The following is a 57091-nucleotide window of genomic DNA, read 5'->3' on the forward strand; positions in this document are numbered from 1 at the left end:
CAGCTGCACAGGGCGGCGTCGACCGCGTCGGCCACGCGCTGCTTGACGTCGGGTGACGGGGTGGTGGTCACCGCGACGTCGGCGGCGCGGCCGTCCTCGGTGGCGCCGCCGCGGGTGACGTAGCCCGGGATGGAGCCGCCGTGGCCCCAGTACAGGCCGCCGCAGGACAGCGGGCGGCCGGCGATGCCCAGCCCGTACCGGGCGCCCGGGCCCATGTACTCGGCGGGGACGGTGGTGCGCATCTGGGCGAGCTGCGCCGGGGGCAGCAGTTCGCCGCCGAGGAGGGCGAGGTAGAAGCGGTTGAGGTCGGTGTTGGTGGAGACCAGCGCTCCGGCGGTCCACGCCCAGGAGGGGTCCTCCTCGGTGACGTCCAGCGGGGCGCTGCCGGGCTGTTCGGTGAGGTAGCCGTGCGGGTGGCGTTCGTGGACGGACATGTCGCCCTGGACCGGGAAGTAGGTGTGGCGCAGGCCGATGCGGTCGATCACGCGCCGGGTGATCTCCTCGCCGGTGGGTCGGCCGGTGACCTTCTGGATGATCAGGCCGGCCACGACGTACCCGGTGTTGCTGTACTTCCAGCCGGTGCCGGGGGTGAAGTCGGGGGCCTGGCCGAGCGCGAGGTCGAGCAGCTCGCGCGGCTCGTAGTACCGGGTGGCCTCCTGGTCGCCCAGCAGCGCGGTGTACTCGGGCAGGCCGTTGGTGTGCTGGAGGATCTGACGGACAGTGATGATCCGTCCGTCGGCGGGGGCGCGGCCGGCCGTGCCGCGGACGACCCCGGGCAGGTAGGTGTCGAGGGGGGCGTCCAGGTCGACCTTGCCCTCGGCCACGAGCTGCAGGACGACGGTGGCGGTGAACGACTTGGTGTTGCTGCCGACCCGGATCTGGCCGTCGACGGGCACCCGCGCTCCGGTCGTGAGGTCGCCGACCCCGGCGGTGAGGTTCCGGGTCCGGCCGTCGCGGTCGCGGACGGCGGCCAGTGCGCCCGGCACGCCGTCCTGGGCGACGAGCGCGTCGAGGCGCTGTTGGACGGGGTTCGGGCGGGCCGGCGCGGCGTGGGCGGACGCCGGGAGGGCGGCCGTGCCGAGTGCGGACGTGCCGAGTGCGACGGCGATGGCGATGGCGATGGCCGTGGCAACGGCTGACGCGCCGAGGCCGGGCGGGCGGGTGCGGGTACGGCTGCGGGTGCGGCTGCGGTGCTGGGCGGGCGGGTTCACGAGGCCTCTCCTCTCGCGGCCGCGGCCGCCGCCGGAAGGTTCCGGGTGCGGTCCGGACGGCGTGGCGACCGTGGTCCCGTCCAGGGCATCACGCGGAGCCCGGGGCGGTCGTCGGTGCGCAGGAGGAGAGGCGGCCGGGAACCTGCTTCCGACGGCGTATCACCATCCCTGAGGGAACCCCGAGGAGGCTTCCGGTGACACCCGCCCGCCCGGCGTCGGCGTCAGCAGCCGATGGAGCGCATGGTGACGCTGGTGAAGTGGGTGCCCGAGGGGGCGTAGAGGGTGATGGCGCGGGACTTGCCCTTGCCGCCGGCCCAGTCGCTGTCGACGCGGCCGCCGTTGGAGAGGTTGCCGCGCACGTACGGACAGCGGCCGTCCGCCTTGGTGTCGTGCACCGTGCCGACGACCTTGGTGTTGTAGTTGCACCACTTGCCGTTCGCGTAGCCCTCGCCGGAGCTGACGCTCCAGTTCTGGGTGCACGAGTCGGCGGGCGGCGCGGCGTGGGCGCCGGTGGCCGGGAGGAGCAGGGCGGCGAGGGTCAGAGCGGCTACGGCGGCTCCGGGGACGGCGAGACGGCGCTTGGACATGGCGGTACCTCCACACGGGTGCACGGTGGACATCCGGGCCGGGGCGTCGGGCGGCGCGCGGCGCACGACACGCGCGGCACGTCCGGCCGCCCGCCCGGCGGTTCTTCGAGCGTGACGTAGTCGAACAACCCTCGTCAACCCGGGAGTTGGGGGTGGAGGCGGGATGGTGTCCCTGGGGTACCGGGGCGGCCCGGGCGACCCAAGGGATACGTCCCGCACCATGGGGGTGGGGTCGCCGGCCCGGATCGGTGTACGAACCCAGTGCGGGGGTTCGGCCGCGGCAAGGGCGGGGAACGGCCTCCTCCCCCGCCCTCAGGCCCGGTCCTCCCGCTGCGCGCGGTGGGCGGCGACGCGGACGCGGGTGGCGCAGCGCGGGGTGCAGTAGCGCTGCGGGGTGCGGCGGCCGGTGTCGATGAAGAAGCGTTCGCAGCCCGGGGCGGCGCAGCGGCCCCAGGCGCAGCCGCCGCGTTCGCCGAGCCACAGGCCGAGGGCGAGGGCGGCGGTGGAGAGCAGCCAGTGGGTGAGGCCGGCGTCGGCGGGGGCGCGGGTGTGCAGGGACCAGGGCCGGCCGGGGAGGCGGACCAGGCGGGGCCGGGCCGGGTGGCGGTCGAGCAGGGCGTTGATCAGTTCGGCCGCCCGGTCCGGGTCGTCCGTGTCGAGGACGGCGATCACCTCGGCGGTGGCCTCGCGCAGTTCGCGGGCGTCGGCGTCGGTGAGCCGGAAGGGCGGGCCGCCGTGGCGGTCCAGGAGGGCCTGGAGTTCGGCGGCGCCCGCGCCGGGGTCCTCGCGGACGGTGTTCGCGAGCTCGGTGAGGAAGTGGAGACCGCGGGGGTTGCCGGCGTCGGTGTCCTGGGGCTTGGGCCCGGACTTGGACTCGGACTTGGGCTTGGGCTCGGGCGGGGGCGGGGAGTCGGAGCGGGCCATGGGTCTCCTCGGAATCTCGGAGGGGTTGCCGTCCGGACCATGGTAACTTCAAAAACACCCATTAGGCGTTACCGAGGAGTGGTGGCATGCAATTCCCGGAGACCACGTCCGTGCTCGTCGTCGGCGCGGGCCCGGTCGGCCTGACCCTGTCCGTCCTGCTGTCCGGCCACGGCGTGCCGCACCTGCTCGTCGAGGCGCACCCCGGCACCTCGCGCCACCCCAAGGCCCGCGGGGTGTCGGCCCGTTCGATGGAGGTCTTCCGGCGCTGCGGCCTGGAGGAGGAGATCCGGCGGGCCGGGCTCCCGGCCTCCCAGGTGTTCTTCTACCGGGGCCGCAACCTGGTCGACCCGGACTACGTCCGCACCGGCCTGGCCGGCGGCCCGGCGGAGAGCGCCGAGCGCACCCCCTCCCCGGGGCTGATCTGCTCGCAGGACGCCCTGGAGGCCGTCCTGCTGCGGCGCGCCCGCCGACTCGCCCCGGACGGCGTCCGGTTCGCCACCCGCCTGCTCTCCTACACCCAACGCGACGGACAAGTCCACGCCCTGCTGGAGGACCGGGACTCCGGCGAGCGCCGCACCGTGCGCGCCGACCGGCTGGTCGGCTGCGACGGCGCGTCGAGCACCGTCCGCGAGGCGGCCGGGATCGCGATGACGGGGCCGACCGGCCTCGGCCACTACCTGAGCGTCCGCTTCGAGGCTCCGCTCGGCGAGGTCGTCGCCGACCGCGCCAGCGCCTCGTACTTCCTCACCGAACCGGGTCGCGGCGGCTTCCTCGCCGTCGACAACGACCGGCAGTGGATCTACCAGCACCCGTACGATCCCGAAGGCGAGGACGCCGCCGCCCTGGCGGCCGACCACCGGGCGCTCGCCCGGCTGGTCCGGGACGCCGCCGGGCTTCCCGAGCTGGCGGTCACCGTCCAGGACACCATGACCTGGCGGATGGACGCCCACCTCGCCGACACCTACCGCCGCGCGCGGGTGCTGCTCGCGGGCGACGCCGCCCATGTGGTGCCGCCGACCGGCGGGCACGGCATGAACACCGGCATCGGCGACGCCGACAACCTCGCCTGGAAGCTCGCGGCGGTCACCGCCGGGACGGCCGGCGAGGCACTGCTGGACACCTACGAGGCCGAACGCCGCCCGGTGGCCCGGCAGGTCGTCGACATCTCGCTCGCCAACTCCCGCACCCGGGCCGGCTACCGGATCGACGACGAACTGCTGCTCACCGCCGCCTACCGCTCGACGGCGGTCCTCGCCGACCCGGCCGACCCCGCGCTCCCGCCCCTGGACCCCGGCCTCGCGGGCCTCGAACACCCCGACGGCACACCCGGCACCCGCCTGCCCCACCTGCGGCTCGCCGGCCCGCCCGGGGCCGCGTCCACCCTGGACCTGGTCGGGCCGGGCTTCACCCTCCTCACGGCCACCGGGGACGCGGCCTGGCGACGGCAGGCGGCCACCGCCGCGGCGGCGGGACTGCCGGTCACCGTGCACGCGCTGCCGGCACCCGACCGGTCCGGGCCCACCGGCCTCCCGCCCACCGGCGCCCTCCTCGTCCGCCCGGACGGCCACATCGCCTGGCGGGCGCGGCAAGCTCCCGCCGAGGACGGGCGGCTGCTCGCCGTCCTGCGACGGGTGCTGTCGACGGCGGGCGCGGGACATAGCGGATGACGATTTTGTGACGGACGGTCATAATGTGTCGGCCACAGGGGGGAAACAGCGCGGTCCTCCCCGCCGTCCTGCCCATTCCGCTCCTGCTCCGACCCCGGCCCCTGGCCTCCATGCGGGGTGAAGTACGCCTGCAGGACGGTAACTTCGGGCCCACCCCGGCCCCGGGGAGGATGCCAAGCAGCACCTCCGGTGGATGCCGCGGCCGGAAGCCCACCGGCAGACTCGGTGAGAGGGGGCGGCGACGCGCGCCCGACAGGGGAGGGACGCAGGCATGACGCCACATCCGCGCACATCGAGGGCCGGTATCCGCTCGGCCGCCGCACTCCTGGCCGTCACCGCGCTGCTCGGCGCCGGCGCCACGACGGGCTTCGCCGCGCCCTCCACCGGACTGCCGGTCGTGATCCAATCCGCCGATCAGGAGGGGGAGTTCCTTCCGGAGGGCGCCGATTCCGCCGCGCTGCGCACCACGCTGCGGGGCATCGTCGACGCCGGCTCCTCGGCCGCCGTCGGTGAGGTCCGCCAGGACGGGCGGACCGTCTGGCGCGGGCGCGCCGGGGTGGCCGACCCGGTCACCGGCGCGGCGGTGCCCGCGCGCGCCCGGTTCAGGATCGGCAGCGTCACCAAGACCTTCGTCGCCACCGTCGTGCTCCAGCTCTCCGCCGAGCGGCGCCTCGGCCTGGACGACCCGGTCGATGCCCGCCTTCCCGGCGCGGTGCCGAACGGCGCGGCCATCACCGTCCGCCAACTGCTCGACCACACAAGCGGGTTGTACAACTACACCGAAGCGCCCGGCATGGATCCCCAGGACGAGGACCAGTACCGCAGCTGGCTGGCCGGACCGCGCTGGCACACCTACCGGCCGGCCGACCTGCTCGCGCTCGCCAACGGCCGTACCCCGTACTTCCCGCCGGGGCAGGGCTGGCACTACTCCAACACCAACTACCTGCTCGCCGGCCTGCTCATCGAGAAGGTCACCGGCCGCCCCTGGCAGCGGGAGGTCGAGCAGCGGATCATCCGGCCACTGGGACTGCACGACACCACCATGCCCGGCCTGTCGCCGCTGCTGCCCGGCCCCCACGCCCACGGCTACGTGAAGCTCTCGACCGGGCCGGTGGACGTCACCGAGCTCAACCCGTCCGTCATGGGCGCCGCCGGGCAGGGCATCTCCAGCGCCGCCGACCTCAACCGGTTCATCGCCGCCCTCCTGGACGGCCGACTGCTGCGCCCCGCCGAACTCGCCGAGATGACCAGGACGGCGGACGCCGGACCGGGACGCGGCTACGGGCTGGGGCTGGCCCGCTTCGACACCCCGTGCGGGGTGTTCTGGGGCCACAGCGGAGACCTCCCCGGCTACTCGACGATGGCCGCCGGCACGGCCGACGGCCGACGCCAACTCGCGCTCTCCCACAACCCGTTCGACCGCTCCGACCCGCGCGCCGCCAAGACCGCCGTCACGGCCTTCCTCACCACGGCCGCCTGCGGGACCGCCCCCGGGCGGTGATCCGCGGCCCGGGCGCAGCAACCAGGGCGCAGCAACCAGCGCGCCAGCGGGCCGGGGCGCGGCAACCCAGGGTGCAACGGGCCGGGATCAGCGCCCGGTGGTGACGACCATGCGGAAGCGGGCCCGGCCGCCGGCCATCCTGGCCACCGCCGCCGCGGTCTCCTCCAGCGGCACCTCCTCGATCCACGCCCGGACGCCGGTGCGGGCGGCGAAGCGCAGGGTGTCCTCGGTGTCGACGGCGGTGCCCGAGGAGTGGCCGTAGACCCTCCGGTCCCCGGTGATCAGCTGCAGCGGGCTGATCGAGAGGGCGTCGGCGGAGACGCCGACGACGACGAGCTCGCCGCGCCGACCGAGCCCGTCGACGACGGCGGACATGGCGTCGGCGTTGGTGACCGTGGACAGGACCACCTTCGCGCCGCCGAGCGACCGCAGGGCCCCGGCGACGTCGCCGGCGGTGCTGTCGATGTAGTGCTCGGCGCCGAGCTCGTGCGCCAGCGGCTGCTTCTCCGCACCGCGGGCGATGGCCACCGTACGGAAGCCCATCGCGCGGGCGAACTGCACCCCCAGATGGCCGAGCCCACCCAGGCCCAGGACCGCGACCGTGTCCCCGGGCCCGGCGGCGGAGCGGCGCAGGGCGTTGAAGACGGTGATCCCGGCGCAGGCCAGCGGGGCCGCCTCGGCGGCGGTCAGCCCGTCGGGGATCGTGGCCAGGGCCATGGCCGGGACGACGACACTGTCGGCGTATCCGCCGGGGTAGGCCGCCCCGGGGACCTGCAGCTCGGGGCAGTGGATGCCGTCACCCGAACGGCAGGCGTCACAACGGCCGCAGCTGCCGCCGTACCAGCCGACGGCGACCCGGTCACCGACCTTCCAGCCCTCCACCCCCTCGCCGAGGGCGTCGATGCGGCCCGCGATCTCGTGACCGGGGGTGACCGGGAACGTCGTGCCCGGCAGGGCGCCACCGGCGATCAGGAGGTCGGAGTGGCAGACGCCGCACGCCTCGACGGTGACGCGCACCGCCCCGCGCCCCGGCTCGCGGACCGGCACCTCGGACAGTTCGGGCGCCGCCCCCGGGGCTGCGACCAGCACGGCGCGCTGCAGGCCGTCGGAGGAGGTGGACGAGGTGGCAGCCATGGTGGAGAACCCTTCCGTACGGAGTCGAAGGTCGAAAGGCCGAAGGCCGAAGGCCGGAAGTCGGAGGCCAAAGCCAGGCGGCAGGCGGCGGGCGTCAGGCGTCACACCCGCCTCGGCACTCCCACCAGCTTCGTCCCTCCGCCGCCGTTTGTCCGCGCACGCCCGCCGCACCGACTCCCCGGCCCGGCGGGCGTCATCGGGCGAAAGGCCGCACCGTCGGTGCCCCGGCCGCGAGAATGTGGTCCGCGTCCCGCCGGGAACGGCCCCGACCCCGAGGAAGGCTTGTGATGACGCAGAGCGCACCCGACTTCGCCGAACTGCTGAGGGGCGCCACGCGCTCCGCCGTGCACCTGGAGATGCGCGACTCCTACTCGGTCGGCGAGGAGGTCGAGCCCTTCGACCGCTTCAGGAGAACCGGCGAGGTGGACAACGACCCGAACAAGTCGTTCTGGCCGACGTGGATCCCCCTGGTGGAGGATGCCGTCTCCCGGGGTGTCGTCCTGCGCCGCGCCCGGATCGTCTCGGAGCCGGTGACCGACTACATCAGGTACGAGCATGCCGTCACCCCCGTCAACCTCGCGGCCGGCGAACAGGTCCGCTGGCTTCCCCGGAGCCGGGCATCGACCATCGCCCTCCCGGGCAACGACTTCTGGCTGATCGACCGGCGACTGGTGCTCTTCCACTGGTTCACGGGCGACGGTGACTGGGCGGGCCACGCCTTCACGGAGGACCGGGCCGCGGTGGACCTCTGCTCCGCGGCCTTCGAAGCCGTCTGGGCGGCGGGCGTCCCCCACGAGAAGTTCACCGTCGAGTAGTCCACCGTCGCGTAGTCCACCGTCGAGAGGTTCACCGCCGAGAGGTTCACCGTCCGACGCCACGGGCACCGGACGCCTGCCGCGCCTCTCTCCGAGGCGCGGCGGGCGAGGTGCGCGGTTCTCAGTGCCGGTGGTGGTTGTCGGGTTGGGCGGGGTCGCCGGGGTGTTCCAGGCCTTCGACCAGGGTGAGGCGGCGGGCGCGTGCGTGGTCGAGCCAGCGGACGAAGGCGGCGCGGCGGGCGGCGGCGCGGAGGGTCGGGGCGGGGTCGGGGGGCTCCGGGGGCGTGGTCACGGTGAGCAGGGCGGCTGTCCAGGGGCCGGCGGTGACCCATGTGCCGGGCGGGGCGGTGCGGAGGGCTTCGGCGAGGGCGGTCGGGAGGGTGTCCGGGTCGGCCTCCAGTTCGCCGTCGGGGAGGGCGAGGTGCCAGCGCTCCGCCGGTGGGCGGGTGGTCATGGTGCGGTAGTGGGCGATGTCGGCGGGTGAGGGTTCGACGTCGGCGGTGACGGCCGCGTAGACGGCGCGGACGGCCGGGTTGCCCTCGAAGGCGGCCGCCGTGATGGAGCCGAGTTCGACGGCGGCCTGCTGGTCGAGGCGGGCGGGGGCGTAGGGGCCGTCGAGGCGGGCGGGGCCGTCGGGGGCCACGGGCAGCCGGCGTTCGACGGCGACCGCCTCGCACAGCGCCTCGGTCAGCAGGACCTGGGCGACCCACCGGGTGAGCTGGCGGTCCTCCGAACTGCCGGGCTGCGGCAGGGCGGTGGCGCGCGGGCCGTTCCGCAGGGCGGCGAGGCGGTGGTCGAGTGCCGTCCGCGGGAGCGGGCGTCCGTCGAGCAGGCCGAGCGCGGTCATGCCTCCACCACCAGGGCGACGGTCGGGGCGTACTGGCAGCGGCCGAACCACATGACCTTGGCGAGGGCCCAGTACGAGCCCGGGTCGGTGGATTCGGGGACGGCGACGGGGAAGTCGACGGTCGTGGCGGTTCCGGCCGGGGCGGTGAAGCCGCGGACGGGGTCGGCGACGGCCTCCCAGGTGCCCCACGGGGAGACGAGCTGGAGTTCTCCGCGGATCTCGCCGCGCGTGCGGTTGGTGAGGACGAGGGACAGGGTGGCCCGGCCGCCGGGGGCCACGCGCAGGGTCTCGGTGGAGACCTGGACGTCCAGCCCGGTGTCGCGGCCGGTGGTGGCCTCGGTGCCCTGGGCGATCGTCCAGTCCTCGGGAGTGTCGCCGGGTGCGGGGAGGAGGTCGGGCAGTTCGCCGACGGCGATGGTCACCACGTCCTCGATCCGCTGGCCGTCGTGCTCGATGCGGACGGCGGCGAAGTACAGCCCGGGCTCGGCCCCGGCCGGCGGGGTGACGGTGACCGGGAAGCGCAGGTGCCCGCCGGCCTCCAGCCGGTACGGGCGGCTGCCGAGGCCCGTCGTCCAGCCCTCGGGCGGCAGCACGACGGCCGTGCCCTCGACGGCGGCATCGCGGAGCTGGGAGGAGAGCGCGACCGACAGCGTCACCGGCTCCCCCGCCGTTCGCAGCAGACCGGGCGAGGCGCCGACGGACACCGGCAGGTAGCCGAGCGGGGCCGGGCCCCGGTTGTGGAGCCAGTAGCGGGCGTGGACGGGCTGGGCGGGCTCCGCGGTCGGGCCGAGGTCCGTCGCGGCCGCCGGGGCCGTGACGGCCGGGGTCGCGAGCAGGGTGGCGATCTGCGAACCGGCGAGGTCGAGAGCGGAGTCGCCGGAGGGAAGCGGTCGTTCCAGCAGGTCCGCGGCCCGGATCTCGCCCAGGCCGAGCGCGCCGACGAGCCGCGCCGTGCGCCCGAGGCCGGTGGATTCGACGAGCCGGACGGTCAGTTCGCGCCCGAGTGGCGACGTCGAGCCGTGCGCGATCGGGTTGCCGGCCGGCTTGAGCGTCCCGAGCAGCACCTCGCGCTGCGGCTCGACCCGCAGCCAGGACAGGGTGGCGGGCAGCGGCCCGTCCTGCGCCGGGGCGATCCGCGCGTACAGCGGGTGGTTGAACTCCTGGCCCTGGGCGGGCAGGGTGCGGTCCCGCCAGTCGCCGTCCCCTCCCACCAGCGCGTAGCTGAACTCGTGTGTCCAGTGCTGGAGTTGGAAGGACGCACCGTCGGGCAGGGTGCGCCGGGGCGGGTCGATCCAGACGCCCGAGGGCCAGCCGGTGCAGGAGCGCATCAGCGACAGGTGCAGGGCGCCGGTGGTGTCGACGGCGAAACCGGGCAGACCGAAGCTCAGCAACGCGACGGTGTGGTCGGCCAGTTGCTCCTGGACCGGGGACGGGCAGACGGCGGTGATCCGGGCGTCGGCCAGGTCGTCGACCAGCGCCGCCACGTCGGAGACGACGAGCGCCGGCAGCGCCCGCAGGTCGCGCAGGTCGGCGTCCGGCCGCCAGACCTCGGCGAGCGGGGTCACGGCGGGCACCCACACCGCGCCGTGCGCCTTCAGGGCGGCGGCGTACTCCTCCCCCGCCAGCGAGATCAACTCCCGGGCTGCATCGTTGACTTCGGGCCCACCGACGACGATCCGGAAGTCCGGCAGGTTGGAGTCCACCTCCAGCCAGCCGTACCGCGCCCAGTCCGCCCCCGAGGTGGTGGCGGTGACCCCGACCCGGGCGAGCGCGACCACCAGCGGACGGGCGTCGGCGGCGTCGTCCAGCGCGGGGACGACGACCTCCGCCACCCCGAGGGCGCGCGAGCCGGCCGCCGCACCCAGTGCGTCGGTGAGGTCGACGCGCGCGGTGGCGCCGAGCCCGAACCAGGTGTTGGCGGGGTTGTCCAGGGTCCACGGCGCCTCCGCCGAGTCCACGTCCGGCATCGCGAAGCCGCGCCCGACGACCGCGCCCGCGACCTCGCTGACCGGCAGGCCGCCGGGGACGTCCACCGGGAAGCGCAGCCGCAGCAGCCGGTCGGCGCCGGAGTGGTCCACCACCCGGGTGCGGCAGTCCACCCGGTCGAGGCCGCGCCAGAGCGTGACGGTCTGCTCGTACCGGACGGAGTCGACCGTGCCCTCGATCACGAGGCGCTCGCCGAGCGGCCCGGTCTCCCGGCGGACGGACGCCTCGCCGTCGCCCGAACCGACGACCGGACCGCTGGGCACCAGGTGCCAGGGGCCCTCGCCGAAGTCGGGGTGCTGCGGGTACTCCTCGTACATCCGCAGCTCGTTGCCGATCCGGCCCTCCTGGATCAACTCCCTTCGGTTCGGCAGGTCGTGGACCGAGGTGAGGCCGCCGCCGCGCGCCGGGTCGGCGGTGACGCGGTACCGGTCGCCCTCGATCACGAAACCGTCGGCCGCCGTCCACGGCTGCTCCGCCTCGCCCTCCACCAGTCGCCAGGTGCGCCAGCCGAGCGCGGGCACCTCTGCGGCCAGGAAGCGCAGCGTCCCCCGGTCGACGGCGCTCGGCACGGGCTCGCCCCGGTCGTCGAGCACTCGCACCGACCGCATGCCGTCAGGCAGTTCGACCGTGACGAGGTCGGTCCGGTCGAAGGAGAGCGTGTTGGTCACCACGATCGCCGAGCCCGCGCCCGCCGTGGGTCCCGCGCCCGCGGTGGGTCCCGCGCCCGCCGTGGGTCCCGCGCCCGCCGTGCAGATCCGCCCCGCGAGAGCGTCCAGCGCCGCGTCGCGTACGCCGGACGCCAGGTCGTACGCCTCCCGCCAGCCACCGAGCAGGTCCAGGTACACCTGGTCGGACTCGGAGCCGGTGATCGCGTCGTGGTGGGCACCGTAGGCGAGTTGGCGCCAGACCTTGTCGAGCGCGGCGGCCGGGTAGCGGCCGAGGCCGTGTACGGAGGCGAGCGTGGCGAGCTTCTCCGCGTCCACGGCCGCGACCTCGCCGGCTCGTTGGGCCTGCTTGGTGTCGATGTAGGAGACGTCCTTGCCGGTGTACACCGGGTTCATGTCGCGGGTCTGCGGGCTGGGCCGCCTTCCGGTGGCGGCGAGTTCGGCGCGGACGGCGTCGAGGAAGTCGCGCGGGACGGCGCAGACGAACCGGGGCCAGAGGTACTTGGCGGTCCAGGAGCGGTGGATCTCGGTGACCCACTTGTTCGGCGGGGTGTAGTCCGTCCCGACCGGCAGCAGCAGGTTCTTCGTCGCTCCGACGGGCTTGAGCTTGCGGTACAGCTCGTAGACGGCCTGTTCGGCGGTGGCGAGGTCCGGGGAGGAGTCCATCCACCAGCCGGCCGAGTAGTGGTGCGGCATGTAGTGGGTGAGCACGCCGTCCCCGCCGGGGGCGATCCACTCGAACTCGCTCGGGAACTGCATCACCCGGGCGTCGTCCTTGGCCTCCCGGAAGTTCTTCTGGATCGGACCCCACTGGTGGAAGGGGCCGCGCGCCCAGGCGCTGCCGGTGAGGCCGGCCGCGGCGAGGTGGCCGGGGAACTGCGGGTCGTGCCCGAACACGTCGAGCTGCCAGGCGGTCCGCGGGTCGCCGCCGAGGATGTCACGCTGGTAGCCGATGCCGTGGACGATGTTGCGGATGGTGGTCTCCGCGCCGGTGAGGTTGGTGTTCGGCTCGTTGTAGGTGCCGCCGACGAGTTCGACCTGGCCGCGTTCCAGCAGCAGCCGCAGGGTCTCGCGGCGCTCCGGGTGCTGGTCGAAGTACGGCTTCAGGTAGTCGACTTCGGCGAGCACGAACTTGTACACCGGATCCCGCAGGGCGAGGTCCAGGTGCGCGTCGACGAGGGCGAAGCCGTTGCGCTCCCACAGCGGCCGGGTGGTGGCGTCGGCGGAGAGCAGTTCCCACGGGGAGGTGTAGGCGGCCTGGGTGTTCCACCAGACCGGGTCGTAGTGGAAGTGCGAGACCAGGAACATCGTCCAGCCGGGTTCGGCGACCTCGACCACGGACTCGACGGTGGCGTCCGAGGCCCGCACGGTGACGGGCAGCCGGTCGCCGGGCGAGGCCCCGCCGATCTCCAGCGGGACCTCGACCGACCCCGTGCCGGTCGCCTCGCCGCGGACGCCCGGGCCGCTGACCGTGATCCGGGCGGCCGGGCCGTCCAACGTCACCCGCAGCACTTGGCGCGGGGCGTCCTCGGGGCCGACGAACAGATCGGTGCTCTCGACGGCGGTGATGGTGACCGGCACGGGGTGCTTCCTTTCCTCGGACAGGGCAGCGCGGGGCAGCGGGGCTACGCGCCCCAGGCCTCGAACTCGTAGATGCGGGCGGCCGGATCGCCGTTCTGGGTCGGCGTGTTGACCACCAGCCGGACGTACCGGGCGGTGGTGTTCACCGGGTGGGTGGTGGTGCCTGCCGTGTTCCCGGTGACGTCGGCGACGGTCGTCCAGGGGTCGTTCGTACCCGAGCGGACCTGGACGGCGAAGTCACGGGTGTTGTACGAGGCGCTCTCGCCGCCCGCCGCCGCGTGCTTGACCACGAACTTCGACAGCTGCTTCGCCGAACCGAGGTCCACCTCCAGCCACTTGGCGGAGGTCAGCGCGCACCACTTGTCGCCGGTCCCGCCGCTGACGCTGCCGTTGACGGCCTTGGCCGGGCCCTCGTTGGCGTTGCACTGGCCGGAGGAGGTGGCCGGGCGGTTGAGCGCCAGGTTGACGGAGGTCGGCGGGGCGCCGTTCCAACTGACGGTCGTGGAGGCGGCGGTGGAGCGCCCGTAGGTGGTGGACACCGCCTCGACGTCCAGCGTGGTGGCGTTCTCGTTGCCGGCCCGGTCGAGCCGCCCGACGAAGTACGCGTCGTTGGGCGTGGCGCCGAGGAAGCTGCGGCTGCCGTCCGCGTTGCGCCGGTAGACCTCGTAGTGGTGGACGTTGCCGCCGGGCGCCGCCGTCCAGGACAGCCGCAGGGACTGGCTGGTACCGGCGGTCACGTCGCTCGCGCCGAGCACGGTGAGGCCGGCCGGGGCCGCCGGGGTCTCCACCGCTCCGTCGTAGAGGGCGATCTGTCCGACCCGGAGGTCGTACGCCGGGTCGCTGCCCTCGACCCGCAGGGCGATCTGGGCGACGGTGCGGCCCGCGTACGGGGAGAGGTCGAGGGTGTGCCGTTCCCAGCCGCTGCCGGTGTTGGCGCCGACGTCGACCGTGGTGAAGCTGCTCGGCGAGTCCGTGAACGACACGGCGGCCTTGAGCTTCGTGGGCCCGGCGGCCGGGGTCTTGACCACCAGGTCCAGCCTGGTGTTCGCGGCGACCGGCAGCTTGGTCTGGTACAGCCGTACGGTGTTGGCGGAATCGAGCTTTCCGCTCAACCGCAGTGAGGAGCCGCCCTGGTAGGCGTCGGTGAAGTCGACGGACGGGGTGAGACTGCTGCCGGTCGACTCCACCACCCAGCGGTAGGTGGGCGGGACGTCCTGGAGCGAGAGGTTGTTCCAGCCGCCGGTGGCGACCCGGGTGCCGGCCGCGTTGTAGAAGTCGCCCTGCCCGGTGTCGAAGTTGGTGACGAACGGCTTGGCGGTGATCGGCGAGGACTCGGCTACGTAGCCGGCCAGGCCGGGCCAGCCCGCCGAGAGGTCGATCCGGGACGGGTCGTTGTTGGCACCGACCCAGTAGCGGGCGTCCTTGGCGTAGAAGTCGGCGCGGTCGGTGGCGGACTTCCAGGTCCACTCCGGGCGGTAGAGGCCGAGCGAGGTGGTGTGCGGCTGCCCGGACGGGAAGAGGGCGGACCAGTCCACGCCGGTGTTGTAGCCGTTGGCCTCGGTGTCGATGCCGGAGTAGAGGTCGTACTCGCTGCGGCCGAGCTGCCGGGCCAGCGCCCGGGAGGATTTCAGGCCGCTCGCCGACCAGCCGAAGTTCAGGAACATCGAGTCCGAGGTCCGCTTGGAACCATCTTGCAGGAAGGGCGAGTTGGCGGAGGTGAGGGCGTTCTGCCAGTTGACGGAGCCGGAGGTGGTCATCGCGTCGTACCACATGAACTCGGTGCCGCTCTGCGCCTTGGTGTACTGCATCAGGTTGCGCACTTCGCCCGCCAGCGCCGAATCACCGCCGCCGGTCTCCTGGTTGATGAACCAGCCGTCGAAACCGTAGTACTGCGCGGCCTGGACGAGCTTGTCGGCGACCGGGTAGCGGCCGCCGGACTTCTGGACGAAGTCACGCACCCACTGGAGCTGGCCGCCGTACGCGCCGGGCGGGAAGAAGACCGTGCCGTACACCTTGACGCCGTTGCGGTGGGCGGCGTCGATCACGGTCGGGTTGGGGGCGAGGATCAGGCCCTCGCCGGCCGAACCGCCCCAGAACACCAGCTTGTCGACGTACTGCCAGTAGCCGAAGGCGTAGTAGTTGGGATCGGCGGAACCCTGCGAGGGGTTGTTGGAGGTGGGACCGAAGGAGACCAGGGAGGCGATCTTCCCGTCACCGGCACGGGCGTTGGGGTTGGCCCGCAGCGCCGGGTCGCCGGTGCGCGGCTGGAGCGGGACGCGGGAGCGGTTGAAGCGGGCGTCCGGGTCGGTGGCCGGGTCCCAGGTCAGGATGCTGTTGGGGTACCAGTACGAGGCGAAGGGCTGGGTGCCCGAGCCGGCGGTGACGGCGGGCGCCGCGGCGGCTATCGGGTCGGCCCGGGCCGCGGGGACGGCGGTCAGCGCGGCCGTCGCGAGGGCGGCGCCGAGCAGCAGGGGGAGGCGTCGTGACATGCGGTGGCTCCGATCGAGCGGAGGAGGGTGGGGGCGGGCCCGCCGTCGCGGACGGGCCCGACTGCATGCGGGCGTGCCGGTGCTGGATCGAGTGGGGGTCGCGCCGCCGCCGGGCTTCCTCGGCGCACGGGAGCGCACGGGAAGGTACGGGAACGTACGGGCGCGGCGGGGAGCGGGACGGGCGGCGGGAGCCGGACGGAGTGCGGCGGAGCGCGCCGAGCGGAGCCCGCTCGGCGCTGCGAGGCTAAACCGGTTCAGAACCGCTGTCAACGATGCGCGCAGCATCCACCCGACCGGGGGAACCCGCGACAGAACCGGCGACGGAACCGGAGGGCGAACCGGCCGCGGAACCGGCGGGCGAAGCGGCGACAGGACCGGTGGGCCCGGCGGGCGAAGCGCCGGAAGAGGCCTCCGGGGAGCCGGCCGCCGCGGCCCCCGGCGGCGAGGTGGACTCCCGCACGGTCAGCCGCGGCGTGGGCATCTGGAGGTCCCGCCCCGGCCCGGCCTCGTCCAGTGCCGCCAGCAGGCTGCGCGCGACCTGCTCCCCGAGCGCGAAGGTGTCCCGGCTGAGCGCGGTCAGCGGCGGGTGGACGATCCGGGCGAGCACCGAGTCGTCGAAGGAGACGATGGACAGCTCGCCGGGCACCGCGACGCCCATCTCCCCCGCCACGCCGAGCCCGGCGACGGCCATCACGTCGCTGTCGTAGACGATCGCGGTGGGCCGCCTGGCCCGGGACAGCAGGGTCCGGGTGGCGGCCGCGCCCTCGGCGTCGCTGAAGTCGGTGGGCACCGACACCGCCTCCTCCAGCCCGAGCCGGCGCGAGGCGTCGCGCAGTGCGCGGATCCGGCGCTGGGTGTGCTGGAAGTGCGGCAGCCCGGCGAGGTGGGCGATCCGGCGGTGCCCGATGGCGGCCAGGTAGTCGACGATCGACAGCATCGCCTCCCGGTCGTCGGCCCAGATCCGCAGCTGGTTGCCGCCCTTGCCGGGCCCGCCCAGCACCACCGCGGGCAGCCCGAGTTCGTCGAGGACCGGCAGCCGCGGGTCCTTGACCTGCAGGTCGACCACGATGAAGCCGTCCACCCGGTGCTCGGAGGCCCAGCCCCGGTAGACCTCGATCTCGGCGGCGGTGTCCTCGACCACCATCAGGTGCAGCGCGACCGCCCTGGCCGAGAGCACCGCCTGGAGCCCGGACAGCAGTTGGCTGAAGAACGGCTCGACGCCGATGGTGCGGGCCGGCCGGGCGATCACCAGGCCGACGGCGTCGGCCCGGGCTCCGCCGAGGGCGCGCGCGGCGCTGTGCGGGCGCCAGTTCATCTCCTCGGCGACTCCCAGGATCCGGGCCCTGGTCGCCTCGCTGACGCCCGGGCGGCCGTTGAGCGCGAAGGACACCGCGCCCTTGGAGACACCGGCCCGGCGGGCGATGTCGGCGATCGTCGGTCTGCCCACTGAACCCGACTCCTTCTCTTGACATCCAAGTTTAGGCGGGAGCATAGTCCCTGGCATAGCTAGACCGGTTTAGTTAGTCAGGTTGCGGAATCCGGCACAACCCCCGAGCTCGGCACGATCCCCCACCCACCCCCAGGACCGGGAGACCCTCATGCGAAGAATCTGGGCGGCACTGACCACGACCGCGCTCGCCACCGCCGCGCTCACCGGCTGCGGACTCGGCTCCGGCGACACCAAGGACAGCGACGCGGTGGCGAGTGCGGCCGCCACCGGCGAGGTCAAGGGCAAGGTCTCGCTCCAGACCTGGGCGCTCAAGCCGAAGTTCACCGACTACATGCAGGGCGTGATCGACGGCTTCAAGAAGAAGTACCCCGGCGTCGAGGTCGACTGGCTGGACCAGCCCGGCGAGGGCTACTCCGACAAGGTGCTCAGCCAGGCTGCCGCCGGCAGCCTGCCCGACGTGGTCAACCTCCCGCCGGACTTCGCCTTCCCGCTGGCGAAGAAGGACGTCCTGCTGGACGTCGCCAAGGCCGACCCGAAGCTCGCCGAGGAGTACGTCCCCGGCGGCGTCGACGCCTACCGGTTCAACGGGTACCAGGGCACCTTCGGCTACCCCTGGTACCTCAACACCGATGTGAACTACTGGAGTTCGGAGCTCCTGACAAAGAACGGCCTGGACCCGCAGAAGCCCCCGGCCAGCCTGGACGAGCTGATCGCCCAGGCCCGGACGATGAAGGAGAAGTCCGGCGGCCAGACCTATCTGATGAGCCGCAAGCCGGGCATCGGGGACCTGTACAACATCGGCGTGAAGATCATGTCCGACGACGGCAAGTCCTTCACCTTCAACACCCCCGAGGCCGCCGCACTGCTCGACAAGTACCGCGACGCCTTCAAGGAGGGCCTGATGCCGAACGGAGTGCTGACCGACACCTACGCCGGCAACTCCAAGCTCTTCAGCTCCGGCACGGTGGCCTGGACCACCGGCGGCGGCAACTACATCACCAGCCTCGCCACCGACAACCCGACCCTCGCCCCGAAGGTCGTCTCCTCCCCCGCGATGGCCACCCCGCCGCTGTACGTCCAGGGCCTGTCCATCCCGAAGAACACCAAGAACCCGGCCGCCGCCGTGGCCCTCGCCCGCTGGGTGACCAGCCCCGAGAACCAGGCCGCCTTCGCCCACCTGACCAGCGTGTTCCCCTCCACCAAGGCCTCCGCGAACGACCCGTTCTTCAGCAGGAGCGACGGCACCAACGCGGGCGACGCCAAGGTGATCGCCTTCACCTCGCTCGCCAAGGCCAAGCTGATCCAGCCCGTCGAGGTGGACGACGCGATGGGCACCGTCATCAAGCAGCAGTTCGCGCTGGCCATCAGCGGCGACACCAGCTCCAAGCAGGCGCTGGACACCGCCGTCGAGCAGTGCAACAAGCTGCTCAAGGGCTGACCCCACCGGGCCCCACCGGGTCTCGCCCGAACCCCACCGGGCCTCACCCGAACCCCACCGGGCCCGCGGCGCCGCACCGGCACCACCTCCCCTCACCGACACCACCTCCCCGCGCCGGCACACCCTCCCTGCGGCGCCCCGCCCCTCGTACCGGCGACCAGCGGCGGGCTCCCCCGCGCCCGCCGCTCCCGGGAACCGCCCGCACCACCCCCAGGCCCCAGGAAGGCACGGCATGACCCACTGGCGTTGGTTCACCCCCTGGCTGCTCGCCGGGCCCGCGATAGTCTGGCTGGCCGTCTTCAACCTCTGGCCGGCCGTCAACACGGTGATCCTGTCCTTCACCAACGCCAAGCCCCTGGGCGGCGGGCGGTTCACCGGACTGGAGAACTTCGGCCGGCTGCTGGACGACGAGCAGCTCGCCGACGCCCTGCTCAACAGCATCGTGTTCATGCTGGTCTGCCTGCCCCTGCTGACCGTCCTACCGCTGCTGCTCGCCCTGCTGGTGCAGCGCAGGATCCCCGGCATCACGTTCTTCCGCACCGCCTTCTACACCCCGGTGATCGCCTCCGCCGTCGTGGTGGCGCTGATCTGGGGCTGGGTGCTGGACGAACGGGGCCTGGCCAACGGTCTGCTGCAGCAGGCCGGGCTGGCCGGCTCCCCGGTCGCCTTCCTGACCGACCGCTGGCTGCTGCTGTTCAGCGCGATCGCCCTGACCGTCTGGAAGGGCCTCGGCTACTACATGGTCATCTACCTGTCCGCGCTCGCCAACGTCCCGCGCGAGCTGCACGAGGCCGCGGCCGTGGACGGCGCCGGCCCGTTGCACCGGTTCTGGCACGTCACCCTGCCCGGGGTGCGCCCGACCATGATCCTGATCTCGGCGCTGATCTCGGTGAGCTCGCTGCGCGTCTTCTCCGAGCTGTACGTGCTCTCCAACGGCCTGGGCGGCCCCGGCGGCCGGGACATGTCGGTGGTGATGCTGATCCAGATGTACAGCCGTGGCTTCAACGGGCACCTGGGCTACGCCTCGGCGCTCAGCCTGCTGCTGTTCGTCGTCACCCTCGGCCCGATGCTGTTCCTGATGCGGCTGAACCGGAAGGCGGCCTGACCCCCATGACCACCGTCCGTACGCCCCGGTCCCACGACGCGACCACCGAGCCCGCCGGCCCCACCGGCCCCACCGGGCCCGCCAGGCGCTCCCGGGGCTTCAACACCCCCTCCACCGCGCAGACCGCCGCCCGCTACCTGCTCCTGGTGCTGGTCCTGCTGCTGGTCATCGGCCCCTTCCTGTGGCAGCTGTCCACCTCCCTCAAGGGCCCCGCCGAGGACGTCTACACCCGCACCCCGAGCTTCCTGCCCGACCAGCCCACCCTGGGCAACTACGGCAAGGTCGCCGACGTCATCCCGGTGTGGACCTACGCGCTCAACTCGGTGATCGTCGCCGTGGTCTGCATCACCGGCAACGTGGTCGGCTGCACCCTGGCCGGCTACGCGCTCGCCCGGCTGCGCTTCCGCGGGGCGAAGCTCGTCCTCGGCCTCTTCCTCGCCACCCTGATCCTGCCCGGCGAGGTCACCATCGTCTCCCAGTACGTGCTGGTGCGCGGTCTCGGCCTGGCCGACAGCCTGGCCGGGGTCGCGCTGCCCGGCTCGATCGCGATGCTCAACGTGCTGCTGATGCGCACCGCCTTCGCCGCCGTCCCGGCCGAACTCGACCAGGCCGCGCTGGTGGACGGCGCCAACGTCTGGCAGCGGCTGTGGCACATCGGTCTGCCGAACGTGCGCGGGATGCTCAGCGTGATCGTGATCTTCACCTTCATCGGCGCGTGGGACGACTTCCTGTGGCCGCTGATCGTGCTCAACGACCCGCAGAAGTACACCCTCACCGTCGGGCTCCAGTACCTCAACGGCACCTTCTCCGCCAACCCCCGGCTGATCGCGGCCGGCACCATGATCGCCTTCCTGCCGATCGTCGTGGTGTTCGGCGTCTGCCAGCGCTTCTTCTTCAAGGGCGTCGAGGAGGGAGCCGTCAAGGGATAGCCCGCCCCAGGGATGGCCCACCGTCCGTACGCCCCGAACCCGTTGAGGAAGCTCTCCGATGGCCACCGCCCCCCGCTTCGGCGTCAACTACACCCCCAGCGCCGGCTGGTTCCACCACTGGCTCGACTTCGACCTCGACGCCGTGCGCGCCGACTTCGACTCCATCGCCGCCCTCGGCCTGGACCACGTCCGGGTCTTCCCGCTCTGGCCGGTCTTCCAGCCCAACCGCACCCTGATCCGTCCGCGCGCCGTCGAGCAGCTGACGGCCCTGGTGGACGCGGCCGGCGAGCGCGGACTGGACGTCGCCGTGGACGGCCTGCAGGGCCACCTGTCCAGCTTCGACTTCCTCCCGTCCTGGACGCGGACCTGGCACCGGCGCAACATCTTCACCGACCCCGAGGTGCTCGACGGCCAGGCCGCCTACCTGCGCACCCTCGCCGGGGCGCTGCACGAGCGGCCCAACTTCCTCGGAATGACGCTCGGCAACGAGATCAACCAGTTCTCCGGCGCCCCGCACCCCGACCCGGACCGGGCCACCCCCGCCGAGGCGGAGGCCTGGCTGCGCCGGATGCTCGACGCCTGCGAGCAGGGCGCCCCCGGCCGGCTGCACCTGCACGCCTCGTACGACGCGGCCTGGTACCTGGACGAGCACCCGTTCACGCCCTGGCACTCGGCCCGGATCGGCGCCGCGACCGCCGTGCACTCCTGGGTGTTCAACGGCACCGCCCAGCGCTACGGCGCGCACTCCACCGCCACCGCGCAGCACGCCGCGTACCTGGTCGAGCTGTCCAAGGCCTGGGCGGACGACCCGGCCCGCCCGGTCTGGCTGCAGGAGGTCGGCGCGCCCGCCCCGCACATCACGGCCGAGGACGCCGCGCGCTTCACCGGCGCCACCGTGGAGGCCGTCCTGGACTGCCCGGACCTGTGGGGCGTCACCTGGTGGTGCTCGCACGACGTGGACCGCTCGCTCGCCGACTTCCCCGAACTGGAGTACAGCCTCGGCCTGTTGACCACCGACCGGACGGTCAAACCGGCCGGTGCCCGGCTCGCCGAGGCCGCCGCCGAGGCCCGCCGTTCCTGGCAGCCGCCGAAGCCGCGCAGCACCGCCGTGGTGGTCGCCACCGGCGACGAGGTCACCTCGCCCGGCCGCTCGGTCTGCGGCCCCGGCGGTTCGGCGTACGAGGCGTTCATGCGCCTCGCCGAGGCGGGCGTCCGCCCGACCGCGGTCCTCGCCGAGCGCGCCGAGGACCGCGCCCACCTCGCCGCGCGCGGCATCACCGAGGTGGTCCGCCCCTGCGACGTACGTTCTCTCTGACCGCGACCCAGCCCGCAACCCAGCCCGCAACCCAGCCCGCAACGGAGCCCGCTGACATGCACGATGACCGCACCCTGGTCGAGTCCCGCCTCAAGCGCGTCCTGGACGAGCGCATTCGCCCGGCCGTGTACCCCGAGTCCGTCCCGCTGGAGGTCGGCATCTGGACGGCCCCCGGCGAGCCCGTCCCGGTCGCCGAGGGCCTGGCCGCCCCGCGCACCCCGATCGCGGTGGGCGACGCCTGGGGCGCGCCCTGGGGCACCAGCTGGATCACCGTGACCGGCACCGTCCCCGAGGCCTGGGCCGGGCGCACCGTCGAGGCGCTGATCGACCTCGGCTTCGACGCCAACATGCCCGGCTTCCAGTGCGAGGGCCTGGTCTACCGCCCGGACGGCTCCCCGGTGAAGGGCCTCAACCCGCAGAACCAGTGGGTGCGGATCGCCGCCCCGGCGGCCGGCGGCGAGCAGGTGCTGCTGCACGTCGAGGCCGCCTCCAACCCGGTCATCCTGGACTACCACCCGTTCCTGCCCACCGAGTTGGGCGACAAGGAGACGTCCGGCGACCAGCCGCAGTACAAGCTGGCCCGGATGGACCTGGCCGTCTTCGACGAGACGGTCTGGCAGCTGGTGCTGGACCTGGAGGTGCTCGGCGAACTGATGGCCGAGCTGCCGGTGGAGGGCGCCCGCCGCTGGGACATCCTGCGCGCGGTCGAGCGGGCGCTCGACGCCGTCGACCTCCAGGACGTCAACGGCACTGCCGCGGACGCCCGTTCGCAGCTCGAAGGGGTGCTGGCCGCGCCCGCCGTGCCCTCGGCGCACCGGATCAGCGCGATCGGCCACGCGCACATCGACTCGGCCTGGCTCTGGCCGCTGCGCGAGACCGTCCGCAAGGTGGCCCGCACCACCGCCAACATGACGGCGCTGCTGGAGGACGAGCCGGAATTCCGCTACACCATGTCCCAGGCCCAGCAGTTCGCCTGGATCAAGGAGCACCGCCCCGAGGTGTACGCGCGGGTGCGGAAGGCCGTCGCCGAGGGCCGGTTCGTCCCGGCGGGCGGCATGTGGGTGGAGTCCGACACCAACATGCCGAGCTCGGAGGCGATGGCCCGGCAGTTCGTGCACGGCAAGCGCTTCTTCCTGGACGAGTTCGGGGTGGAGAACCACGAGGCCTGGCTGCCGGACACCTTCGGCTTCACCGGCGGCCTGCCGCAGATCATCCGCAACGCCGGCTCCAAGTGGCTGCTGACGCAGAAGATCTCGTGGAGCCAGATCAACAAGTTCCCGCACCACACCTTCCTCTGGGAGGGCATCGACGGGACCAGGATCTTCACCCACTTCCCACCGGTGGACACCTACAACTGCTCGATGAAGGGCAGCGAGATCGCCCACGCGGCGAAGAACTTCAAGGACAAGGGCGTCGCCCGGCACTCGCTCGCGCCGACCGGCTGGGGCGACGGCGGCGGCGGCACGACGCGCGAGATGGTCGCCAAGGCGGCCCGGATGAACGACCTGGAGGGCTCGGCCACCGTCCGCTGGGAGAACCCCGCCGAGTTCTTCGCCAAGGCCGAGGCCGAGTACCCGAACCCGCCGGTCTGGGTCGGCGAGCTCTACCTGGAGCTGCACCGGGCCACCCTGACCAGCCAGGCGAAGACCAAGCAGGGCAACCGGCGCAGCGAGAACCTGCTGCGCGAGGCCGAACTCTGGTGCGCCACCGCCACCTTGCGCACCGATGCGGAGTACCCGTACGAGCAGCTGGACCGGATCTGGAAGACCGTACTGCTGCACCAGTTCCACGACATCCTGCCCGGCTCGTCCATCGCCTGGGTGCACCGCGAGGCCGAGGCGACGTACGCGGCGCTGGCCGGCGAGCTGGAGGGGCTGATCGGCGCGGCCCAGCAGGCACTGGCCGGGGCGCCCTCGGGCGGGCGCGAGCTGGTGTTCAACGCGGCGCCGCACACCCGCTCGGCGGTGCCGGGCGGCGGGGCCGGCGCCACCGCCCTGCCGAGCGGAACCTGCGAGGCCGTCGAGCGCGCCGAGGGCGGCTTCACGCTGCGCAACGGCCTGCTGGAGGTCGTCGTGGACGCGGACGGGCTGATCGCCTCGGTGGTCGAGCTCGCGACCGGCCGGGAGAGCGTCGCCCCCGGCAGCCGGGCCAACCTGCTCCAGCTGCACCCCGACTTCCCCAACATGTGGGACGCCTGGGACGTGGACCAGTTCTACCGCAACACCGTCACCGACCTGACCGGCGTGGACTCGCTCACCGCCACCGCGTCCCCCGCCGCGGCCTCGGCGCGGATCACCCGCTCCTTCGGCTCCTCCACCGTCGTCCAGACCCTCACCCTGCCGGCCGGCGAACAGCGCGTGGACATCGACACCGAGGTCGACTGGCACGAGACCGAGAAGTTCCTCAAGGCCGCCTTCCCGCTCGACGTCCACACCGAGCGCTACGCCGCCGAGACCCAGTTCGGCCACCTCTACCGGCCCACCCACACCAACACCAGCTGGGACGCCGCCAAGTTCGAGGCCTGCAACCACCGCTTCGTCCACTTCGACGAGCCCGGCTGGGGCGTCGCCCTGGTCACCGCCTCCACCTACGGCCACGACGTCACCCGCACCGTGCGCGACACCGACGGCGGCACCACCACCACGGTCCGCTTCTCGCTGCTGCGCGCCCCGCGCTTCCCCGACCCGAGGACCGACCAGGGCCTGCACCGCTTCCGGCACGCCCTGGTGCCCGGCGCGGCGATCGGCGACGCCGTCCGCGAGGGCTACCGGATCGGCCTGCCCGAGCGACGGGTCACCGGCAGCGCCGAGCAGGTCGCGCCGCTGGTGGAACTGGACAACGACGCCCTGGTGGTGAGCGCCGTCAAGCTCGCCGACGACCGCAGCGGGGACCTGATCGTCCGGGTCTACGAGGCCGGCGGCGGCCGCGCCCGGGGCCGGCTGACCACCGCCTTCCCGCTGGCCGGCGCCGTCCCCTGCGACCTGCTGGAGCGGCCCTGGGACGGCACCCGCGGCGAGGTGTCCGTCGAGGACGGCGCGGTGCGCCTCGCGCTGCGCCCGTTCGAGCTGGTCACCCTGCGCCTGCGGGCCGCGGCCTGACGTCTACGCTGTTCGGCGCCCCGGCCCCGCGGCCGGGGCGCCGCCCCCTACTTCCTGGAGCCCACCGTGCCGCTCACCCCGCTGTTCGCCGCCCTCGACATCGGCGGCACCAAGATCGCCGGGGCACTGGTCGACGCCGACGGACGGCTGCGGCACCGGCTCCAGCTGCCCACCCCGGCCGCCGAGCCGGGCGCGGCCGTGCTCGCCGTGGTGCACCGGGTGCTGGACGAACTCTCCGGCACGGCCGACTGGGCCGCCGTGACGGCCGTCGGAATCGGCAGCGCCGGCCCGGTCGACCTCGCCGACGGCACCGTCAGCCCGGTCAACATCCCCGGCTGGCGCGGCTTCCCGCTGGTCGCCGAGGTCGCCGCGCACCCCGCGGTGGCAGCCCGCACACTGCCCGTCCGCCTCGCCGGGGACGGCGTCGCGATGGCCGCCGCCGAGCACTGGCAGGGCGCGGCCCGGGGCGCCGGCAACGCGCTCTGCCTGGTGGTGTCGACCGGGGTCGGCGCCGGACTGGTCCTCGACGGCGCGGTCCGCCCCGGCCCCAGCGGCAACGCCGGCCACCTCGGGCACATCACCGTCGACCTGGACGGCGAACCCTGCCCGTGCGGCTCGCGCGGCTGTCTGGAGGGCCTCGCCAGCGGCACCGCCATCGCCCGCCGGGCACTCGCCCAGGGCTGGCAGCCGGTGGACGGCGACCGGACGGCCCGCGCCGTCGCCGCCTCCGCCGCCGCGGGCGACCCGCTCGCGATCGCCTCCTTCGACCGCGCCGCCCAGGCGCTGGCCGCCGGGATCGCCGCCACGGCCGCCCTGGTGGACCTCTCCCGGGTCGTCGTCGGCGGCGGCGTGGCCGGCGCCGGGGACGTGCTGTTCACCCCGCTCGCCCGCCACCTGGACCGCTACGCCGCCCTCTCGTACATCCGCGGCCTGGACGTGCGCCGCGCCGAACTCGGCACCGACGCCGGGCTGATCGGCGCGGCCGCACTCTGCCGCTGAGCCTCCCCGGAGCCGCCCGCATGCCGCCGACCGCCCTTCCGCCACCCGCTTCGCCGCCGCCCGCTCTCCCGCCGTTCGCCCTCCTGCGGAACCCCGTCCGCCGCTACGCCTGGGGCTCGCCCACCGCGATCCCCGCGCTCACCGGCCTCGCGCCCGACGGCGGCCCGCAGGCCGAACTCTGGCTGGGCGCCCACCCGTCGGCGCCCTCCCTGCTGTCCGGCCTCGGCGGCGACAGCGCCGGTGTCGGTGTCGGTGTCGGACAGCAGCCGCTGGACCGGCTGATCGAGGCCGACCCGGAAGGCCTGCTCGGACCGGACACCGTACGGCGGTTCGGCCCGGAGCTGCCGTTCCTGTTCAAGGTGCTGGCCGCCGACCGGGCGCTCTCCCTCCAGGTCCACCCCACCCGCGCCCAGGCCGAGGCCGGGTACGCGGCGGAGCAGGCCCGGGGCATCCCGGCGGACGCGCCGGAGCGGGTGTTCAAGGACCGCGGGCACAAGCCCGAACTCATCTGCGCACTCGGCGACTTCGAGGCCCTCTGCGGCTTCCGGCCCACCGCCGCCACCGCCCGGCTGCTGGACGCGCTCGGTGTGCTGTCCCCCTGGGCCGCCGCCCTGCGCGCCCGGCCCGCCGAGGCCGTGCTGCCCGAGCTGCTGCGCTCCGGGCCGCACGCCTCCGGCAGCGAACTCGCCGCCGTCACCGAGGCCCTGCGCCGCACGGCGGCCGCCGGTGGACCGTACGGCGCGAGCTGCGCCGCGTACGCCCGCCTCGCCGAGGAGTACCCCGGTGACCGGGGACTGCTCGCCGCGCTGCTGCTCAACCACGTCCGGCTCGCGGCCGGGCAGGCGCTGTTCCTGGACGCCGGGGTTCCGCACGCCTACCTGCGGGGCGTGGGCGTGGAGTTGATGGCCAACTCGGACAACGTGCTGCGCTGCGGGCTCACCCCCAAGCACGTCGACGTGGACGGTCTGCTGGCGGTCACGTCCTTCCGGCCCGGGGAACCGGAGGTGCTGGTGCCGCGCCGGCTCGGGGACGACCCGGGCTCCGGCTCCGGCGCGGGTGGTGGAACAGGCACCGGAACCGGCGTCGAGGAGGTCTTCCCCTCCCCCGCCGAGGAGTTCAGGCTCTCCCGCCTGTACCCCGGCCCGGCCGCCGCCCGGGTCGACCTCCCCACCCCGCAGATCCTGCTCTGCGTCTCCGGGCAGGCCCTGCTGCGAACGCCCGGCGGTGCCGAACTCCCCCTTCCGGCGGGCGCGTCGGCCTACCTGCGCCCGGGCGCCGGGCCGGTCGAACTGACCGGCCCGGGCGCGGAGCTGTTCCGGGCCACCACGGGGTAGCGGCACCCGAGGGCCGCCCGGCCGGGAGCCCGAGAGACCCCGCCCTAAGCCGGTGCCGGGTGGCCGAACAGCAGGTCGTAGCCGTCCGGGAGTTGCTCGATCACCTGGTCCAGCAACTCCCCGGGGACCAGGTCGGCGACCGTGCTGAGCACGGCCCCGATGTCCCACTGCACCGTCGCCGGGGTCGCCCCGTCGATCCACCCCACCACGGCCTGCACGAAGCGGTCGGCGGTCAGCGGCTCGGCCGCGGGCACGGCGTCGCGCAGCAGCGAGGCGTAGCCGACGGGCAGCGCATCGGCGAGTTCGACCCGCGCGGACCCCACCAGGTGCTCACCGAGCAGGGCCAGTACGACCCGGGCGGCGTGATCCGCCTCGGCCTCGCCCCGGTACTCGCCGCGCTCCACGACGCGGGCGAGGAAGTCCTCCCAGGAGATGGTCATCGCGTCCTCCTTCCGGTCGGCGGGCTCCGGCCGGACCGGCGGCCTGCTCACCCCGGGCCAGGAGGGGGATCGCAGCCCGTGACCACCGTGGGACGTACCGGTGCCCGTGCTGCTCAGCGTAACTCGCCCCGGCGCCTTCGGAACCGGCCTTCCGCCGTGGACCCGCGGAACCGTGCCTGCGGACGGCCGGGACACCCGGCCGCCGGGGCTCCGGAACGCTCGGGGGCGCAGGGGAGGGCCAGAGGACGCGGGGAGGGCCAGGGGACGCGGGGAGGGCCTGGGACGCGGGGAGGAGCCGGGACGCCGTGCGGTGGGGATGGCCGGCCCCGGCGGATCGGCGCCGTCGTCGATCACGCCGCCGGCCCGCGGCGGGGGCTCACCCCGCCGAGGCGTGGCACCGCCTGCGCGGCCGCCGGGAGGGCGCCATCGCACCGGCGGCCGCACCGCCCGGTACGCGCTGCGCCGGGGTCGTCGCGGTCACCGCCGCTGCGGCCACCGTCGTGGCGGCACCCACCACCGCCGGGGCCGTCACCGTCGCCGGGGCCGTCACCGTGGTCGCCGCGGTCACCGTCGTGGCCGCCAGGACCGCCTGGGCGCGGGCCGCGTCCGCCATAAACGCCGAGAGAAAGATCCGCTCGGCCGGGCTCAGCGCCCGCGAGCGGCCGGATTCGCGGTCCCGCGCGACCACCACGGTCCGCGCCCGCATAAAGGTGAGCCGATCCCGGCAGACATTCACCTCGACCTGCACCGAACTGCGCCCCAGCCGTTCCACGGTGAGTCGCACCGACAGCGGCTCGGGCCGGTGGTGCAACTGCTCCAGGTAGTCGATCTCGTGCCTCGCGATAATGAATCCGGAGGCGAACAGCGATTCCCTCACAGCGGTTTCGTGGTGACGGAACAGGTCGTAAATCCCCTCCTGGACGTAGCCGACCAGACGGGCGTTGTTGATGTGCCCGTTCTCGTCGACGTCGCTCCACCGGGTCGGGCAGGACAGCACGTGCACGCCCGGCTGCACCGCGTTCACGGCCGGGTCAGCCCGGCACCGGCGGGGAGCAGCGCACGCTGCAACCTGGCGTAGTAGCCGGAGTGTTCGGCCGCCATCCGGGCCGCGGTCCACCCTTCTTCGGCGGCCTCGGCGGCGGCCTGGACGACGAGGCTGTCCAGTACCGCGTCGACCGCGCGGCACAGATCGTGAACGGCGGCGAGCCGCTCGGTCACATCGGCCCCGCTTCCGGCGTTCCGGGACGGGAAGGCGGCCAGTGATTCCATCGCGAGCTGGAGATCGTCCACTCCGTCCGGCCGGTTTTCCGCAGGGAAATTCCGCATGTTTTTCTCCATGACTCATTCGGCCGTTACGGCCCAGTAGCTAGCGTTCGATTGCACCGGATCGGCGTCGACCCCCCGACCCCAAGACGCTATCCCAGCCGACCGGGGGCGACGGATGGTTTGCGGACCGCGACGGGAAACTGACCCCCATCGGAGTAGTTTGTCGGTGTACACAATATGCCCCATCAGCCGAATGCCGTCCGCATTTCGGGTGGTATCTCCGACGCGCGCCCCGAGATCGGCGCCCCGCGGTCCAAAGTCTGCTACCAGCCACTCCACCACCTCGCCTTGTACAGATGCGTGCCGCGCAGCGACCGCGCCCCGTCGGGCCGGTGCAGGGTGATCACCGAGGTGCACCAGTCGCACGGAGCGGCGTGCTCGGGCGCCACCGTGAGCAGCCGGCCGGTGCCGGGCTCGTCACCGACGCTCTTGACGTCCCGCTCGGCGGCCGGATCGGCCAGGTGCACGGCGGTGAAGCGGTCGGCGGCCGGGTCGAAGCGCCACAGGCCGGCCAACGTGGTCACCCAGAACTGCCCCGGAGCCGCCAGGACACCCGCCAGGTCGTGCCCGCCGCGCCCCGGCAACGGGCTGCTGCGCACCACGGTGAGAGTGGGCGCGGCCGGGGTACCGCCCACCCTCAGCGCGCTCAGCGACGTGTCGCCGAGCACCCAGAGCAGGCCGCTCCGCCCGTCCCAGTGCACCCCGTGCGCGCCGGGCAGCGGGAACTCCGCGTACGCGGCGGCCCGCGGACCCTGCGAGGCCGCGTACAGCCGCACCCAGCCGCCCGTGCTCGCCGCCACGGCCACGTTGCCGTCCGGCAGCAGCTCGATGCTGTGCGGGTTGACGGACGTCCCCAGGTCCGCCGCCCAGCGGACGCGGCCCACGGTGGTCTCCACGACGGCGGCCAACCCGCCGGAGGCCGTCGTCAGCAGGTAGCGGCGCCCCTGCCGGACACGGGACTTCGCCTCGTCCGGGTTCGTCCAGCTGCGAGCGGGCGTCAGATCCGCCAACTCCGGTGCCCGGTCCGCACTCCAGCCCCAGACCACCGGCAGCCGGCCCGGCCCGCGGTAGGCCATCAGCTCCTCGGCGCTCTGCAGCACCAGCACGCTCCGCGAGGCCTGGTCGACGACCGCCACCTGCCGGCCCGGCGACCTGGCCCACGCGCCGCTCCCGGGCACGCAGAGCAGCAGGGCGACCGCAAGGGCCGGCAGGGTTCTCCTCAGCACGCCTTCACCGTCAGCGCTGCGGGCCGACTCCGCTCGGCGGCACGTCCGAACGGACCATCGACGCGGCGGCCGCGGACCGGGCGACGCCGTCGGCGGATCCGGCTCGTTCACTGTCATCCGCACATCCTGGCCGGGCGACGGCACCGGCGGCCGCCGCCACACGGTCCGGCAGGCCGGGCCGTCAACCGGGCGCTGACCGCGCTCCTCAGCGCCCGGTCGACGGGCCGGTGTTCGGCGGCCCGTGCGGCGGCGACCCGGTGTTCGGCGGCTCGGCGCCCGGGGTCCCGACGTCCGACGGCTCAGCGCCCGGCGACCACGTCCGCGACCCGGGCGATCGGCGAGGTGGTGGCCCGCCCGTCCGCCTCCTGCCGGTCGGCGGCGTGGTACGCGGCGTACATCGCGTGCACTCCCAGCCAGCGCAGCGGCTCCGGCTCCCAACGCCGTACGGTGTGGCCGACCCACGGCAGCCGGGTCAGCTCGGTGTCCCGGCCGAGCACCAGGTCCCGCAGGGTGCGGCCGGCCAGGTTGGTGGTGGTCACCCCGCTGCCGACGTACCCGCCCGCCCAGCCGAGCCCGCTCACCCGGTCCAGCTCGACGGTGGCGCACCAGTCCCGGGGCACGCCGAGCACGCCCGCCCAGGCGTGGTCGATCCGGGCCTGCGCGGCGGCCGGGAAGAACCGGTCGAGGATCCGGCGGAGCTGGCGCACCGTCTCCACCTGGGTGCTGCCGTCCGAATCCGTCCGCGAGCCGAACCGGTACGGCACGCCCCGCCCGCCGAGCGCGATCCGGTCGTCGGCGGTGCGCTGGGCGTACATGTACGCGTGCGCGAAGTCGCCCAGCAGCTCCCGGCCCTGCCAGCCGGCCTCCGCCCAGAACGCGGCCGGCAGCGGCTCGGTGGCGACCATCGCGGAGTTCATCGGCAGCCAGGTGCGCTTCTCGCCGCGCAGCCCGGCGGTGAACCCCTCGGTGGCGCGCAGCACATGGTCGGCGGTGACGGTCCCGCGCGGGGTGACGGCGCGGGGCTTGCGGTAGCCGGAGCCGGGCAGGATCGCGGTGACCGCCGTACCCTCGTACACCTCGACGCCCAACTCCCGTACGGTGCGCGCGAGTCCGCGGGCGAGTCGGGCGGGCTGGATGCGGGCGCCGTACCGGGTCCAGCAGCCGCCGAGGGTGCCGGCGACGTCGATCCGCTCCCTCGCCTCCTTCTCGCCGAGCAGCTCGACGCGTCCCTCGCCGTAGGCCCGCTCGCCCTCGACATGGGCGCGGAGGCGCTCCAACTGCGGCTTGCTGCGGGCGACTTCGAGGACTCCTCCGCGGACGATGTCCGCCTCGATCCCCTCGGTCTCCGCTACGCCGACGACCTCCCCGACCGCCTCGTCCATCACCCGCTGCATCGCCGCCGCACGCTGCTGCCCGTACTTCCTGGCGAACGCGCCGCGGCCCGCGAAGCCGTTGTACAGCCAGCCGCCGTTGCGCCCGGAGGCGCCGTAGCCGCAGAAGCGCCGTTCGAGGACGGCGATCCGCAGGCCGGGGTCGGCCTTCTTCAGGTAGTAGGCGGTCCACAGCCCGGTGTACCCGCCGCCGACGACGCACACGTCGACGTCCCGGTCCCCCGGCAGCCCGGGACCCGCCTCGGGCACTCCGTCCGCCGCGTACCAGAACGACACCTCGCCGTTGACCGCCGCCACCGGAAACCTCCCACACCCTCGCCGACCTGCCCGGACGCTACCTCCGCGGGTCCGCCGCGGGCCACCCCTCACAGTGCAAGGATCGCCGCCGCCGATCAGCCACCCTGTCAGTCCCGCAGCAGGTCCAGGGCCCGCGTCCAGCTGTACGAGCCCGGCGTGAAGTCCGCGATCCGCACCCCCATCCGCCGCAGCTTCGCCAGGCTCTCCCGGTAGGCCGGGTGCGCCGCCTGCGCCGCGCTCAGGCAGGGCTGCACGGCGACCGGGATGCCCCAGCCGTACGACTCGCAGAGGATGCCGAGGGCGAGGGTGTCCGAGATGCCCAGGGCCCACTTGTTGATCGAGTTGAAGGTGGCCGGGGCGACGACGATCGCGTCCGGGTCCGGCAGCGGCCGCGGCTCCCCCGGCCTGCGCCAGGCCGAACGGATCGGATACCCCGTCCGCGCGACGATCGCGTCGGCGTCGACGAGCGCCATGGCGTTCGGGGTCGCCACCACCCCGACGTCCCAGTTCCGCTCCTGCGCGGCGGAGATCAGCTCCCCCACCCCGCCCGCGACCCCCGCCGCGCACACCACGACGTACAGCACCGGCTTCCTGTCCTCGGACACCCTCGGAATCCCCACGCTCGACCCACCTGCGGACCCCAGAACAGTAGGCTGCCCGCATGGTCCGCTCCGTGGTGTTCGACATCGGCGAAACCCTGGTCTCCGACACCCGCTACTGGGCCGGCTGGGCCCGCTGGCTCGGCGTGCCGACCCACACGATGTCCGCCCTCGTCGGCGCGGTGGTGGCCCGGGGCCGGGACAACTCCGACGCCGTCCGCGTCCTGCGCCCCGGTGTCGACATCGCCGCCGAGTGGCGCGCCCGGGAGGCCGCCGGCCACGGCGAGCACCTCGACGAGACGGACCTCTACCCCGACGTGCGGCCCGCCCTCCACCGCCTGCGCGACGCCGGCCTCTGGGTCGGCATCGCGGGCAACCAGAACGCGCCGGTCACCGGCCTGCTGACCGGGCTCGCGCTCCCGGCGGACGCCATCGCCACCTCGGCGGACTGGGGCACCGCCAAGCCCTCCCCGGAGTTCTTCGACCGCGTGCTCGCCTGGGCCCCCGGCGACCCGCACGAGATCCTCTACGTCGGCGACCACCCCGCCAACGACATCACCCCGGCCCGGGCGGCGGGCCTGCGAACCGCCCACCTCCGCCGGGGCCACATCGGCCTCACGACCCGGGCCCCCGAGGCGGACTGGACGGTCGACTCGCTGACCGCCCTCGCCGACCTCCTCACGGGGCGGTAGCGGCCACGGGCCTCCCGCAGCCGTCGCCCGCCACGTCAGAACCGGTCCGCACCGGGCCCGCCCCCGCGCGATCGCGGAGGCAGGCCCGTCCCCGTGAGCCTCAGGCCAGGATCCGGACGGGCGGGGCGATGGAGGGCGGGGAGCACCGGGGCGTGGTGGCGCAGACGGTGAGCGGTCTCGGGTGGGGGCCATCGAGGATCCGGACGGACCAGAGCACGGGGTAACTTCCGCCGCAGATACCGCAGTTCGGGCGGGGCGGGGCCGCCGGCACCGGAGGCACGCCGGGCGGCCTCGGGGGCACGCCGGGCGGCGGCGTCGGCGGGGCGGGCGGTGGGGTCGGCGGGACGAGCGGGGGCGGCGGGGTGCCGGCCCACCCGGGGAGGTCCGGGGCGAGGGCCTGGAAGTCGTGGCCGCACTCGGAGCAGGTGTCGAGGACGGACTCGGTGCGCATGTCGCCGCAGCTCGGGCAGAAGGTGACCGGCTGCTCGTCGGCGGCGGTGCTCTCGCAGCGCACGCAGACGAAGTCGGGGTCGATCCTGGACCGTTGGAAGATCGACCCGAAGATCAGGAAGGGATTGGGCTCGCCGTCCTTCTCGTACGTCGTCTGCACGACGGAGGCGATCAGCTTGAGGCGGTTCTTGCGCTGCCGCAACCGCTTGAGGTCCAGGTTCACCACCTTGGTCTGCCGGCAGGCGCGGCAGGTGCAGAGCGTGCGGACCGGCAGCCGCGAGCGGATGACGAACTGGCGGTGCAGGAAGTCGAAGGCCGGGCGGTCCGCCTCGGCGACGGCCACCTCCACCGAGCCGAACCCGCCCGCGCTGAGCCGGCCTTCCACCACGGCCGCCAACCGTGCGACGTCGGCCGCCAGCTGGTCCGGAACGCCCTCCGGCCGGCTGCCGATCATCACCGGGATCGCCAGCAGGGTTCGGGCGGTGGCCATGTCCATCGTGAGGTAGCCGGCCGGGGAGCGGAACACGATCCGCTCGATGCCCTCCCACAGCGCCGGGCCGGTGGACCGGCGTCCGCCGGAGAGCCGCTCGGTGACGAGGGCGGCGACCCCGCCGACGAGGCGCTGCCCGGTCTCGTGGTGCCGGGCCAGCGTGTCGGCCCGGGGCCCGCCGGCCCACCACCGGGGCTGCGGGAAGCCCGCCCCGGCCGCCGGATCCAGGCCGGTGAGGGCCCGGTCGAGGGCGCCCAGCGCAACCTGGAAGGCGGCCACGTACGGGTCCTGGACACCCAGGGCGATCACCGAGACCGCCCGGTCCGAGAGGTGCAGGGACACCGCGGTGCGGTCGCCGTCGGCGGGTGCCATGTGGAGACGGGCCGTCACCGGCACCTGGTCGGGCAGGAGCATCGCCGAGCGGACGGCGGAGCCGCGCCGGGCCTCCACCACGGTGGCCATCTCCGAGGTGATCCGGAAGCCGAGCGAGCGCAGCGCGTCCACGGCGGCGACCCGGACGCGCCCGGTGTCGGCGTGCACACGGCGTTCGGCGTCGAGCGTGATCGAGGCCAAGGTTCCTCCGGAGGAACGGAATTGGTGAGCGGAGGCGGGATCGGAGCGATCCCGGCGCGCAACCGTAGCGAAAACACCGCGCCGGGGTCCCCCGCTACGTGCACGTATTGACCGGACACCCGGCCGGACCTGCCCGTATGCTCGGCCCGGTGCAGCCGTCCCCCGACACCCGTACCGCCCCCTTGACCGCGGCGTTCCCGGTCGCGCTCGCCGACGACGCCGAGGCGGTTCTCGCCCTCATGCCCGCTTCGCGGCTCCGGCCCGCCCGCCCGTTCCCGGTCGTCGTCGAGGGCGAGCGGGTGACCGTCCCCGGGCGTCTCTACCACGACGAGCCGCCCGCCGGGGCGGTGGCGCTGCTCCCGCCCCGGCAACGCCAGCTCCTGCACTGCCTGTACTCGCGGCACCACGACGGGACGGTCCGGCAGCGGCACCTGGCGGAGATCGTCGGCTCGACCGACCCGTGGGTCGTCCCGTTCGTCGTGCAGCTGGTCGGCGAGTACGTCCTGGAGATCCTGGTGGACATCCGGGACGAGCTGCGCTCGCTCGCCGTGCCGGGCTCCCCCGGACGGCTCGCCTACGGGCGGTTCCTCGTCGACAACCCCGCCTTCTTCGCCAGCACGCAACGGCGGGTGGTGAGCTACTGGAGCTACTACCACCGCAGTACCCACCGCGACTTCCGGGCCTATCCGGGCTCCACGGTCCTCGACCTCCTGCGGTCCGCCGCCTCCGACCGGGCGGGCCGCCCCTGGCCGGACCTCACGCCCTCGGGCACGAGGTGAGGTGGCGCGTCCCCGTCCTTCTCCCGGCGGGCGGGGAGGCCGTGCCTTCGACTCAGGGCGCGGCGTAGCGGGTGACGTTGGTGATCCGGCAGCCGACCTTGCCCGACACCTGCGCCGTTCCCGGGGCCTTCTGCACGGCGGCCTGGTTCGGGGCGAGGTTGCTGGTCGCGGCGACGGCGGGAGCGGTGCTCTTGCCGCTGCTGGTGCTGACGCTGGGCCCTGCTCCGACCCCAAGGACCGGCTCGCCTCAGTGCGGCTCCACCAGGGCCGCCGCGGCGTCGGCGCAGCCCCAGCTGAGGGTGACGCCGGCGCCACCGTGGCCGTAGTTGTGGACGACCCGGCCATCGGGGTCGGCTTCGAGGCGGGGGCCGCCGTGGCGGGCGGGGCGCAGGCCGACGGCGTGGGCGAGGACGCGGGCGTCGCGGAGTTGCGGGATACGGGCCGTGCAGCGGGCGAGGATGGCCTCGGCGGTGGCCGGGTCGGGTGCGGTGTTCCAGTCGTCCGGCTGGAAGGTGCCGCCGAGGACGACGTCGGTGCTGCGGGGGTGGATGTAGGTGTAGCCGGCCGGGTCGTCCTGGATGCGGGTCGAGCTGGGCAGTCCGGGGTTGTGGACCAGGACGAGCTGGCCGCGCACCGGGTGCACGGCCGGGTCGTCGCAGAGCTTCCGGGCGCCGAGTCCGGTGGCGTTGACCACCACGGGGGCCCGGTCCAGGGCCTGGTCGAGGGCGTCGAGGCGGCGGTGGACGAGCTCGCCGCCGTTGTCGGTGAACCGGCCGAACAGCCAGGGCAGGTAGAGCGGCATCTCGACGGCGGGGGCGGTGAACGACCAGCCGTCCGCGCACTCCGGTCCGCGTTCGGCGGCCGTCAGCCGGCGCAGGTCGGGGACGGCGTCGCCCCACCAGGGCAGGCCTTCCGACTGCCGCTCGTGCTCCAGCATCCGGGTGCTGCGCATCGAGACGCCGGGTACGCCGTCCGCGGCCTGGCGGGCGAACTCGGCGAAGGCGGTCGCGGACCAGTCCGCCACCCGGCTGTCGGTGCCCGTGGCGACGGGGAACCAGACGGCCGCGGCCACCGCCGAGGTCGTCGACAGCAGGCCGTCGGCCGTCACCACGACGACCCGAAGTCCCTTCTCCTGCAGGCGGATCGCTGTGGTGAGCCCGATGATTCCGCTTCCGACCACGACGACGTCCATCGCGAACCCCTCCGTCCGAGGGCCGACGACCCGATGTCGGCGGCCGTGTCCAGGTAAGCCGGTCGCGCCCGGTCCCGTCCAAGACCAGTTCTGTCCCCGGGCGATAAGGCGCGCTTATCATCGCCGGATGGACAGGCGGACGGATCTGCGGACGGATCTCCGGATGGATCTGCGCCGGATGCGCTACTTCTCGGTACTGGCCGAGGAGTTGAACTTCACCCGGGCCGCCGGCCGGCTGCGGATCGCGCAGCCGGCGCTGAGCCAGCAGGTCAAGGCGCTGGAGCGGCAGCTGGGCGTGGAGCTGGTGGAGCGCACCGGCAAGGGCTGCGCGCTGACCCCGGTCGGGCGGGCGGTCGCGGAGGAGGCCCGGCGGGTGCTGCGGGAGGTGGCGGCGGCCGAGGAGCGGCTGGCGGCGGTGGCCCAGGGGCGGGAGGGGCGGCTGCGGGTGGCGTACACCCGCTCCGCCCGGGGCGGGGTCTGCGACGCCCTGGTGACGGAGTTCCGCAACCGCTACCCCCGGCTGGACGTCGCCCTGCAGACCGGCTGGACCTCGCACAACGTGGCCGAGCTGCTGGCCGGGCGGCTGGACGCGGCGTTCGTCCGGCCGCCCTTGGACATCCCCGGGCTCGACTGCCGGATCATCGCCGAGGAGGAGCTGCTGCTCGCCGTGCCGGCGGGCCATCCGCTCGCCCGCACCCGGGCCCGGATCGGCCGGCACCGGATCGCGGACGAGCCGGTGGTGCTGTGGCCGAGGGAGAACGGGCCCGGGATGCACGCGTTGATCACCGAGCAGCTGTGGCCGGGCCGTTCGCCCCGGATCGTGCGGGAGGAGCCGGACGACGAGCAGTTGCTGCTGGCGGTGGCGGCGGGGTACGGCATCGCACCCATTCCGGAGGGCCGGGCCCGGGTGTTCCGGATTCCCGGCGTCTGCCTGCGCCGACTCACCGCCCCGGTGCCGACGGTCACCCTGGGGCTTGCCCACGATCCCCGGACGGCGCCGCCGGCCGTCCAACTGCTGCTCGCGATGGCCCCCTCCCGTCCGACGCCGGGAGCCCGGGAATGAAGCAGAACGTGTGCGGCGACGGCCTGGGGCAGGCCTGGAAGATCGACTCCCTCTCCGGTGCGTCCCGCTACGAGAGCATCGCCTTCCCCGGCCAGTGCATGGACATCTACAACTGGGGACGCGGCCCGGTGGTCCAGCTCTGGGACTGCGGGAGCCAGGCCAACCAGTACTGGTGGCACGACACCTGACGGATCGTCGCCTCCAGGCGGCCCCGGTTCCCGCCCCCGCGAACCGAGCGGGGACGGGTACCGTCGCCCGAGGGCCGGTTCAGCCGATGGTGGAGCCGGTGATCGGGGCGGAGAGCTCGACGGTCTTGCCGTTCAGGCCGGTCTTGACGAACTGCCAGCTCAGGCCGGTGATGACGCCCTTGTCCAGCGGGGCCAGCTTGGCGAAGGCGGGCTGACTGAGGTCGATGTGGGTGGAGTCGCAGGAGGGACACTGGTCCTTCACCGGGACGGTGATGGTCTTGCCCTGGTAGCTGACCTTGACCGAAATGCCCTTGCAGACCGGGTCGTTGTTGGGGTTGGCGGTGGTCCACCAGGTGTGCGAGACGGCGACCAGCATCTGGGTGGCGGCGTTGATCTGGGTGCCGCAGGCGCCGTAGCCGGCGTCGTTGTAGTAGGTGGCCTTGCCGGTCATGGGCTTGTTGATCGGTATCGCGGCGCTGGCGGAGCCCGCGGTGAGGGCGATCAGGGCGGCTGCGGCGAGCGGGGCGCCCGCGAGGATCCTGAGGTTCTTGCCGATGGCGCGCATGGTTCGTTCCCTCCGGTTTGCGGTGCAGGGCATGGGCAGGCACAGGCAGACATGGGCATGACATGCGGAACTCGACACATTCGCACGACAGTTCGCCAACCGAATGTCCGCCCTTGTGGAGGAAACGTATGCGCCCGTCCGCAAGGTGGTCCAGACCTCCACGATGTTGGCATGAACACAAGGCAAGCATCTTTACCAATACGGCCGAAGGGGCGAAGATGCGTGACTGCCCCGCCACGGACGGTGTTGACAGAACGTCACCCGCGTCCCTCGGAGGCCCCTCAGATGCGCACCTCGCTCGTCGCCCTGCTCCTCGGCACCGTCCTGCTCCCGACCACCGCACCCGTCGCCGCCGGTGCGGCGCCCCGCGAGGTGAACCAGGGCTACAGCATCCCCGTCGCCGGCGTGACCGACCTCGGCGCGCTGCCCGTCCTCGGCAGCCTCGGGCTGGACTTCGCCCGCCTGCTCGGGCAGTAGCAACCCGGGCGGCGACCGCCGCCTTCGAGTAGCCGGGCCGCCCGGCGATGGTCCCCGATCCCCCACCAAGATCCCCCCGCCCGGGTTACCCTCGTCCCGCGCGGCGGCCCGGCCGCGCAGCCGACCGAGGGGGGAACGGATGATCGGGGACCTGCTGCCGGACGTCGTGGTGACCGAGGTGGCCTACGACGACCCGCCGGAGGCCCGGCTGGAGCCCGAGGAGGAGCCGGCCGTCGCCCGGGCCGTCGACAAGCGGCGCCGCGAGTTCACCACCGTCCGGCACTGCGCCCGGACCGCCCTCGCCCGGCTCGGCGTCCCGTACCGGCCGCTGGTCCCGGGCCTGCGCGGCGCACCGAGCTGGCCGGACGGCGTGGTCGGCAGCCTCACCCACTGCGACGGCTTCCGCGCGGCGGCCGTCGCCCGGGCCGGCACCCTCGCCTCCGTCGGCATCGACGCCGAGCCCGCGCTGCCGCTGCCGGAGGGCGTCGAGGAGACCGTCGCGCTGCCGGTCGAGCGGCAGCGGCTCGCCAAGCTGGCGGCCGAGCACCCGGGCGTCCCGTGGGACCGCATCCTGTTCAGCGCCAAGGAGTCGGTCTACAAGGCCTGGTTCCCGCTGACCCTGCTGTTCCTGGACTTCGACGAGGCCGAGCTCGACCTCTCCCCCGACGGCACCTTCACCGCCCGGCTGCTGGTCCCGGGCCCGGTGGTCGGCGGCCGCCGGATCGACGGCTTCGACGGGCGCTGGGCGGTCCGGGACGGGCTGCTCGCCACCGCGATCGCCGTCTCCCCCTGACGTCGCGCCGGGGTCGCGCCAGGAGACGCCGCGGTCGCCCGGGCGTCTCCCGGGCATCTCCCGGGCGGCCCCGGGCGGCCTCCTGAACCGCCGTCGGCGCGGCATATCCTCGACCCCGTGACGGTGACCTATGTGATCGACGGCAACGAGATCAAGACCCTGGACGACTTCTGGGACGTGGTCGGGCGGACCATCGGCGAGGACGGCTACTTCGGCCGCAACCTCGATGCCTTCGCCGACTGCCTGCGCGGCGGTTACGGCACGCCCGAGGACGGCGACTGGGTCATCGAGTGGCGCCGTCACGAGGTCTCCCGCCGCAACCTCGGCTACCCGGAGACGGTCCGCCGGCTGGAGCTGCGGCTGGCCCACGCCCACCCCACCAACCGGGCACGCATCACCGCCGAGCTGGAAGCCGCCCGGGCGGGCCGGGGGCCGACGGTCTTCGACTGGCTGGTCCGGATCATCGAGGGGGAGCACCCGGGCGGCCTGCGCCTGGTCTGAGCCGCCCGCCCCGAGACGCACGGCCTACGGTGCGCGGCGCACGGCCCGCGGTGCTTACCCCGGCCCGCCCGGCTACAGCACGTCCGAGAGCCGGACGAAGCGCCGCCCCGCCGCCAGCAGTCCCGGCAGCGCCGCCGCCACCCCGGGGGCCGTGCCGCCGCCCGGGTGGTTCAGGTGGCCGATCACGATCGCGCCGGGCGGGGCGGAGGCGACCTCCTGCCGCACCTCGGCGGCCGGCAGCGTCGCCCCGCCGTCCCCGTTCACGGTGAAGCCCGCCACGCGCTGGCCCAGGTCGGCGACCACCCGGGTGGCGACGTCGTCGTAGTGCGCGGTGCCGGAGCGGAAGAACCGGGGCAGGTGCCCGAGCAGCTCCGTGAGCTTCCGGGCGTTGCCCGCCACCTCGTCGTACACCTCGCCGACGTCGCCCGTGCCGGCGATGCCGTAGGCGGAGCGGCCGGTGACCGAGAGCGGGCGGTGGACGGTGCCGTGGTTGCCGATCTCGAACAGCGGGTCGGCGGCGAGCTGCTCGAACTCGTCCGGGTTGGCGTCGATCCAGCGGGCGTTCAGGAAGAGCGTGGCCGGCACGCCGTGCGCCCGCAGGGCGTCGATCAGGTCGGCGTCGTAGCCGTTGCCGCGGGGGCCGCCACAGGCGTCGAAGGTGAGCGCCGTGGCGCTCTCGCCCTCCGGCAGCTCCGTGATCACCCCGGACACCTCCAGGCCCCACTCGCTCGGGGCCAGCGCGCCGTACCGCTCGACCGTCTCGGCCCGGGTCGGCTCGTGCGGGGGCTGCTTCGCGGGTTCCGATGCGGAGGTCGGCGCGGGTGTCGGCGCCGGCGTCGGATCCGGCCCGGGTGTCGACGCGGCGGGCCCGGCGGGCGGTATCGCCGAGGGCGAGCCGGTGCCCGACGTCCGGCCGCCGCACCCCGCCAACGCGCCTCCGGCCACCACCATGAGCAGCGCCCGCCGGCTCACCGCCATGCCCGTCTCCCATTCGCGCGATTTCTCATATAAACCGATGACATGACTATGAACCGACCAATCGTCACTCCCCGCAACTCGCCCCGGCCCCCGCCCGGCCCCTCTTCACCGAGCCGCCCCGCCCCCGTGGGCCCCGACTCACCCCCGGTTCACTCGCCGGGGTAGGCACGCGAGCGACCCGCCCGCCCCGATCCGGAGGCCTCGATGCCGACCGACCCCAGCACCCCGCGCCCCGACCAGCCGACCTCCCGGCCCACCGACCCGCCGGCCCCGCAACCGACCCCGCAGCCGACCTCCCCGTTCACCGACCCGCCGGCCCCGCAGCCGGCCGCCGGGCCCGCCCGCCGTGACCTGCTCCGCACCGGACTGGCCACCGGCGCCGCCACCGCCCTCGGCCTCGCCGCCGCCACCGGCCGGGCGGACGCCGCCCCCGCCGACGGCCCCGGCGCCACTCCCCCCGACCGCACCCTCACCCTCACCGGCCACCTGCCCACCGGCGCCCCCGACTTCGTGTACCTCCCGGTCGAGGTCCCCGAGGGCGTCCGCGAGCTGGCCGTCTCCTACGGCTACGACAAGCCCCCGGTCCCGGCCGGCACCCCCGGCAACTCCTGCGACATCGGTCTCTTCGACGAGCGCGGCACCGAGCTCGGCGGCCCCGGCTTCCGCGGCTGGTCCGGCGGCTTCCGCACCGCGTTCAGCCTCTCCCGCGGCGCCGCCACCCCCGGCTACCTCCCCGGCCCGATCAACCCCGGCACCTGGCACGTGGTCCTCGGCCCCTACCAGGTCGCCCCGCAGGGCCTGGAGTACCACGTCGAGGTCACCCTCCGGTTCGGCCCGCCCGGGCCGCGGTTCACCCCGCACTACCCGGCGGAGCGGGCCCGTGGCCGCGGCCGGGCCTGGTACCGGGGCGACTGCCACCTGCACACCGTCCACTCCGACGGGCGGCGCAAGCCCGAGGAGGTGGCGGCCGGGGCGCGCGCGGCCGGCCTGGACTTCATCGTCTCGACCGACCACAACACCAGCGCCTCGCACGCCGTCTGGGGCCCGCTGGCCGGCCCCGACCTGCTGATCCTGCCGGGCGAGGAGATCACCACCCGCAACGGCCACTGGCTGGCCCTCGGCCTGGAGCCCGGCCAGTTCGTCGACTGGCGCTACCGCTCGCGCGACGAGGAGTACCCCCGCTTCGTCCGCCAGGTCCACCGGGCCGGCGGCCTGGTCGTGCCCGCGCACCCGTACTGCCCGTACGTCGCCTGCCAGTGGAAGTTCGGCTACGAGGAGGCCGACGCCGTCGAGGTGTGGAACGGCCCGTGGACGTACGACGACGAGTCGGCGGTGGACACCTGGGACGGCCGGCTCGCCGTCGCCCTGCGCGAGGGCCGCTCCTGGCTGCCCGCCCTGGGCAACAGCGACGCCCACAGCGAACCGCAGGTCATCGGCTCCCCCCACACCGTGGTGCTGGCCGAGGACCTCACCCGGGACGCGATCCTCGACGGGCTGCGCGCCGGGCGCAGCTGGCTGGCCGAATCCTCGGCCGTCGAGGTGGACTTCACCGTGACCGGGCACGGCCGCCGGGTGGGCATCGGCGAGGAGCTGACCGTCCCGGCCGACGCCCCGCTGGACGTCCGGCTCACCGTCTCCGGCGTGCCCGGTGGGACGGTGCGCCTCCTCACCGACGAGGGGCAGATGCACCAGGAGTCGCTGCCCGCCGACGGCGCCGGCACCGTGATGTGGCGCACCACCGCCTCGCTCGCCGCCTACGTCCGGGCCGAGGTGCGCCACCCGAAGGCGGACGGCACCCCGGGCAGGGGCAACGCGATGGGACCGGACCTGCCCTGGGGTCCGATGGCGGCGCTCACCAACCCGATCGTGCTGCGCACCGGGGACCGGTAGGGGCCCGCGGCGGGCGCCCCGACCGCCCGCCGAACCGTCACCGACCGACCACCGCCCCGCCACCGCCCGCTCGCCCACCGGCCCCCGAGCGCTCGCCCACCGGTCCCCGATCGGTCGGCGAGCACCCCTCCGACCCGCCCAGGAACCGGATGGGGGACGACTCGGGCCACCCGTTTGGACTAGGTTGATCCCCGAAACGCATCAGTCGTAGGGACGAGGCGGTCGGTTGTCCGGATATGGGCCGACCAGCTCCTTCGCACTCCGACCGCCCCGCCCCGGCTACCCGCCCGTCCCCGGCCCGCGAAGGGATCAGCAGCTGTGAACCGTACGACCGTAGGTGGGCCGGAGCTCGGGGGCGGCCTGGGCGCCGGGGGCGTCCTCGTCCTCGTCGACCCGGCCGGGGCCGGAGACAGCCCGGTCGCGGAGCTGCTCGCCCGGGAGCTGAACCCGAGCGTCCACCTGCGGACGGACGACTTCCTGCGGGTCATCCGCAGCGGCCAGCTCCCGCCCCACCTGCCCGAGGCCGGGCGCCAGAACGCCACCGCCCTGGCCGCGGCCGCCCAGGCCGCCTTCGCCTACGCCACCCGCGGCTACCAGGTCGTGGTGGAGGCCCCCGCCGTCCCGGCCACCCTCGACACCTTCCGCCGCGAGAGCCGCGCCACCGGCGCCGCCCTCCACTACGTAGTCCTCCGGCCCGGCCCGGCGCCCGAGGACGGCGCCCACAGCCTCGACACCACCGCCCTCACCCCCGAGGCCACCGCCGACTCCGTCCTCACCGCCCTCACCCGCCGCACCCACCTCCTCGGCTGGTAGACCTCGACAGGTGCCCGGGGCCGTCGGTGGCCGCCCCGCCCTACGCCCCCACCACGCCGTCGATCGCCTCGCGCAGGAAGTCGGCGTGCCCGTTGTGCCGGGCGTACTCGTGGATCAGGTGGAGCATCACCAGCCGCAGCGACACCTCGGCGTCCCAGCGGGCCTGGTAGCCGGTGACGTCGAGGGAGTCGGCGGCGAGCTCGATGCGGCGGGAGTGCTCGACCTCGGCCTGCCAGGCGGCGAAGGCCTCGGCGCGGGTGGCGCCGGCGGGGTCGTACGCGGCCTGGTAGTCGCCGTCCCCGGACCAGACCAGCGGCAGGTCCTCGCCGTCGATCACCCGGCGGAACCAGGCGCGCTCGACCTCCGCCATGTGCCGGACCAGCCCGAGCAGGCTGAGCGTGGAGGGCGGGCTGGAGCGCAGGCGCAGCTGCTCGTCGGTCAGGCCCTCGCACTTCAGGGCGAGGGTCGCCCGGTGGAAGTCGAGGAAGCCGCGCAGCATCTCGCGCTCGCCGCCGGTCAGCGGCGGGGCGGGGCGGTCGTCGGGGATGTTCACGGTGTCGTTCTCCTCGCGGTGGTCGGAAATCCTCGCGGACTGTAGCGAACCGTCCGGCCCGTCCGGAGGTGATTTTTTTTCCGCGCCCCGCACCCGGCTGTCACATCCGTGCGCCCTGCGGTGTCTTCATGCCCGGCAACACGGCAACACCACGACACGGCAACCCGCCGAACCACCGACCCGGGAGGACACCATGGCACTGCGACTGCCGAAGGCCCAGCTGCCCGCCGAGCTGAGCGAGAACATGATCAAGGGTTTCGGGGCCGCCCTCGAACCCGTCGAGGCGATCTGGCACAACCCCGGCGTCGCCACCGCGAACCTGGACTTCTCCCGCCGGATCGCCGAGTGGGACGCACTCGACGAGAGCCTCAAGTCCTTCGCCCACATGGCGGTGGCCGCGCAGGTCGGCTGCGGCTGGTGCCTGGACGTCGGCTACTTCCAGGCGCAGAACCGGGGCCTGGACCTCGCCAAGGCGAGCCAGGTGCCGAACTGGCGGGCCGCAGAGGTGTTCACGGCGCTGGAGCGCGAGGTGATGGAGTACGCCGAGGCCATGACCGTGACCCCGCCGGCCGTCACCGACGAACTGTACGACCGCCTGCTGGACCGGCTCGGCGCGGCGGCCATGGTCGAACTCACCGCCTACGTCGCCTTCGTCAACATGGCCACCAGGAACAACACCGCGAACGGCGTCCGCTCCCAGGGCTTCTCCGACGCCTGCGGGATCCCGCTGGCCCGGCGCACCGCCGTCGTCGACGACCCGGCCGGGGCGTCGCCGGCATGACCGAGGACCCCTTCGTCACCCACCGCGGCCTGCTCTTCACCGTCGCCTACGAGTTGCTCGGCTCCGCCGCCGACGCCGAGGACGTGCTGCAGGAGTCCTGGCTGCGGTGGGCCGGGGTCGACCGCGGGCAGGTGCACGACCCGCGTTCGTACCTCATCCGGATCGTCACCCGCCAGGGCCTCAACCGGCTGCGGACACTGTCCCGCCGACGCGAGCAGTACGTCGGCGAGTGGCTGCCGGAGCCGCTGCTCACCAGCCCCGACGTCGCCGAGGACGTGGAACTCGCGGAGAGCGTCTCGTTCGCGATGCTGACCGTCCTGGAGACCCTCGGGCCGACGGAACGGGCGGTGTTCGTGCTCCGCGAGGTCTTCGAGCTGCCGTACGAGGAGATCGCCGACGCCCTCGGCAAGACCTCGGCCGCCGTGCGGCAGGTCGCCCGGCGGGCCCGCGGGCACGTGGCCGCCCGCCGGCCCCGGGTACGGGTGAGCCGCGACGAGCAGCAGCGGGTGGTGGAACGGTTCCTGGCGACCCTGCGCACCGGGCGGCTGCAGGACCTGATGGAGGTGCTGGCGCCGGACGTCGTCCTGATCGCCGACGGCGGCGGGATCGCGGCGGCCGTGACGGCCCCGGTGCACGGGGCCGAGGCGGTGGCGGCGCTGCTCGCGCGCACCGGACGGCTGCCGGTCGCCTTCGAGACCACCACGGTGTGGCTCAACGGCGCGCCGGCCGGGCGGATCGACATCGGCGGCGAGCCCTCGGTGGTGAGCCTCGCGGTGGAGGACGGCCGGATCACCCGGATCTACATCGTGCGCAACCCGCGGAAACTGACCCGGATCGACGCACCGGCCGACCTCACCCGGTGACCGCCCCCGGTCGCGTGGTGGTGCCCCGAGCCCCTCGGAGCACCACCACGCCCCCACTGTCCCCGGGGCCCTCCCCCATCACGTACCGTGTTCGGACCACCACAGGTTTGGGTACGTACCTCGGCGCGCCCGACGGCCGGGCACCCACCGAGCAGGAGACCCAGCGGCCCATGGATCACAACCGCATCCCCCCGACCGTGCGCAAGACCTACGGCACCGATGATCTGGCCAAAGTCGCCAGTTTCGCCGGAGGCTTCATCAATTTCGGCCACTGGCAAGGGATCGACCTCACCGCCCCGACCACCGAGGACCGGGTGCGCAGCCAGGAGCAGCTCTACCGGCGGGCGTTGCGGGAGTTCCCCGAGCCGCGCGAACGGCTGCGGCTGGCGGAGGTGGGCTGCGGGCGCGGGCTGGGCTCGGCGCTGGCACTGCGGGAGTTCCGCTTCGCGGGGGTGACGGGGGTGGACATCCACCCGGACCAGATCGAGCGGGCCCGTGCCGTCAACGCGAGAGCCCTGGCCACGTACCCCGATCGGCTGGCGTACACCCTCGGATCGGCCGACGAACTCCCCTTCTCCGACGGCTATCTGGACGGCGTCTTCTCCGTCGAGGCGGCCCAGCACTTCCGCGAGCTGACCGGCTTCGCCCGTGAGTCGGCCCGTGTCCTGCGCTCCGCCGGACGGCTGGTCGTGACCACCTTCTTCACCGCCCCGGGCGCCGACGTCGCCGAACGCCTCAAGATCCTCCTCGCCAGCTTCGCCGACGGCCTCGACGTCGCCCACCCGCTCGACGACTTCACCGCCGCCCTCACCCGCTCCGGCTTCACCGACATCACCACGGAGTCCATCGGCGCGGACGTCTGGCCAGGCTTCGACCGCTACCTCGTCGACGTCGTCCCCACCGCCCACTGGTCCCGAAACTTCCTCACCGCCTGGCGCGACGGCCTCGTCGACTACCACGTCGTCACCGCCATCCGCATCTGATCCGCCGGATCCTGCCGCGCAGCGCCTGTGTCGGCGGCCCTCTGCTCGGTCGGACAGGGGCTGTTCACGGTAACGGCGGCCGCCGTCATGGCAACGGCGGCCGCCCGGAGCTCGGGGCGGGAACGGGTCAGCGTCGCAGGGTGGTGACGGTGAGGCCCGGGGCGGAGCGGATCTCGGCCTCGGTGAAGCGCTCGGTCACCCACTGCTTGCGGGCGTAGGCGCGGGTCTGGTCGGTGAAGTGGGAGGACGTCGGGTCGGCGGACTCGCCGTAGGTGAGCAGCGTCCGGGTGCGCGGGCCCCGGTCGGTCAGCTCGGTCGCCATCACGAAGGTGGCGCCGTGCGGGACGCTGCGGAGGTCCGTCGGGTAGGTGCCGCCGCCGGCGCCCGAGTCCGGTCCGGCCGTGACGACGTTGAAGCAGCCCAGCTGGTGGGAGCAGCCGTGCAGCGGGACGCCCGCCCAGCGCTGGACGCGGCCGATCGGGGCGTCCACCGGCAGGCCGCGGCTCGCCAGGTCCTTCACCGCGTCGGCCAGCGCTCGCTGGGCGACGGGGTTGGCGGCGTCGATGCCGCGCGGGGTGGTCAGCGGCCGGGCCGGGTCGGCCGGGACCGTCTGCCAGGCGGTCGTGCCGGTCTTCGCCAGCGCGTCCCGGTACGCCTGCCAGAGCACGGTGCCCCGGCTGTCGGCGTCGGCCCTCGTGTCCCAGGCCGCGAGCGCGCCGCACGCCGGGCGCACGTCCACCCGGGTGCCGTCGGACGCGGCGATCTCCGGGTGGGCGCGGCACAGGGCCACGGCGTCGTCGCGGTCGAGTTCGGCGCTCTGCACCCGGTTGCCGAACATCGTCGCCTGGAGCGAGCCGAGGGTGAAGCCGGGGGCGCCGAGGCCGTCGATGCCGGCCCTGCGGTCGGCGATCATCCGCAGGCTGAGCTGGGTGCGCAGCATCCGCTCGGAGGCGCCCCGGTAGACGGTGGGCAGGCCGGTGATCGGCGCGTCCGCGTTGGTCAGGTACGGGCCGTTGTTGGCGTTGGCGACGTAGTCGGTGCGGGTCAGTGCCGGGTGGTTGGCGGGGCCGAAGACGCCGGGCACGAGCGCGTCCGGGTCGCGGCCCGGATCGCAGGCGGTGGTCGAACCGTCCAGCACCGGCCCGATGGCGGTGACCGCGGCCAGGCAGCGGCCGAGCTGCTCGTCGGGGAGGTGCGGGACGGCGGAGGCGTCGGTGAACCAGGTGGTGCCGCTGGAGTCGACGGCCGTCGTGTACACCCAGGGGAGGCCCTGGTAGGTGCGCTGGGCCTGGCGCAGCTGGTCGAGGTTCTGGGCCCGGCCGATCGCCAGCCACTGGTTCAGGGAGCGGAGGTTCTCGGCGTTGGCGTCACCGAGGGTGTAGGCGTACTGCCCGGTCCAGCCCTCGGAGAGGACGTAGCCGAGGCGGGAGCGGTAGACGGTCCGGTCGACGGTGGAGAGTGTCCCGTCGGCGGCCCGGACGGTGATCCTGACGGCCTCCTGGGCCATCCGTTCGACCTTGCCGTCCACCAGGTACGCGGTCGGGTCGCCGGGCACCAGCGTGAGCCGGTGGAGGGCGTAGTGGTCCGCGTAGCTGGTGGTGTGGCTCCAGGCGAGGCCGCGGGTGTGGCCGATCTGGAGGAACGGAATGCCGTACAGTCCGGCGCCGGCGACGTCCAGGACGCCGGGGATGGTCAGCTGGGCCTGGTAGAAGCGCTGCGAACCGGCCCACTGGAGGTGGGGGTTGGCCAGCAGCAGGCCGTTGCCGTTGCGGCTGGCGTCGCGCCCGATCGCCCAGGCGTTGCTGCCGAGTTCGGGGTTGTCGGCGGAGCGGCCGGGAGCGGCGATCCGGGCCGGGGCCGCCCCGGCTCCGGACGTCCCCTCCGCGGTCGCCCCCGCAGCGCTCGCCCCGGGGGCGAGTCCGGCCCCGGCGCCCGGGACGGCCGTGGCGATCTGCTCCTTGGCGGCGGAGCTGCCCGCTTCGGTGTTGACGTCGTAGAGGATGTTCCACAGGTCGTCCGCGGTGATCGGCCCGACCCAGGCCTTCCCCCGGCAGGACGGGTCGGGGAGGTGGTCGGTGCCGGTGTCGCCCAGGTAGCGGTTGTACCCGGCGACGTAGCCGTCCACCAGCTGCCGCGCTTCGTCGGTCGGGCCGAGCGGCGCGGGGGCGGCGAGCAGCCGCCGCACCGTCCCGGTGCCCAGCACGCCCCGCTGGTAGGTGTCGCTCACCAGGTTGGTCACCCGGTCGACGGACCGGCCGTCCGGACCGAAGTGGCGCGAGCGCTCGCCGCGCACGGTGACCACCTGGTCGGCGAGCTGGCACAGGTTGTCCTGGGCGAAGGCGTACCCGTAGCCGTAGCCGAGGCCGCCGAAGTCGCGGGCGACGACGTGCGGGACGCCGTACTCGGTCCGGCTGATCTTCGCGGTCCAGCCGCCCCGGTCGATGTCCCGGCCGGCCCCGGGGTCGCCGTCCGCGGCCCGCGCCGCGGTGGGCACCAGGGCCGCCAGCAGCGCGGACGTCAGTCCGACCGCCACGGCCGCCGAGGTGAAACGCCTTCGGATCGCACTGAACTGACGCTCTCTCATGTCTTCCGTTCCCGTCATGGGCCCCACGCTGACGCCGTGGCGCCCGGCCGGTCATCCCCCCTCGGGACGACCCTTCCTCGGCCACCCGGCTGATCCGTGTACGTCTCGGGTAGGGGATGTCCTTGCTCGCACCACCTCTACGGTCGGGCGATGCGGTCCGTGGATCATCAGGGTCCGGCGCTCCGGCGGAGCCCGGCCGCGGACGGCGAGCAGCGGACGGTGGACGGATCAGGCCGAGGAGTCGGTCGGTCCGGTGGGCACCTGCCACTCCCGGCGCCGGCCCTTGTTGGTCAGCAGCGACCCCTCCTTGAAGACCAGCAGCCCCAGCCGGCTCGCCAGTTCGGCGAGCGGCGGCAGGGTGTCGCCGGCCTTGCCGTACCCGAAGGAGGGCAGGACCGCGGTCTCCTCGAAGTACTGCTGGAGCCTGGACGGCAGCCCCGCGGGGACGGTGCCGCTGTTCCGGCCGAAGCCGAGCAGTGTCCGCCGCACCTCCTCCTGCCGGCCCAGCGCGCAGGTCTCGGCGATGGCGGCGTCCCCGAGCGGGTCGCCGGCGCTGCGCATCCGGTCGAGCAGGTCGTCCGTCCAGCCATTGGCGGCCAGGTGGTCCTCCGTCGAGTCGACAAGCGATCCGCATACGTATCAGCGCGCTCCGGGCCGCCCCGGCAACCTCACCCGAACGAGGGCGCGCCGACCGCACCGACCGCACCGACGGCGAACGGGCACCGCCGAGGGCGCCCTCACGCCCGGAGGAACTCCAGCACCGCCAGCACCCGCCGGTGGGTCTCCTCGGCCGGCGGCAGGTCCAGCTTCATCAGGATGTTGCCGATGTGCTTGCTCACCGCCGCCTCCGAGACCGTCAGCTCCCGGCAGATCGCCGCGTTCGACCGCCCCTGCGCCATCAGCCCCAGCACCTCCCGCTCGCGCGGGGTGAGCCGCTCCAGCGGACTGCGGCGGCGGCGCAGCAGGTGCCGCACCACCTCCGGGTCCACCACCGTGCCCCCGGCGGCCACCGTGCCGACGGCCGCCACGAACTCCTCGATCTGCCCGATCCGGTCCTTCAGCAGGTATCCGACCCCCCGGCCGTCCCCCGCCTCCAGCAGCCGGGCCGCGTACGAGTGCTGCACGTACTGGCTGAGCACCAGGACGGGCAGCCCGGGGAAGCGTTCGCGCAGCGCGAGCGCCGCCCGGAGCCCCTCGTCGCTCTGGCCCGGCGGCATCCGGACATCCGTGACCACGAGGTCCGGCCGGTGCTCCCCGACCACCGTCCGCAGCGCCTCGGCGTCCCCGACGGCCGCCACCACCCGGTGCCCGAACCGGGCCAGCAGGCCGACCAGGCCCTCACGCAGCAGGACGCCGTCCTCGGCCAGCACCACCCGCAGGCCGTCCGCCGTCGGTCCGCCCGTCATCACACCGCTCCTCGGTCGATCGGGGCGCAGGGGATCTCCACCCGCACCAGGGTCGGTCCGCCGGGCGGACTGCTGACGGTCAGTGTGCCGTGCACCACCGCGACCCGGTCGGCCAGCCCGGTCAGTCCGGTGCCGCGCGCCGGGTCGGCGCCGCCGCGGCCGTCGTCCGTCACCTCGATCGTCAACCGGCCGTCCGCGAAACGGCCTTCGACCGTAGCGCCGCTCGCACCGCTGTGCTTGGCGAGGTTGGCGAGCGCCTCGGTGACGGCGAAGTAGCCCGCCGACTCGACCGGGGCCGGAAGCCGCCCGGGCAGCTCGAAGCGGGTGTCGACGGGGACGGGCGAGCGGTCGGCGGCGTCCGCGCAGGCCTCCGGCAGGCCGTGGTCGGTGAGCACCTGCGGATGGATGCCGTTGATCAACTCCCGTAGTTCGGCGAGGACTTCACCTGCCTCCCGGTGCGCCTCGGCCAGCCGGGCGGCCAACGGCCCGTCCGCCGGCGCGTCCAGCCGGGCCAGCCCGAGCACCATGGTCAGCGCCACCAGCCGCTGTTGCGCGCCGTCGTGCAGATCGCGCTCGATCCGGCGCCGCTCCGCCTCGAAGGCGTCCACCAACCGGGCCCGTGAGCGCACCAGTTCACCGATCCGCTGCTCCTGCCCGCCCGGCGCCAGCACCAGCCGGACCAGCGCCGCCCGGGCCGCCGCCAGGACGGCCAGCGGGTAGGCGAGCAGCGGGAGCAGCAGCAGTCCGGCCAGCCCGAGCAGGGCGGCCGTCACCGGCGAGTGCACCACGACCACCTTGAGCACGTTCACCTGCTCGCCGTCCCGCAGGAGCAGCGGCAGCGCCGCGATCAGGTACCCGGGCACGGCGAGGACGCAGCCCGCCACCGCCAGGTCGATCGGCCAGAGCACGAAGGCGGCCAGCAGCGCGAAGCCCAGCTCCCGCCAGGTCGCCTGCTCGCGGTAGCGCAGCCGCAACCAGGCGGCCAGGCCCGGGTGGTGGGGGACGAGGTGCGGGTCCGGCACCCGCCCGCCGTCCAGGAAGCGGACCAGCCGCCGCTCCCAGGCGGCGATCGGCACCCCGGCCAGGACCAGCGCGGCCGCCAGCGGCAGCCCGAGCAGCACCACCGTCAGGACCCCGGCGACCAGCCCCGACAGCAACAGCCCGAAGCAGAGCAGCAGCCCGCTCAGACCGGTCGCCAGCAGGTACCCGGCCGCCCGCCAGGGGGCGGCGGAGCGCAGGAACCCGGCCCGGGCCGGCGGCGCCCAGAGGCCCCTCGAACCCGGCCCGGTCGCTCCGTCCGCTCCGACCTGTCCGACCTGTCCGACCTGTCCGGTCGCCGTACTGCCGCTCACCTGGGCCCTCTCTTTCGGATCACGCCAGGCGGTCGCCGCCGGAGCACGCACCTCGCCGGCTTGTCGTCGGTCGCCGATGCTCCGCATGGACTCCCTCCTCCGCACCGCCGATGCACGCACTCCAACGACGCCCACTGGTCCGACGTGATCCGAAAGAGAGGGCCTTGCCCTCTCGGCACGGGAATCCCGTCCGCACACCCTAGGCCCCGGGCGGGCGCGCCGGCGGTAGGGCCCGGCCTACCTTTTCCCGGGTCCTCCCCCGGCCCCCGGGGCCCGCCACCGGCGGAGGACCCCCACGGGTAGGGCCGCCCCTACCGCCCGGAGTAGGCCCCGGCCTGCTGACCGCCCCCGCCCCCGACCGGTTCGCTGGACGCCATGAGAATGCTGCGGATCGCCCTGACCTCCCTGACCACCCGCTGGCCCTCCCTGCTCGGCGCCTTCCTCGCCCTCGCGCTCGGCGTCGCGATGACCGCCGTGATGCTGCTCGGCCTCGCCGCCGCGCTCGACGCGTCGCGCGGGGGCGGGGAGCTGGTCTCGCTGGTCGCCGCGCTCGGCACCGCCGGCGGGGTGAGCGTGTTCGTGTCGGCGTTCGTCGTCGCCTCCACCTACTCGTACGCGGTCGTCCGGCGCCGCCGCGAGTTGGGTCTGCTCCGGCTGGCCGGGGCCACCCGGGCCCAGGTCCGGCGCACGGTGCTCGCCGAGGCGCTGCTGCTCGGCGCGGCCGCGTCCGCCACCGGCTGCCTGCTCGGCCGGCTCGGCGCGCCCGCGCTCCTGCGGTGGCTGTCCGGGGCCGGCATGGCCCCGCCCGGGTTCGCCCCGAGCGGTTCGGCCTGGCCACTGCACGCCGCGTTCTGGACCGGGCTGCTGGTCGCCCTGGGCGGGGTCGCGGTGGCCGCTCTGCGCGCGGGCCGGGTCGGCCCGCTGGACGCCCTGCGCGCGGCCGACCTCGACACCGGGGTGCTGACCCGCGGCCGGCTGCTGCTCGGCCTCGGCCTGGTCCTCACCGCCGCCGCGCTGGCCGGCACCGCACTCGTCACGGACCCGGCCGACCTGCTGCACCGCAAGACGTACACCACCGGGCCGATGTGGCTGATCTGCGCGGCCGGCCTGCTCTCCCCGCTCCTGGCGCCGCCGCTGGTCCGGGTGCTCGGCCTGCTGCTGCCCGTCCGGCTCACCGGGTACGCGGGCCGGCTGGTGCCCGCCAACGCCGCCGCCGCGCTGCGCCGTACCGGCGCGGTGGCCGCGCCGGTGCTGGTGGCGGTGGCGCTGACCGGCTCGCTGAGCGGCGCGCTGGACACGGTGGGCGCCGCCCGGGCCGCCGAGGCCCGTGCCCGGACCGCCGCCGACCTGGTCGTCCGCCCCGCCGGTCCGGCGGCGCCGCTGGTGGCCGCCCTGCGGGCGGTCCCCGGCGTGAGCGCCGTCTCGGCGACCGCGCCCACCCCGCTGGCCCTGGTCGAGCCGGACGGCGTCACCGTCCGCTCCGAGGCCCGCACCGCCGACCCGGCCGGCCTGGCCGCCCTCGCCCGGCTCCCCCTGCTGGCCGGTTCCCCGGCCGGTCTCGACGACGACTCGCTGATCCTGCCCGCCGAGTGGGGCCGGGCGGTCGGCGAGCCGGTCCCGGTGGTCCGGGCCGACGGCAGCCGGACCGTTCTGCGGGCCGTCGCCGTGCTGCGCGACGGCCTGGGCGACAACGGGCTGTACGTCACCGCCGCCAACGCCCCGGGCGCCCGGGTGGACCGGATCGAGGCCCGGCTCGACCCCGGCACGGACGGCCCGGCCGCCCTCGAATGCGCCCGGGCCGCCCTCCGCCCGTACGGGGCGACGGTCCTCGACCGGGCCGGCTGGTTCGCCGCCACCTCGCCCGCGAATGCCCGGATCTCCTGGCTGCGGACCGTCCTGGTGCTCGGCCTCGCGCTCCTCTACACCGCGATCGCGCTCGCCAACACCCTGCTCACCACCACCGGGGACCGCCGCCGCGAACTCGCCCTGCTCCGGCTGGCCGGCGCCACCCGGGGCCAGGTGGTGCGCCTGGTGACCGCGGAGGCGGTGCTGGTGGCGGCGGTCGGCGTGGTGCTGGGCTGCGCCGTGGCCGGCGCCCAACTCGGCGCCATGCACACCGCGCTGGGCGTCCTCGGCGTGCCGGGGCCGTGGGTGCTGCCGTGGCGGCCGGTCGGGCTGGTGGCGGCCGGGGCGGTGGTCCTCGCCGCCCTGTGCGCCGCCCCGGCCGCCGGCTGGATGCTCCGCCACCGCCCGGTGGCGGCCGCTGCCCGCTGAGCGGCATGCCCGCTCCTTGGGCCGGCGCGGGCCTCGGATCGGCTCAGCCCACCGTGGCCGACGCCGGGGCCGGACGCGCCGGTTCGGCCACGGTGCCGTCGGCCGCCCCGCCCAGCGTCGCCAGCCGCCGCAGGCCGGCCCGGCGCTGGAGCGCGCCGAGACCGACGGTGGCCGCGCCGAGACCGAGCCAGCCGAGCGGTCCGGCCGCCATCACCACTCCGGTCAGCAGCAGCGGCCCCACCGACTTCTGCACCGACTGGGACATACCGGCGACCCCCAGGTACGAGGCCCGGGCGCCCGGCGGGGCCAGCACCACCGCCAGCTCCCAGGAGCTCACCGAGCGCAGCAGCTCCGCCAGGGTGATCAGGACCGCCGCGCCCAGCAGCGCGACCGAGGCCACGACCGGCCCGACGCCGGTGGCGAGCACGATCAGCAGACAGCCGCCCAGCACCGTCACCCCGTACCAGCGCAGCGCGGCGGCCGCCCCGAGCGCGCCCTCCGCCCAGGCCGAGACCCGCAGTTGCAGCAGCACCACGAGCACCGTGTTGAGCACCAGGAAGACCGGGACGACGGCGTGCGGCGCGCCGGTGTGGTGGACCAGCCACAGCGGCAGCCCGACGTTGAGGATCGAGTCGTCCAGGTTCAGCGGGATGTCCAGCAGGACGAACCGCAGGTAGCCGCGGTCGCACCAGGGGCTCGGCACGGCGGACGGCGTCCCGGCGGGCTCGCCGCCGGGACGGTCGCCGGCCTTCGCCGCGACCAGGCCGTGCCCGGACGGCTCCCGGGTGCGCCGGACCAGTACGGCGGCCAGCAGGTAGGACAGCCCGTTGGCGGCGATCAGCACCCGGTAGGCGCCCGCGGTCCCCACCGCCAGTCCGATCGCGGCGACGCCCGCGCCGAGCGCGTACCCGGCGTTGGCCACACTGCGGAACAGCGCCTGGTAGGTGGCCCGCCGCTCGCCCGCCACCCGGGTCGCGAACAGCATCTCCAGCGTCTTGGCGGCCCGCTCGGCCAGGCAGATCAGGGCCACCACGGGCAGCAGCGCGGCGAAGTCGTCGACCACCAGGAGCAGTCCCATCGCCCCCAGCCGCAGCAGGTGGCAGCCGATCAGCAGCCACCGCACCGGGACCCGTTCGGCCGCCCGCCCGGCCAGCGGGGACCCGGCGATCCCCGCCACCGCCCCCACTCCGAGCAGCAGCCCCAGCTGGCGCGCGTCCATTCCGCACGCATAGGTGAAGTAGAGCACCGAGGCCGCCGCCCACACCCCCGTGCCGGTCCGGTCGACGCACTGCGCCAGCAGCATGATCCGCGCGTCCCGCCCGCCCGGCGGCCGCCGCAGCTGCGCCATCAGTCCGTTTCCCCGCATGGCAGTCCCCCGTCGCGCGATCGACATCAATCTCGACATCAAGATACTTCACATCAAGAGACCTTTGGAACCCCAAGGACCGCCCGTGACCACGAGCGGGCAGGCTCCACCGGACCCGCCTCGACGGACCCGCGCACTCGACCGGCGCCACCGGCGCAGCCCTCGACGCGCGGCGGGCGGTGCGCCACACTCTCCCCAGCAGCACCCGCGCTCCCAACGCACCGGCACGACTCAACGACCACCGCACCACGGAGAGCCGATCGGTGACCACTCGTCAACTTCTGGAGATCCCCTTCTCGTCCGGCCGGACCGGATCCGGCCCCGCCACCTGGGGCCAACGGGCCATCTGGGACGCCGTACGACAGCTGCCGCCGGCCGATGCGCCGCGCTACAACATCGCCACCGCGGCGCCGCTGGACCCGGGGCTGCCGCTGCCGGTCCTGCTGACCGCGCTGGAACAGCTGCTGCACCTGCACGACTCGCTGCACACCCGCCTGCTCCCGGACGAGGCCGGCGACCTCCGCCAGACCGTGGACGGCGAAGGCACCCTGGCCGTCCACCTGCTGAGCGCCGGGGAAGGCCAGGACCCGGCCGGGCCGGGCGCCCGGCTGCACGAGGAACTGGCGGCCCAGGCCTTCGACACCGCCGTCCAGTGGCCGCTGCGGATCGGCGCGGTGACGGCGGACGGGCTGGTCCGGCACGTCAGCCTGGTGCTCTCGCACACCGCGGTGGACGGCTCCGGAATGAGCCGGCTGGTCGCCGACCTGGCCGCGCTCTGCCTCGGCGGCTCGCCCGAGGAGCTGGCCGAGCTGCGCCGATCCACCCGACAGCCGCTGGAGGAGGCCGAGTTCCAGACCTCCGACCGGGGCCTGCGGCGCGATGCGGCGGCCCGCAAGCAGTTCGTGCGCAAGCTCCGACTGGGCCCGGACCGGCTCTTCCGGCCGGCCGCCGAGCAGCCCGCCCGGTTCCCGAACGCGGTGCTCCGCTCCCCCGCCCTGCCCCGGGCCGTCGAGCGGGTGGCGGCCAGGCACCGGGTCAGCACGGGCTCGGTGCTGCTCGCCGCGACGGCGGCGATGACGGCCCGGCTCGCCGGCTCGACCGAGGCCGTGCTGAACGTCGTGGTCAACAACC

The 57091-nt window shown here is 74.4% G+C and carries 48 protein-coding genes (1 of these 48 only partly in view); 24 read left to right on the top strand and 24 right to left on the bottom strand.

Going from position 1 to position 57091, the window contains the following annotated elements; translation table 11 throughout:
• The 3 genes from ACFWJ4_RS16705 to ACFWJ4_RS16715 form a co-directional block, all read right to left on the bottom strand.
• Positions 1-1211, bottom strand: a 1211-nt coding sequence (locus ACFWJ4_RS16705) for a serine hydrolase domain-containing protein (RefSeq protein WP_380544441.1), incomplete at its 3' end; no start/stop codon positions are given.
• A gap of 221 nt (positions 1212-1432) precedes the next feature.
• On the bottom strand, positions 1433-1798 hold the full coding sequence (locus tag ACFWJ4_RS16710) for a hypothetical protein (RefSeq protein ID WP_380544444.1): 366 nt from the start codon (positions 1796-1798) through the stop codon (positions 1433-1435).
• Between the two features lie 312 nt (positions 1799-2110).
• Positions 2111-2722: a CGNR zinc finger domain-containing protein gene (locus ACFWJ4_RS16715; protein ID WP_380544447.1), complete on the bottom strand. Its 612-nt coding sequence runs from the start codon at positions 2720-2722 to the stop codon at positions 2111-2113.
• Positions 2723-2808: 86 nt separating this feature from the next.
• Between ACFWJ4_RS16715 and ACFWJ4_RS16720 the strand changes: the two genes are divergently transcribed.
• Both ACFWJ4_RS16720 and ACFWJ4_RS16725 read left to right on the top strand, forming a co-directional pair.
• Positions 2809-4389: an FAD-dependent monooxygenase gene (locus tag ACFWJ4_RS16720; RefSeq protein ID WP_380544450.1), complete on the top strand. Its 1581-nt coding sequence runs from the start codon at positions 2809-2811 to the stop codon at positions 4387-4389.
• Between the two features lie 271 nt (positions 4390-4660).
• Positions 4661-5890 carry a serine hydrolase domain-containing protein gene (locus ACFWJ4_RS16725; RefSeq protein WP_380544453.1) on the top strand — a complete coding sequence of 410 codons (1230 nt, stop codon included), beginning with the start codon at positions 4661-4663 and terminating at the stop codon, positions 5888-5890.
• An 87-nt stretch (positions 5891-5977) separates the two neighbouring features.
• On the opposite strand, the gene ACFWJ4_RS16730 is transcribed toward ACFWJ4_RS16725, so the two are convergent.
• Positions 5978-7024 carry an alcohol dehydrogenase catalytic domain-containing protein gene (locus tag ACFWJ4_RS16730; protein WP_380544456.1) on the bottom strand — a complete coding sequence of 349 codons (1047 nt, stop codon included), beginning with the start codon at positions 7022-7024 and terminating at the stop codon, positions 5978-5980.
• 287 nt (positions 7025-7311) lie between these two features.
• On the opposite strand from ACFWJ4_RS16730, the gene ACFWJ4_RS16735 reads away from it, so the two are divergent.
• Entirely contained in the window at positions 7312-7839 is a 528-nt protein-coding gene (locus ACFWJ4_RS16735) for a DUF6879 family protein (RefSeq protein WP_380544458.1), read from the top strand.
• A 121-nt stretch (positions 7840-7960) separates the two neighbouring features.
• Here the strand turns inward: ACFWJ4_RS16735 and ACFWJ4_RS16740 are convergent, their stop codons facing one another.
• The 4 genes from ACFWJ4_RS16740 to ACFWJ4_RS16755 form a co-directional block, all read right to left on the bottom strand.
• Positions 7961-8686 (bottom strand): hypothetical protein, encoded by a 726-nt coding sequence (locus ACFWJ4_RS16740; protein ID WP_380544460.1) that lies wholly within the window; start codon positions 8684-8686, stop codon positions 7961-7963.
• Entirely contained in the window at positions 8683-12918 is a 4236-nt protein-coding gene (locus tag ACFWJ4_RS16745; RefSeq protein WP_380544463.1) for an NEW3 domain-containing protein, read from the bottom strand. The genes ACFWJ4_RS16740 and ACFWJ4_RS16745 overlap by 4 nt, the downstream gene beginning before the upstream one ends.
• Before the next feature lie 44 nt (positions 12919-12962).
• Positions 12963-15407, bottom strand: a complete 2445-nt coding sequence (locus tag ACFWJ4_RS16750) for a discoidin domain-containing protein (protein WP_380544466.1) — start codon at positions 15405-15407, stop codon at positions 12963-12965.
• Positions 15408-15651: 244 nt separating this feature from the next.
• A complete protein-coding gene (locus tag ACFWJ4_RS16755) occupies positions 15652-16854 on the bottom strand; it encodes a LacI family DNA-binding transcriptional regulator (protein ID WP_380544469.1) in 1203 nt (400 codons plus the stop codon).
• A 151-nt stretch (positions 16855-17005) separates the two neighbouring features.
• On the opposite strand from ACFWJ4_RS16755, the gene ACFWJ4_RS16760 reads away from it, so the two are divergent.
• From ACFWJ4_RS16760 to manA, 7 genes are all read left to right on the top strand, one after another.
• Positions 17006-18295 carry a sugar ABC transporter substrate-binding protein gene (locus ACFWJ4_RS16760; protein ID WP_359904768.1) on the top strand — a complete coding sequence of 430 codons (1290 nt, stop codon included), beginning with the start codon at positions 17006-17008 and terminating at the stop codon, positions 18293-18295.
• Positions 18296-18527: 232 nt separating this feature from the next.
• Positions 18528-19400 (top strand): carbohydrate ABC transporter permease, encoded by an 873-nt coding sequence (locus tag ACFWJ4_RS16765; protein ID WP_380544472.1) that lies wholly within the window; start codon positions 18528-18530, stop codon positions 19398-19400.
• A gap of 5 nt (positions 19401-19405) precedes the next feature.
• Positions 19406-20329 carry a carbohydrate ABC transporter permease gene (locus tag ACFWJ4_RS16770; RefSeq protein WP_359904774.1) on the top strand — a complete coding sequence of 308 codons (924 nt, stop codon included), beginning with the start codon at positions 19406-19408 and terminating at the stop codon, positions 20327-20329.
• A gap of 58 nt (positions 20330-20387) precedes the next feature.
• A complete protein-coding gene (locus tag ACFWJ4_RS16775) occupies positions 20388-21644 on the top strand; it encodes a glycosyl hydrolase (protein WP_380544475.1) in 1257 nt (418 codons plus the stop codon).
• Between the two features lie 56 nt (positions 21645-21700).
• A complete protein-coding gene (locus ACFWJ4_RS16780) occupies positions 21701-24742 on the top strand; it encodes an alpha-mannosidase (RefSeq protein WP_380544478.1) in 3042 nt (1013 codons plus the stop codon).
• A gap of 66 nt (positions 24743-24808) precedes the next feature.
• Entirely contained in the window at positions 24809-25741 is a 933-nt protein-coding gene (locus tag ACFWJ4_RS16785) for an ROK family protein (RefSeq protein ID WP_380544481.1), read from the top strand.
• 20 nt (positions 25742-25761) lie between these two features.
• A complete protein-coding gene (gene manA, locus ACFWJ4_RS16790) occupies positions 25762-27075 on the top strand; it encodes a mannose-6-phosphate isomerase, class I (protein ID WP_380544484.1) in 1314 nt (437 codons plus the stop codon).
• A 44-nt stretch (positions 27076-27119) separates the two neighbouring features.
• Here manA and ACFWJ4_RS16795 read toward each other — a convergent pair whose 3' ends face one another.
• From ACFWJ4_RS16795 to ACFWJ4_RS16820, 6 genes are all read right to left on the bottom strand, one after another.
• Entirely contained in the window at positions 27120-27515 is a 396-nt protein-coding gene (locus ACFWJ4_RS16795; protein ID WP_380544487.1) for a DUF2267 domain-containing protein, read from the bottom strand.
• A 376-nt stretch (positions 27516-27891) separates the two neighbouring features.
• The gene (locus ACFWJ4_RS16800; protein ID WP_380544490.1) at positions 27892-28539 is read right to left on the bottom strand and encodes an acyl-CoA thioesterase; all 648 of its coding nucleotides are present in this window, start codon (positions 28537-28539) and stop codon (positions 27892-27894) included.
• Positions 28536-28853, bottom strand: coding sequence for a hypothetical protein (locus tag ACFWJ4_RS16805; protein ID WP_380544493.1), 318 nt, complete (start codon positions 28851-28853; stop codon positions 28536-28538). The genes ACFWJ4_RS16800 and ACFWJ4_RS16805 overlap by 4 nt, the downstream gene beginning before the upstream one ends.
• 251 nt (positions 28854-29104) lie before the next feature.
• Positions 29105-30067 (bottom strand): DUF6528 family protein, encoded by a 963-nt coding sequence (locus ACFWJ4_RS16810; RefSeq protein ID WP_380544496.1) that lies wholly within the window; start codon positions 30065-30067, stop codon positions 29105-29107.
• 299 nt (positions 30068-30366) lie between these two features.
• Positions 30367-31755 (bottom strand): NAD(P)/FAD-dependent oxidoreductase, encoded by a 1389-nt coding sequence (locus ACFWJ4_RS16815; protein ID WP_380544499.1) that lies wholly within the window; start codon positions 31753-31755, stop codon positions 30367-30369.
• A 107-nt stretch (positions 31756-31862) separates the two neighbouring features.
• The gene (locus tag ACFWJ4_RS16820; RefSeq protein ID WP_380544502.1) at positions 31863-32360 is read right to left on the bottom strand and encodes a flavoprotein; all 498 of its coding nucleotides are present in this window, start codon (positions 32358-32360) and stop codon (positions 31863-31865) included.
• 56 nt (positions 32361-32416) lie between these two features.
• Between ACFWJ4_RS16820 and ACFWJ4_RS16825 the strand changes: the two genes are divergently transcribed.
• A complete protein-coding gene (locus ACFWJ4_RS16825) occupies positions 32417-33046 on the top strand; it encodes an HAD family hydrolase (protein ID WP_380353844.1) in 630 nt (209 codons plus the stop codon).
• A 100-nt stretch (positions 33047-33146) separates the two neighbouring features.
• Here the strand turns inward: ACFWJ4_RS16825 and ACFWJ4_RS16830 are convergent, their stop codons facing one another.
• Entirely contained in the window at positions 33147-34559 is a 1413-nt protein-coding gene (locus ACFWJ4_RS16830) for a hypothetical protein (protein ID WP_380544505.1), read from the bottom strand.
• A 149-nt stretch (positions 34560-34708) separates the two neighbouring features.
• On the opposite strand from ACFWJ4_RS16830, the gene ACFWJ4_RS16835 reads away from it, so the two are divergent.
• The gene (locus tag ACFWJ4_RS16835) at positions 34709-35338 is read left to right on the top strand and encodes a hypothetical protein (RefSeq protein WP_380544508.1); all 630 of its coding nucleotides are present in this window, start codon (positions 34709-34711) and stop codon (positions 35336-35338) included.
• Positions 35339-35585: 247 nt separating this feature from the next.
• Here the strand turns inward: ACFWJ4_RS16835 and ACFWJ4_RS16840 are convergent, their stop codons facing one another.
• Complete coding sequence (locus ACFWJ4_RS16840; protein WP_380544511.1) at positions 35586-36530, bottom strand: FAD-dependent oxidoreductase; 945 nt, start codon at positions 36528-36530, stop codon at positions 35586-35588.
• A gap of 127 nt (positions 36531-36657) precedes the next feature.
• On the opposite strand from ACFWJ4_RS16840, the gene ACFWJ4_RS16845 reads away from it, so the two are divergent.
• Both ACFWJ4_RS16845 and ACFWJ4_RS16850 read left to right on the top strand, forming a co-directional pair.
• The gene (locus ACFWJ4_RS16845) at positions 36658-37593 is read left to right on the top strand and encodes a LysR family transcriptional regulator (protein WP_380544514.1); all 936 of its coding nucleotides are present in this window, start codon (positions 36658-36660) and stop codon (positions 37591-37593) included.
• On the top strand, positions 37590-37781 hold the full coding sequence (locus ACFWJ4_RS16850; RefSeq protein WP_380544517.1) for an RICIN domain-containing protein: 192 nt from the start codon (positions 37590-37592) through the stop codon (positions 37779-37781). Before ACFWJ4_RS16845 ends, ACFWJ4_RS16850 begins: the two co-directional genes overlap by 4 nt.
• Positions 37782-37860: 79 nt before the next feature.
• Here the strand turns inward: ACFWJ4_RS16850 and ACFWJ4_RS16855 are convergent, their stop codons facing one another.
• The gene (locus ACFWJ4_RS16855) at positions 37861-38346 is read right to left on the bottom strand and encodes a cysteine/serine endopeptidase inhibitor (RefSeq protein ID WP_359904819.1); all 486 of its coding nucleotides are present in this window, start codon (positions 38344-38346) and stop codon (positions 37861-37863) included.
• Positions 38347-38631: 285 nt separating this feature from the next.
• Between ACFWJ4_RS16855 and ACFWJ4_RS16860 the strand changes: the two genes are divergently transcribed.
• The 3 genes from ACFWJ4_RS16860 (at position 38632) to ACFWJ4_RS16870 (ending at position 40117) form a co-directional block, all read left to right on the top strand.
• Positions 38632-38823, top strand: coding sequence for a hypothetical protein (locus tag ACFWJ4_RS16860; RefSeq protein ID WP_359904821.1), 192 nt, complete (start codon positions 38632-38634; stop codon positions 38821-38823).
• A gap of 139 nt (positions 38824-38962) precedes the next feature.
• Positions 38963-39616: a 4'-phosphopantetheinyl transferase superfamily protein gene (locus ACFWJ4_RS16865; protein WP_359904823.1), complete on the top strand. Its 654-nt coding sequence runs from the start codon at positions 38963-38965 to the stop codon at positions 39614-39616.
• A gap of 117 nt (positions 39617-39733) precedes the next feature.
• Entirely contained in the window at positions 39734-40117 is a 384-nt protein-coding gene (locus tag ACFWJ4_RS16870) for a barstar family protein (protein WP_380544520.1), read from the top strand.
• 72 nt (positions 40118-40189) lie between these two features.
• Here ACFWJ4_RS16870 and ACFWJ4_RS16875 read toward each other — a convergent pair whose 3' ends face one another.
• Positions 40190-41095, bottom strand: a complete 906-nt coding sequence (locus tag ACFWJ4_RS16875; protein ID WP_380544523.1) for a polysaccharide deacetylase family protein — start codon at positions 41093-41095, stop codon at positions 40190-40192.
• A 204-nt stretch (positions 41096-41299) separates the two neighbouring features.
• Between ACFWJ4_RS16875 and ACFWJ4_RS16880 the strand changes: the two genes are divergently transcribed.
• Together ACFWJ4_RS16880 and ACFWJ4_RS16885 are read left to right on the top strand one after the other, a co-directional pair.
• Entirely contained in the window at positions 41300-42985 is a 1686-nt protein-coding gene (locus ACFWJ4_RS16880) for a CehA/McbA family metallohydrolase (protein ID WP_380544526.1), read from the top strand.
• A gap of 318 nt (positions 42986-43303) precedes the next feature.
• Positions 43304-43798, top strand: a complete 495-nt coding sequence (locus tag ACFWJ4_RS16885) for an ATP-binding protein (RefSeq protein WP_359904835.1) — start codon at positions 43304-43306, stop codon at positions 43796-43798.
• 40 nt (positions 43799-43838) lie between these two features.
• Here ACFWJ4_RS16885 and ACFWJ4_RS16890 read toward each other — a convergent pair whose 3' ends face one another.
• Positions 43839-44297 (bottom strand): DinB family protein, encoded by a 459-nt coding sequence (locus ACFWJ4_RS16890; protein WP_380353898.1) that lies wholly within the window; start codon positions 44295-44297, stop codon positions 43839-43841.
• A 247-nt stretch (positions 44298-44544) separates the two neighbouring features.
• Between ACFWJ4_RS16890 and ACFWJ4_RS16895 the strand changes: the two genes are divergently transcribed.
• The 3 genes from ACFWJ4_RS16895 to ACFWJ4_RS16905 all read left to right on the top strand — a co-directional run bounded on the left by ACFWJ4_RS16895 (position 44545) and on the right by ACFWJ4_RS16905 (position 46978).
• Positions 44545-45132, top strand: coding sequence for a carboxymuconolactone decarboxylase family protein (locus ACFWJ4_RS16895; protein WP_359904837.1), 588 nt, complete (start codon positions 44545-44547; stop codon positions 45130-45132).
• Complete coding sequence (locus ACFWJ4_RS16900) at positions 45129-45995, top strand: RNA polymerase sigma-70 factor (protein ID WP_380544529.1); 867 nt, start codon at positions 45129-45131, stop codon at positions 45993-45995. The genes ACFWJ4_RS16895 and ACFWJ4_RS16900 overlap by 4 nt, the downstream gene beginning before the upstream one ends.
• Positions 45996-46165: 170 nt before the next feature.
• Complete coding sequence (locus tag ACFWJ4_RS16905) at positions 46166-46978, top strand: class I SAM-dependent methyltransferase (RefSeq protein WP_380544532.1); 813 nt, start codon at positions 46166-46168, stop codon at positions 46976-46978.
• A gap of 127 nt (positions 46979-47105) precedes the next feature.
• Here the strand turns inward: ACFWJ4_RS16905 and ACFWJ4_RS16910 are convergent, their stop codons facing one another.
• From ACFWJ4_RS16910 to ACFWJ4_RS16925, 4 genes are all read right to left on the bottom strand, one after another.
• Complete coding sequence (locus ACFWJ4_RS16910) at positions 47106-49562, bottom strand: penicillin acylase family protein (RefSeq protein WP_380544535.1); 2457 nt, start codon at positions 49560-49562, stop codon at positions 47106-47108.
• Positions 49563-49790: 228 nt separating this feature from the next.
• The gene (locus ACFWJ4_RS16915; protein WP_380544538.1) at positions 49791-50123 is read right to left on the bottom strand and encodes a hypothetical protein; all 333 of its coding nucleotides are present in this window, start codon (positions 50121-50123) and stop codon (positions 49791-49793) included.
• 176 nt (positions 50124-50299) lie between these two features.
• Positions 50300-50968 carry a response regulator gene (locus ACFWJ4_RS16920; protein ID WP_380544540.1) on the bottom strand — a complete coding sequence of 223 codons (669 nt, stop codon included), beginning with the start codon at positions 50966-50968 and terminating at the stop codon, positions 50300-50302.
• The gene (locus ACFWJ4_RS16925) at positions 50968-52320 is read right to left on the bottom strand and encodes a sensor domain-containing protein (protein WP_380544543.1); all 1353 of its coding nucleotides are present in this window, start codon (positions 52318-52320) and stop codon (positions 50968-50970) included. The genes ACFWJ4_RS16920 and ACFWJ4_RS16925 overlap by 1 nt, the downstream gene beginning before the upstream one ends.
• 375 nt (positions 52321-52695) lie before the next feature.
• Here ACFWJ4_RS16925 and ACFWJ4_RS16930 point away from each other — a divergent pair, with 375 nt between their 5' ends.
• The gene (locus tag ACFWJ4_RS16930) at positions 52696-54594 is read left to right on the top strand and encodes an FtsX-like permease family protein (protein ID WP_380544545.1); all 1899 of its coding nucleotides are present in this window, start codon (positions 52696-52698) and stop codon (positions 54592-54594) included.
• A 43-nt stretch (positions 54595-54637) separates the two neighbouring features.
• On the opposite strand, the gene ACFWJ4_RS16935 is transcribed toward ACFWJ4_RS16930, so the two are convergent.
• Entirely contained in the window at positions 54638-55942 is a 1305-nt protein-coding gene (locus tag ACFWJ4_RS16935; RefSeq protein WP_380544548.1) for an MFS transporter, read from the bottom strand.
• Between the two features lie 281 nt (positions 55943-56223).
• On the opposite strand from ACFWJ4_RS16935, the gene ACFWJ4_RS16940 reads away from it, so the two are divergent.
• Positions 56224-57091 carry the 5' portion of a condensation domain-containing protein gene (locus tag ACFWJ4_RS16940; RefSeq protein WP_380544550.1) on the top strand. It continues 464 nt past the right edge of the window, so the window shows 868 of its 1332 coding nt (coding positions 1-868); the start codon lies at positions 56224-56226; its stop codon lies beyond the right edge, outside the window.

The organism is Kitasatospora sp. NPDC127067, from assembly GCF_042724755.1.
Taxonomy (GTDB): domain Bacteria; phylum Actinomycetota; class Actinomycetes; order Streptomycetales; family Streptomycetaceae; genus Kitasatospora; species Kitasatospora lactacystinica.

Coding starts and splice junctions, on each gene's coding strand:
- ACFWJ4_RS16905 (WP_380544532.1), top strand. CDS start 46,166: ATGGATCACAACCGCATCCCCCCGACCGTGCGCAAGACCTACGGCACC.
- ACFWJ4_RS16890 (WP_380353898.1), bottom strand. CDS start 44,297: ATGCTGCGCGGCTTCCTCGACTTCCACCGGGCGACCCTCGCCCTGAAG.
- ACFWJ4_RS16850 (WP_380544517.1), top strand. CDS start 37,590: ATGAAGCAGAACGTGTGCGGCGACGGCCTGGGGCAGGCCTGGAAGATC.
- ACFWJ4_RS16765 (WP_380544472.1), top strand. CDS start 18,528: ATGACCCACTGGCGTTGGTTCACCCCCTGGCTGCTCGCCGGGCCCGCG.
- ACFWJ4_RS16750 (WP_380544466.1), bottom strand. CDS start 15,407: ATGTCACGACGCCTCCCCCTGCTGCTCGGCGCCGCCCTCGCGACGGCC.
- ACFWJ4_RS16920 (WP_380544540.1), bottom strand. CDS start 50,968: ATGACGGGCGGACCGACGGCGGACGGCCTGCGGGTGGTGCTGGCCGAG.
- ACFWJ4_RS16780 (WP_380544478.1), top strand. CDS start 21,701: ATGCACGATGACCGCACCCTGGTCGAGTCCCGCCTCAAGCGCGTCCTG.
- ACFWJ4_RS16875 (WP_380544523.1), bottom strand. CDS start 41,095: ATGGCGGTGAGCCGGCGGGCGCTGCTCATGGTGGTGGCCGGAGGCGCG.
- ACFWJ4_RS16910 (WP_380544535.1), bottom strand. CDS start 49,562: ATGAGAGAGCGTCAGTTCAGTGCGATCCGAAGGCGTTTCACCTCGGCG.
- ACFWJ4_RS16865 (WP_359904823.1), top strand. CDS start 38,963: ATGATCGGGGACCTGCTGCCGGACGTCGTGGTGACCGAGGTGGCCTAC.
- ACFWJ4_RS16895 (WP_359904837.1), top strand. CDS start 44,545: ATGGCACTGCGACTGCCGAAGGCCCAGCTGCCCGCCGAGCTGAGCGAG.
- ACFWJ4_RS16845 (WP_380544514.1), top strand. CDS start 36,658: ATGGACAGGCGGACGGATCTGCGGACGGATCTCCGGATGGATCTGCGC.
- ACFWJ4_RS16855 (WP_359904819.1), bottom strand. CDS start 38,346: ATGCGCGCCATCGGCAAGAACCTCAGGATCCTCGCGGGCGCCCCGCTC.
- manA (WP_380544484.1), top strand. CDS start 25,762: ATGCCGCCGACCGCCCTTCCGCCACCCGCTTCGCCGCCGCCCGCTCTC.
- ACFWJ4_RS16825 (WP_380353844.1), top strand. CDS start 32,417: ATGGTCCGCTCCGTGGTGTTCGACATCGGCGAAACCCTGGTCTCCGAC.
- ACFWJ4_RS16840 (WP_380544511.1), bottom strand. CDS start 36,530: ATGGACGTCGTCGTGGTCGGAAGCGGAATCATCGGGCTCACCACAGCG.
- ACFWJ4_RS16740 (WP_380544460.1), bottom strand. CDS start 8,686: ATGACCGCGCTCGGCCTGCTCGACGGACGCCCGCTCCCGCGGACGGCA.
- ACFWJ4_RS16795 (WP_380544487.1), bottom strand. CDS start 27,515: ATGACCATCTCCTGGGAGGACTTCCTCGCCCGCGTCGTGGAGCGCGGC.
- ACFWJ4_RS16930 (WP_380544545.1), top strand. CDS start 52,696: ATGAGAATGCTGCGGATCGCCCTGACCTCCCTGACCACCCGCTGGCCC.
- ACFWJ4_RS16730 (WP_380544456.1), bottom strand. CDS start 7,024: ATGGCTGCCACCTCGTCCACCTCCTCCGACGGCCTGCAGCGCGCCGTG.
- ACFWJ4_RS16805 (WP_380544493.1), bottom strand. CDS start 28,853: ATGGAGAAAAACATGCGGAATTTCCCTGCGGAAAACCGGCCGGACGGA.
- ACFWJ4_RS16735 (WP_380544458.1), top strand. CDS start 7,312: ATGACGCAGAGCGCACCCGACTTCGCCGAACTGCTGAGGGGCGCCACG.
- ACFWJ4_RS16770 (WP_359904774.1), top strand. CDS start 19,406: ATGACCACCGTCCGTACGCCCCGGTCCCACGACGCGACCACCGAGCCC.
- ACFWJ4_RS16710 (WP_380544444.1), bottom strand. CDS start 1,798: ATGTCCAAGCGCCGTCTCGCCGTCCCCGGAGCCGCCGTAGCCGCTCTG.
- ACFWJ4_RS16775 (WP_380544475.1), top strand. CDS start 20,388: ATGGCCACCGCCCCCCGCTTCGGCGTCAACTACACCCCCAGCGCCGGC.
- ACFWJ4_RS16715 (WP_380544447.1), bottom strand. CDS start 2,722: ATGGCCCGCTCCGACTCCCCGCCCCCGCCCGAGCCCAAGCCCAAGTCC.
- ACFWJ4_RS16720 (WP_380544450.1), top strand. CDS start 2,809: ATGCAATTCCCGGAGACCACGTCCGTGCTCGTCGTCGGCGCGGGCCCG.
- ACFWJ4_RS16915 (WP_380544538.1), bottom strand. CDS start 50,123: ATGCGCAGCGCCGGCGACCCGCTCGGGGACGCCGCCATCGCCGAGACC.
- ACFWJ4_RS16935 (WP_380544548.1), bottom strand. CDS start 55,942: ATGGCGCAGCTGCGGCGGCCGCCGGGCGGGCGGGACGCGCGGATCATG.
- ACFWJ4_RS16725 (WP_380544453.1), top strand. CDS start 4,661: ATGACGCCACATCCGCGCACATCGAGGGCCGGTATCCGCTCGGCCGCC.
- ACFWJ4_RS16900 (WP_380544529.1), top strand. CDS start 45,129: ATGACCGAGGACCCCTTCGTCACCCACCGCGGCCTGCTCTTCACCGTC.
- ACFWJ4_RS16860 (WP_359904821.1), top strand. CDS start 38,632: ATGCGCACCTCGCTCGTCGCCCTGCTCCTCGGCACCGTCCTGCTCCCG.
- ACFWJ4_RS16760 (WP_359904768.1), top strand. CDS start 17,006: ATGCGAAGAATCTGGGCGGCACTGACCACGACCGCGCTCGCCACCGCC.
- ACFWJ4_RS16880 (WP_380544526.1), top strand. CDS start 41,300: ATGCCGACCGACCCCAGCACCCCGCGCCCCGACCAGCCGACCTCCCGG.